We start from the raw sequence: 56698 nt of genomic DNA on the forward strand, positions 1-56698 counted from the left end.
CGTTTCGCGCAAGATCTGCGCCTGCACGGCGGCCGCTTCCGGCAGGTCGGCAAAGGCGCCGTAGTGCACGCAGCTCAAGCCGGTGAGCAAGGCATGTTGCAGGTTCAGGTTGAGCACTGGCCGGGCGCGCAGCATTTGCAGGCGACAGGTTTGCGGGTTGAGCGCGGCGATGGCGTCGGCCAGCAGGGTTTGATAGTCGTGGCCGGAGCAAACAATGATCTGCTCGCCGCGAAAGCGGCCTGCCGTGCTGTGCAACTGGCCCGGTTCAACCTCGCGCACCAGGGTAGAGAAGTGAAACTCCACGTTAAGCGCCTGGCTCAGGTAATGGATCAGCGCCGGGATGGCCTCGCGGGAATACAGTTGCTGGTCGTCCTTGCCATGCAGTGCGGCGCGGTGATGGCGGAACTGGCCGGCGTACAGGTCGTTCATGGCAGCGCCCTGCAGCAGCTCGACGTTGTAGCCGTGCTCCCGCGCGCGCCCGGCGCAGAAGGCTTCGAGCAGATGCTCTTCGGCTTCGGTGCGGGCGAACAGGTACGAGCCATTGCGTTTGAGCGCCAGGCCCGCCGCTTGCGCCCACTGGCCCCATATTTCGCGGCTTTCCCGCGCCAGGTCGAGCATTGGCCCTGGTGGTTGACCGGTGACCAGCGCCTGGCCGAAGTTGCGCACTGAGGCGCCCAATGGCGTGGCGCTTCGCTCGAACACCTTGACCTTGAGGCCGCGCCTGGCGGCGGCATAGGCGTGGGAGAGACCGAGGATGCCGGCGCCGACGACTAACAGATCACTACTCATACTGTCCTCTGGTTCCCGCGCTCCGCGTGGGAATTCATCCGGTGACGCTCCGCGTCACGACCTTTAAAAGCGGACGCGGAGCGTCCAGAGCGGCGTTACCACGCGGAGCGTGGGAACGATCGGTTACTGTTTTTCCGACTTGCCGTCATAACGCTTACGCCATTCGGCCAAGATGCTGTCACGGTTCTTGGAAGCCCAGATAAAGTCGTTCTTGATCAACCGTTGCTCATAGTCCGCCGGCAATTCGGTCTGCGGCTTGGCGATACCCGGTTGCGCGAGCACGGCGAAGTTTTCCTTGTACAGGTCCATCGCCGCGGTGCTGGCAGAGAAGTCGGCGAGTTTTTTCGCCGCGTCGGCATGGGCAGTGCCCTTGATCACAGCGGTGGCTTCGATCTCCCAGCCCAGGCCCTCTTTGGGCAGGATGATCTCCAGCGGCGCGCCCTGGCGTTTGAGCTGAACCGCCGGGTATTCGAAGGAAATGCCTATCGGGAACTCACCGGACGCCGCCAGCTTGCACGGCTTGGAGCCGGAGTGAACGTACTGGCCGATGTTCCGGTGCAGGTCGTCCATGTACAGCCAGCCTTGCTTCTCGCCGAAGGTCTGGAGCCAGGCGCTGACATCCAGGAAGCCGGTGCCTGAAGACGCCGGGTTAGGCATCACGATCTTGCCCTTGTATTCAGGCTTGGTCAGGTCCTGCCAGCTTATTGGTTTGGTGAGGCCCTGCTTCTCGGCTTCGACGGTGTTGAAGCAGAGGGTGGCGGCCCACACGTCCATGCCGACCCAGGCCGGAGGGTTGGCGGCGTCGCGGTAGTTTTTGCCGATCTTGTCCAAGTCCTTGGGCGCGTAGTTGTCGAGCATGCCTTGCTGATCGAGGATCGCCAGGCTGGAGGCGGCCAGGCCCCACACCACGTCAGCCTGGGGGCGGTCTTTCTCGGCCAGCAGTTTGGCGGTGATGATGCCGGTGGAGTCGCGCACCCACTTGATCTCGACGTCGGGGTTGGCCTGTTCGAAAGCTTTTTTGTAGGTCTTCAATTGCTCGGCTTCAAGGGCCGTGTACACCGTCAACTCGGTCTTGGCCAAAGCATTCAGGCTGAATGCCGTGAGGACTGCAGCGACCAGCGCCAGGGGCTTGAACATGGAGCACCTCCTTCAGGGATGTTTTATTGGCCAGGTGCGCGCTGGCGCCAGGCTTGGGAGCGGCGCAGCGCGCCACGTGAGGCCCACGCCAGCAGCAGCGAGACGCTGGCCGAAGTGAACAAGATCAGGGTCGACATGGCCGCCGCACCGCCCACATTGCCGGCGTCGTCCATGTTCAGCACGGCGACGGCGGCGAGGATGGTGTCGGGGCTGTAGAGGAAAATCGCGGCGGACACGGTGGTCATCGCCGAGACAAACAGGTAGCGCAGGATGTCCAGCAGCGCCGGCAGACAGATCGGCACCGTGACGCGCAGATAATGGCGGTACAACGGTGCCTTGAGGGACAACGCGGCGGCTTCGAACTCGGCGTCCAACTGGCGCAAGGCGGTGGTTGCAGTCATCTGCGCGGTGGTCAGGTAGTGCGCAATGGTGCACACCACCAGCAACGCCATGCTGCCGTACAACACATGCAGCGGGTTGCCGTTGAGGTTGAAGAAGAACACGTAGCCCAGCCCCAGGACCAGGCCCGGCACGGCCATCGGCACGAAGCTGAGCATGCGCAGCGCCAGGTTGAGGTTCTTCTGGCCCTTGGTCTTTTCCATCAGGTAGGCGCCGGTGAAAATCAGCACGCTGCCGATCAACGCGGTGCACAGCGCCATGGTCAGGCTGTTGCGATAGGCCAGCCAGCCGCCGCCGGCGGTGTCTTCGAACTGGTAGTGGTTGAGCGACAGCGACAGGTTGTACGGCCAGAATTTCACCAGCGAGGAGTACACCGCCATGCCGAACACCAGCAGCAACGCCGCGCAGATCAGCAGCACGATGGCCAGGTAGCAGCCGTCGCGCAGCCGCGATGGCGCTGGCTGGAACACCTGGGCGCGGCCGCTCATCGCGTCGCCATGCCGACGGCGCAACCACGCATCCACGCCAAAGCTGAACAGCGCCGGCAGCAGCAACACCATGCCGATCAACGCGCCGCGACCGAACTGTTGCTGGCCCACCACCGCCTTGTAGGCCTCCAGCGCCAGCACCTGGTAATCGCCGCCCACCACCACCGGTACCCCGAAGTCGGTGATGGTCAGGGTGAACACCAGGCAAAACGCGGCGAACACCGCCTGGCGCGTGGCCGGCCAGGTAATGCTGCGAAACGCCCGGGCCGGGCTGGCGCCCATGCTCGAAGCGGCGTCGAACAAACGCGCATCCGCCAGGGACAACGCCGACAGCAAAATCATCAAGGCATGGGGAAAGGTGTAAATCACCTCACCGAGCACAATGCCCCAGAACCCATAGATATTCTCCGAGAACAAGCCGCGCAGGAGGCCCTGGTTGCCGAACAAATAGACCAGGGCAATGCCCGGCAGCATCGACGGCGCCATCAATGGCAGCAATGACAGGCCACGCCAGATGGACTTGCCGGGGATCAGCGTGCGTTGCAGGGCATAGGCAAACAAGTAGGCCAGCGGCACGACGATGGCCGCCACGCTGAGGGAAACTTTCAGGCTATTGCCCAGCAACCAGTGGAAGTTGGCGCTGCTCAGCAGTTCGCGAGCGGCTACCAGGCCACCGCCCTGCCCGGCTTCGCTGCTGAAGCCGCGCCAGAAGATCGCCAACAGCGGCAACAGCACCGCCACCACTAACAGGCCCAGCCAGAGCCACTTGCCGCCGACCACGAAGAGGCGGTCGCCCCACTCGGCGCGGGACACCTGGCGCGGTACCGGCAATGTCATCACCGCCCCCATCTCAGGCAAACACCTGCAGGCTGCGCGGCGGCAACGCCACCCAGATATCCTGTGCACCCAGGCGCGGCATGGCTTCCGGCGCCAGTTCAGCCAGCAACGGATGGCCTGGCAACTGCTCCAGCTCAAAGCTCATGCGGCAGCGGTTGCCGAGGAAGGTGATCTCGCGAACCTTGGCCGGGAACAGGTTTTCTTCATGCACCGGTGGGTTGACGCAGATCGCTTCCGGGCGGCAGAACAAGCGGCCCGATTGGGCGACACCCGCGTCCTCAGCCAGGCGCATGTTCAACCCACCCACCTGGGCATGGCTGGCGCTGTTACGGCTGAACGGCAACCAGTTGCCCTGGCCGACAAACTCCGCCACGAACGGCGTGGCCGGGCGGTCGTAGATTTCCTGGGGCGTGGCGTACTGCTCGACCTTACCGTTGTTCATCACGGCAATGCGGTCGGCCATCAACATGGCTTCGTCCTGGTTGTGGGTCACCATCAAGGTGGTGATGCCCAGGCGCCGCTGCAGTTGGCGCAGTTCGGTGCACAGGTGCTCGCGCACGCGGGCATCGAGGGCCGACATCGGCTCATCCAACAGCAATAACGACGGCGCCGGCGCCAGTGCGCGGGCCAGGGCGACGCGCTGTTGCTGGCCGCCGGAGAGTTGGCCGGGGTACTTCTTTTCGCTGCCCACCAGGCCCACCAGCTCAAGCATCTGCGCGACCCGCTTGCGCACTTCATCGCGGCCGCTGCCCGTAAGGCCGTAGCCGATGTTCGCTTCAACGCTGAGGTTGGGAAACAACGCATAGGACTGGAACAGGATGCCGTAGTCCCGCGCCTGGGGTGGCAGCAGGGACACGTCCCGCTCGCCCAGGTAAAGCTCACCGCTGTCCTGGCGCTCCAGGCCGGCGATGCAGCGCAGCAGCGTGGTCTTGCCACAGCCGGACGGGCCCAGCAGGCACACCAGCTCGCCGGCGGCGACGTCCAGGGAGACGTTGTCCAGCGCGGTGAAGGCGCCAAAGCGTTTCTGGATTGCGCGCACTTTCATCGGTGCGCCGGGTTGGGTCAGGGCTGTGTGCATGGTGGCACCTCATCGAACGGATGAAGGCCATGCTAGAGAGGGAATGCGTAGCGGGTGTGGCAGGAAGGCAAAACGGGGTGATAGTGGTATTGGTGGATTTGTGTAGGACTCATGATCGTTCCCACGCTCTGCGTGGGAATTTCTCTAGTGACGCTCCGCGTCACGGACGCGGAGCGTCCTGGGCGGCGTTCCCACGCGGAGCATGGGAACTATCAGAGGGGTGACATTTCCTGGGCCAGGCCAAGGAAAGCCGCCGGCAGGCGCGCACCTTTGCGCTCCTTGAGGCAATACAGATACTCCGGAATCTGCGGTGCATCCTCGATGGTCAGCACGCGCAACTGCGGGTCATGGGGCACTTCCTGGCGGGCGATGATGCTAATGCCGATGTTGCGCAGCACCGCCTCGCGAATCGACTCACGGCTGCCAATCTCCAGCAACGGCCCGTACCCCACGCCGGCGTTCTTCAACATTTCTTCCGTCAGCCGGCGGGTGGTGGAGCCCGCTTCACGCATCAGCAAGGTGTGCCCGATAAGCGCGCTCAACGGTACGTGATCGAGCTTGGCCAACGGGTGATTGCGGTGCACCGCCAGCACCAGCGGGTCCGTGCCCAGCACGCGGCGGATCAGACGGGCATCTTCCAGCAATTGCGATGAGGCCGCGACATCGACGCGGTAATCGTCCAACGCCTCAAGCACCTGTTGGGAATTGCCGATTTCCACCGACACGTCCACCTGGGGCAGGCGCTCGCGAAAGGCTTTGACCAGATCGAGGATGTAATACGGCGCCGTTGCTGCAATTCTCAGCGCACCCTGGACCTGGCCGTTGTTGCGCAGGAAAAACTCGATATCCGCTTCCTGCTGCAACAGCGCCTTGACCATCGGCAACAGCCGCGCGCCTTCGTCGCTGACGGTGAGGCGGCGGCCGCCACGGTAGAACAACTCGACGCCGTAGTGGCCTTCGAGGTTGCGAATCTGGGTGGTCACCGTGGGCTGGCTCAAGCCGAGTTTCTTCGCCGCCTGGGTAATGCTGCCCAGGCGGGCGACCATGAAAAACGCCTTTAACTCAGCACTCAGCACACCACCCTCTCATCCGCTATTTGCGCACCAGGCGCAGGCCATTGAACACCACGAGCAGGCTCACGCCCATGTCGGCGAAGACCGCCATCCACATGGTCGCCATGCCCATGAACGTGACGGCCAGGAAGATCGCCTTGATCACCAGCGCCAGGGCGATGTTCTGCTTGAGGATACTCGACGTTTGCCGCGACAACCGAATGAAAGCCGGAATCTTGCGCAAATCATCGTCCATCAGCGCCACGTCGGCGGTCTCGATAGCGGTGTCGGTGCCCGCCGCGGCCATGGCGAAGCCGATCTCGGCACGGGCCAGGGCCGGGGCGTCGTTGATACCGTCACCGACCATGCCCACCCGACGGCCCTGGCCGTATAGGGTTTCGATGGCTTGCAGTTTGTCGGTGGGCAACAGGTCGCCCTGGGCCTTGTCGATACCCACCTGGGCCGCAATGGCCTTGGCAGTGTGGGTGTTGTCGCCGGTGAGCATCAGGGTCTTGATGCCCAGGTCGTGCAACTGCTGAATAGCTTCGCGGCTGCTCTCCTTGACCGTGTCGGCCACGGCAAACAGCGCCAGCGGGCCAGACTTGTCCAACAGCAACACCACGGACTTGCCTTGTTTTTCCAGGGCGAAGAGTTTTTCTTCCAACGCCTCTGAGCACAAGCCCAGGTCTTCCACCAGGCGGTGGTTACCCAGGTGATAGGTCTGGCCGTTGATATCACCCCGCACACCGCGCCCGGCCAGGGCTTCGAAGTTATCCACAGCGTGAGTCGACAGGTTTTTATCCACAGCTGCGTTGGCAATCGCCAGGGACACCGGGTGATCGGAGCGCGATGCCAAGCTGGCCGCCAGGGCCGGCGCGCTGTCTTCGATGTTCGGGAACAGCGGCAGGTAGTCGGTTTGCACCGGTTTGCCGTGGGTGATGGTGCCGGTCTTGTCGAGGGCCAGGTAGTCGAGCTTGTAGCCGCCCTCCAGGTACACGCCGCCCTTGATCAGGATGCCTTTGCGCGCCGCTGCCGCCAGGCCGCTGACAATGGTCACCGGGGTGGAGATCACCAAGGCACAAGGGCAGGCCACCACCAGCAGCACGAGGGCGCGGTAGATCCAGTCAAACCACACGCCCGCCATGAACAGCGGCGGAATCACCGCCACACCGAGGGCAAACAGGAAGACAGCCGGGGTGTAGACCTTGGAGAAACTGTCAACAAAGCGCTGGGTTGGCGCCCGTGCCCCTTGGGCCTGTTCCACGGCGTGAATGATCCGCGCCAGCGTGGAGTTGTTGGCCGCGGCGGTGACCTTGTACTCCAGGGCGCCGGCCTGGTTGATGGTGCCGGCAAACACTTTATCGCCCACGGTTTTTTCTATCGGCAGGCTTTCCCCGGTGATCGGTGCCTGGTCGATGGTGGACTGGCCGGCCGTGACTTCCCCGTCGAGCCCGATGCGCTCGCCAGGCTTTACCCGCACAATCGCCCCAAGATCAATGCTCTTGACCTCTTGTTCCAGCCAGGAACCGTCAGCCTGGCGCACCGTGGCCTGTTCCGGAGTCATCTGCATCAGGCCGCTGATGGCGTTGCGCGCACGGTCCAGGGACTTGGCCTCGATCAACTCGGCCACGGTGAACAGGAACATCACCATCGCCGCTTCGGGCCACTGGCCAATCAGGATCGCGCCCGTCACCGCGATGCTCATCAAGGCATTGATATTGAGGTTGAAGTTCTTCAGGGCAATCCAGCCCTTCTTGTAGGTGGTAAGGCCGCCGCTGAGAATCGACACCAACGCCACCAGCGCGATTACCCAGGTGGGCGCCACACCAGTGAAGTGCAGCACCTCGGCCCCCAGGGCACCCACGCCCGACACCGCCAGCGGCCACCAATGTTTCTTGGCGGGCGGCGCGGCGGCAGGGCTGCCTTCTTCGATAGGGTCGGCCTGCATGCCGATGGACTTGATTGCCTCAATGATCGGCGCGGTGTTCGGCAGGTCATGGGTGACGCCGAGGATGCGGTTGATCAGGTTGAATTCCAGTTGCTGCACGCCAGCGAGCTTGCCCAGCTTGTTCTGGATCAGCGTCTGCTCGGTAGGGCAGTCCATGGCTTCGATGCGGAAGGTGCTCAGGCGCGAGCCGGCGGTGGGCGCCTCGCTCAGGGTCACGATGGCAGGCCCGGCAGCGCCGGAGCAGCAGGAGCCGGAATGGCCGTGGTTATCCACAGGCGTGAGTTTGGCGGGCCCATGGTCATGTTTGTGATCATGACCGTGATCGTGATCGTGATCGTGATCGTGATCGTGATCGTGATCATGCTTGTGGTCGTGCTTGTGCGGGGTATGAATGGAGTGGCTCATCAGGTCGCGTCCGTAAAGGTGCCTGTTGCCAAGTAAAGACCCTGTAGCCACTATAGGGTCAAGCGCCCATTTGGAGATTGCTGCGATGAAGATCGGCGAACTGGCCAAACTCACCGATTGCCCGGTGGAAACCATCCGTTATTACGAGAAGGAAAACCTGCTGCCGCCCCCGGCACGCACCGACGGCAACTACCGCGTGTACACCCAGGCGCACACCGAGCGGCTGACCTTTATTCGCAACTGCCGCAGCCTGGACATGACCCTCGAAGAAATCCGCAGCCTGCTGGGTCTGCGCGACAGTCCCCAGGACCAATGCGAAAGCGTGAATGCCTTGATCGACGAGCATATCCACCATGTGAAAGCGCGGATCGACGGGTTGTTGGCCTTGCAGGAACAACTGCTGGACCTGCGCCAACGTTGCGGCGGTGGGAACCAGTGCGGGATCTTGCAGCAGTTGGAAGTCAGCGGCGGGATTGCGGCCAGCGAGGCCGAGCCTTCGCATGTGGGCAGAAGCCACGGCCATTAACTCAAGCGAACACCAAACCTATGTGGGAGCTGGCTTGCCTGCGATAGCGGCGGGCCCGCGACATTGATGTCGCCTGACACTGCGCTATCGCAGGCAAGCCAGCTCCCACAGTTTTTCACCGAGTAAGGCTTTAGATAGCTACGTCGGCCTTGATGCTTGGGTCGGCGTCGTAGCCCACAATCTCAAAATCTTCGAACTTGTAGTCGTAGATCGACGCAGGCTTACGCTTGATCACCAGTTCCGGCAGTTTTTTCGGCGTACGCGCCAACTGGGTCTGGATCTGTTCCATGTGGTTGCTGTAGGCGTGGGTGTCGCCCGTGGTGACGATGATCTCGTGGGGGATCAGGTCGCACTGCTGGGCCAGCATGTGGGTCAGCAACGCCAGCGCGGCAGTGTTGTACGGCAGCCCCAGGAATACGTCGGAGCTGCGGATATACAGCTGCATCGACAGATGGCCGTCATGCACGAACGCCTGGTACAGCAAATGGCACGGCGGCAGGGCTTGCTTGCCGTTACGCGCGTTTTCCTGCGGGCTCTGGGTTTCGTCCGGCAGGTATTCGACGTTCCAGCCGTGGAACAGGATGCGGCGGCTGTTGGGGTTGGTCTTGAGCGTGTGCACCATGTAGTCGATCTGGTTGATCGTGCCGCCGTCCTTGGTCGGCCAGGCGGTCCACTGCTCGCCGTACACGGGACCCAGGTCGCCGTCTTCGGTGGCCCACTCATCCCAAATCTTCACGCCATTTTCGTTGAGCCACTTGATGTTGGTGTTGCCGCTCAACATCCAGATCAGTTCGTTGGCGATGCTTTTGAAGTGCAGCTTCTTGGTGGTCAGCAGCGGGAAGCCGTCGGCCAGGTTATGCCGATACTGACGCGCAAACACAGCCTTGGTGCCGGTGCCCGTGCGGTCGCCCTTGGTCAGGCCATTGGTCACGACGTCCTGCAGCAGTTCGAGATATTGCTTCATGTTTTTACCCGTATCGTTGAAGCCAAGACCTCCTGGTCTTGGCATTCGAATTTAAAGCGCGGCGTTCTTCAGCGGCTGCGGGCGATTGTACGCCCACCACAGCATGCCTAGGCCCGCCAGGATCATTGGCAAGCTAAGCACCTGACCCATGGTCAGCCAGCCCCATGCCAGGTAGCCCAACTGCGCATCCGGTACCCGTACGAATTCGACGATAAAGCGGAAAATCCCGTAGAACAGCGCGAACATGCCCGACACGGCCATGGTTGGGCGTGGCTTGCGCGAGAAGATATAGAGAATAAGGAACAGCGCCACACCTTCCAATGCGAACTGGTACAGCTGCGACGGGTGGCGCGGCAGTTGCGCCGGGTCGCTGAACGGCGGGAACACCATCGCCCACGGCACGTCGGTCGGCTTGCCCCACAGCTCGGCGTTGATAAAGTTACCAATGCGCCCGGCACCCAGGCCGATCGGCACGAAGGGGGCGACGAAGTCCATCAGCTGGAAGAACGACTTGCCATTGCGCCGGCCAAACCACCAGGCGGCGATCATCACGCCGATAAACCCGCCGTGGAACGCCATGCCGCCCTTCCACACTTCGAAGATCAGGGTCGGGTTGGCGAGATACGCAGACAGGTCGTAGAACAGCACATACCCCAGGCGCCCGCCGACGATCACCCCCATCGACATCCAGAACACCATGTCGGAGAGCTTCTCCTTGGTCCAGGTCGGGTCGAAACGGTTCAGGCGCCGGGAAGCCAACAGCCAGGCGCCGCCGATGCCGATCAGGTACATCAACCCGTACCAATGGATTTTCAGCGGACCGATGGCCAGGGCCACCGGGTCGATCTGCGGGTAAGGCAGCATTGCGACTCCTCGTTAAAACATTTAGTCATGACGCACCGGACCATGCCGATGTGCGATTAAGCCTGCGTTACAGCGGCGAGATCAAATTAAGAAGTTCACATACACGCCAAATAGCCCGGCATGTTAACGGATCAGAGGTGCACGGCCCAACTTCGAGACGATGGAACACCGGCGCGTCTGTGGGTAGAGTGGCAAAAACACAAAAGGGGTCACCCAATGTGCCTGATTGTTTTCGCCTGGCGACCGGGCCATGCCCTGCCGCTGATCGTCGCGGCCAACCGCGATGAGTTCTACGCCCGCCCCAGCCTGCCGCTGGCCCAGTGGGCGGATGCGCCCCAGGTCTATGCCGGTCGCGATCAGGAGGCCGGGGGCACCTGGCTGGGGGTGAACGCGGATGGGCGCTTTGCCGCCTTGACCAACATCCGCGACCCGCACCAGCCACCGGCACGCAAGTCTCGCGGCGAACTGGTTGCGCGGTTTCTCAGCGGTTCGCTGCCGATCGACGATTATTTGGCCGATGTGAACGGCCGCTCGATTGAATATGCCGGGTTCAACCTGCTGGTGGGCACGCGGGATGAGCTGTGGCACTACAACGCCAATGACACCGAGCCGACGTTGCTGAAGGCTGGCGTGTATGGATTAGCCAATGCCGGGCTGGATACGCCCTGGCCGAAGCTAGTGAAGGCCAAAGCAGCGTTCAGCGCCGTGCTGGAGAACCCCGAGCCTGAGGCACTGCTGGGGATTCTCAGCGACCCGCAGACCGCGCCGTTTGCTGAGCTGCCGGACACCGGCGTAGGCCTGGCGACCGAAAGCCTGCTGTCGAGCGTGTTTATCGCCAGCCCCAGTTATGGGACACGGGCGAGCACAGCGCTGATCGTGAATGCCGATGGGACGCGGCGGATGCTGGAGCGCAGCTTTGGCCCGCACGGGGGGCGGCTGGGTGAGGTGGACCTGATGTTTTAGCGCTGCTTGGACCACCGCTATCGCAGGCAAGCCAGCTCCCACAGGGGAATGCATTCCACAGGTGGGAGCTGGCTTGCCTGCGATGAAGGCGCCTGGGTCTTTGATCGTTCCCCCGCTCTGCGTGGGAACGGCTCTTGTGACGCTCTGCGTCACGCTCTAAAAGCCGACGCGGAGCGTCCAGGGCTGCCTTCCCACGCAGAGCGCGGGAACGATCTGCTAGAAGCTCGCTCCTACAGGGTTTTGGCCGAGGCCGGGTTGATCATCCGGGTCAACCCCAGGTTTTTCAGCGCCAATTGCAGCGAGCTGTGGATAACTTGCGGGTTGTCGATGGTCATCAACTCGGCGAGCAAATCCTTGGCCCTGCTCAATTCCACCTGGCGCAGCATCCACTTCACTTTCGGCAAGTTGGTGGCGTTCATCGACAGGCTGTCAAAGCCCATCGCCATCAACAGCACCGCCGCCGCCGGGTCGCCGGCCATTTCGCCGCAGATACTCACCGGCTTGCCTTCGGCATGGGCGTCGCGCACCACGTGTTGCAGCGCTTGCAGCACCGCCGGGTGGAGGTAGTCGTAGAGGTCGGCCACCCGTGGGTTGTTACGGTCCACGGCCAGCAGGTACTGGGTCAGGTCGTTGGAGCCTACCGACAGGAAGTCCACCTGCCGCGCCAGTTCCTTGGCCTGGTACACCGCCGCAGGGATTTCGATCATCACGCCAATCGGCGGCATCGGCACATCGGCGCCTTCGTCGCGCACTTCGCCCCAGGCACGGTGGATCAGGTGCAGGGCTTCTTCCAGTTCATGGGTGCCGGAGATCATCGGCAGCAGGATTCGCAGGTTGTTCAAGCCCTCGCTGGCCTTGAGCATAGCGCGGGTCTGGACGAGGAAGATTTCGGGATGGTCGAGGGTAACGCGAATACCGCGCCAGCCAAGGAAGGGGTTGTCTTCCTTGATAGGGAAATAGGACAGTGACTTATCGCCGCCAATATCCAGGCTGCGCATCGTCACCGGTAACGGGTGGAAGGCTTGCAATTGCTCGCGATAAATCGCCAGCTGCTCCTTCTCGCTCGGGAAACGCTGGTTGATCATGAACGGCACTTCGGTGCGGTACAGACCCACCCCTTCGGCGCCGCGCTGTTGCGCACGGGCTACATCCGCAAGCAGGCCAGTGTTGACCAGCAGCGGTACCCGGTGGCCATCGGGGGTCACACACGGCAGCTCGCGCAGCGAATCCAGGCCCTGGGCCAGTTGCTTCTCTTCTTCCACCACCTCGGCGTATTGCTTGCGCAGCACGTCGCTGGGGTTGGTGAACACCTCGCCGCGATGCCCATCGACGATCATGTCGATGCCATCGACCTTGGAGTACGGCAGGTCCACCAGGCCCATCACCGTCGGGATACCCATGGCCCGGGCCAGGATCGCCACGTGGGAGTTACCCGAACCCAATACCGAAACCAAGCCCACCAGCTTGCCTTCAGGCACTTCGCCAAGCTGGGTGGCGGTCAACTCTTCACTGACCAGGATGGTGTTATCGGGGAAGACCATGTTGGTGCTGCGGTCTTCCTGCAGGTACGCCAACAGACGTCGCCCCAGGTCGCGTACATCCGACGCGCGCTCGCGCAGGTAGGCGTCGTCCATCATTTCGAAACGGTTGACGTGATCGGTGACCACCTGGCGTAACGCGCCCTGGGCCCACTGCCCGGTCTTGATCACAGTCTTGACTTCGTTACCCAGGGACGCGTCGTCGAGCATCATCTGGTACACGTCGAACAGCGCACGCTCTTCGGGGCGCAGCTGGGTGGCCAGCTTGGTCGACAGGTTGCGCATGTCGGCGCGCACGCCTTCGAGGGCGGTCTTGAACAGTTTGATTTCGGCGTCGATGTCACTGACGGTCTTGTCCGGCACCACATCGAGGTCGGCGGGCGGCAGCATGACCACCGCGGTACCCACCGCAGCGCCTGGCGAACCCGGTACGCCGACGAACTTGGCTTCCTGGATACCCTTGCCCTGGCGCCCCAGGCCGCGAATCGAGCCGGTCGCTTCGGCGTGGGCGATAACCCCGGCCAGTTGCGCGCTCATGGTCACCAGGAAGGCTTCTTCGCCTTCGTCGAACTGGCGACGCTCTTTTTGCTGGATAACCAGCACGCCGACAACGCGGCGGTGGTGAATGATCGGCGCACCAAGGAACGAGGCGTAGCGCTCTTCGCCGGTTTCGGCAAAGTAGCGATAACGCGGGTGATCGGCCGCGTTCTCGAGGTTCAGGGGTTCTTCACGCGTCCCCACCAGGCCCACCAGACCTTCATTGGGCGCCATGCTGACCTTGCCGATGGAGCGCTTGTTCAAGCCCTCCGTGGCCATCAGCACAAAACGGTTGGTCTCGGGGTCCAGCAGGTAAACCGAGCAGACCTGGCTGCCCATGGCTTCCTTGACGCGCAACACAATAATCCCCAACGCCGCCTTGAGATCCTTGGCGGAGTTAACTTCCTGGACGATCTTGCGCAGCGTATTGAGCATGGCTCGGGGTCGAACTCCGTCGTCAGTCGCGCGCTAAAAGGCGCGGGGCAAGCTCTTTGAGAGCGCGACGATAAACCTCGCGCTTGAATGTCACCACCTGGCCCAACGGATACCAATAGCTGACCCAGCGCCAGCCATCGAACTCCGGTTTACCGGTCAAATCCATCCGCACCCGCTGCTCGTTGGAGATCAGGCGCAAAAGAAACCATTTCTGCTTCTGGCCGATGCACAGCGGTTGGCTGTGGGTACGCACCAGGCGTTGCGGCAAACGATAGCGCAACCAGCCACGGGTACAGGCCAGAATTTGTACATCTTCGCGCTCAAGGCCGACTTCTTCGTTCAACTCACGGTACAAGGCGTCTTCAGGGGTTTCGTCGGGGTTGATTCCACCTTGAGGAAACTGCCAGGCATCTTGGTTGATTCGGCGAGCCCATAGCACCTGTCCGGCATCATTCGTCAGAATAATGCCGACATTAGGACGGAAACCATCGGGGTCGATCACGGCAACAACCTCGCAAACGCATGTCGCCGCATTGTTCCACAAAGGTTGTTCCAGCGGCAACGAGGCTTCTTACCTTATGTGCACTCTTGTGAAAAGACCGTATTCTGGACGCCTTTTTACAGACTTTTCAGCGAGTAACTGCAATGCGCCTGGCTTTATTCGACTTGGACAATACCCTTCTGGGCGGTGACAGCGATCACGCCTGGGGCGATTACCTGTGTGAACGCGGGATTCTCGACGCGGTAGCCTACAAGGCCCGCAACGACGAGTTCTACCAGGACTACCTGGCCGGGCGGCTGGATAACGCCGCCTACTTGAACTTCTGCCTGGAAATCCTCGGCCGCACCGAGATGGCCCAGCTGGACGCGTGGCACAACGACTACATGCGCGACTGCATCGAGCCCATCATGCTCCCGAAGGCCGTTGAACTGCTGGCCAGGCACCGCGCCGCCGGTGACAAGCTGGTGATCATCACCGCCACCAACCGCTTCGTCACCGCGCCGATTGCCGCCCGCCTGGGCGTCGAGACCCTGATCGCCACCGAATGCGAAATGGTGGATGGCCGCTATACCGGGCGCAGCACCGATGTGCCGTGCTTTCGTGAAGGCAAGGTGACGCGTTTGAACCGCTGGTTGGAAGAAACCGGGCATAGCCTGGAAGACAGCTACTTCTACAGCGATTCGATGAATGATTTGCCGTTGCTGGAGCAGGTGACGCACCCGGTGGCAGTGGATCCGGATCAGAATTTGCGCGCCGAGGCTGAAAAGCGTGGTTGGCCGGTGATTACACTGCGCAGCTGATGACGCTATCGCAGGCAAGCCAGCTCCCACATTTGGAATGCATTCCCCTGTGGGAGCTGGCTTGCCTGCGATGAACGCGACGCGGTCTAACGCTTTAAACCGGCTTGGCGCCCATAAGCCCGGCAATCGCCACAAACCCCACCAGGCTGACCACCGCCAGCACCAGGGTGAAATTCAGGCTCCCGCCCTCGCCCTTGCGCAGCCGATTGAGCCGCGCCACCAGCCAGAACCAGGCCAGCGCCGCCACGGTGTAGAGGATGCTGGAGCCCAAGATCCAGGTTTGCCCCAATGGCCAGCCGAGCAGGTGCACCAGCCACCAGCCGGTGAAGGGCATGCTCACCAGGCAAATCCCCATCAGCAGCCATACAAATGCCCAGGGGCGCTGCACGGTCGCGGCCGGGCCGGCGCTGCGTTTACGCCACGCCAATACCGCCAGGCCCAGGCCGCTGAGCAGCAGCAATACGGTGGCGGTGATGTGGATCACCTTGAGGGTGGTCAGCGTTTCCATGGTCTCTATTCCTTATAGGCCGCTCAGTCAGCGTAGTCGCTCAACCGAGGAACAGCTGGTAAGCCGGGTTTTCGCTTTCATCCCAGTACGGGTAACCGATTTGCGCCAACGCGGCAGGCACCAAGTGGCGCTCGTCCGCCGGTACTTGCAAGCCCGCCACCACTCGGCCGTCAGCCGCGCCGTGGTTGCGGTAGTGGAACATCGAGATGTTCCAGCGCCCGCCGAGCTTGTGGAGAAAGTTGAACAACGCCCCCGGCCGCTCCGGGAATTCGAAGCGAAACACCAACTCGTCGCTGACTTTGGCCGCATGCCCGCCGACCATATGGCGAATGTGCAACTTGGCCAGTTCGTTCTCGGTAAGGTCCAGCACCGGGAAACCCTGGCTGGTCAAACTGGCCACCAACGCGCTGCGCGGGTCGTTCTCCGGGTGGGTCTGCACGCCGACGAAAATGTGCGCTTCGCTGCCGGAGTGGTAGCGGTAATTGAATTCGGTGATCTGGCGTTTGCCCACCGCTTCGCAGAAGGCCTTGAAGCTGCCCGGCCGCTCGGGGATGGTCACCGCGATAATGGCTTCACGGCCTTCACCCAGTTCGGCGCGCTCGGCCACATGGCGCAAACGGTCGAAGTTGACGTTGGCGCCCGAGTCAATGGCGACAAAGGTCTGGCCGCTGACACCGCGGGTCTCGACGTATTTTTTGATCCCGGCCACGCCCAGCGCGCCGGCCGGCTCGGTGATGGAGCGAGTGTCATCGTAGATGTCCTTGATCGCCGCACAGATTTCATCGGTGCTGACGGTGATCACTTCATCCACGTAGTCTTTGCAAATGTCGAAGGTGTGCTGGCCGATCTGCGCCACCGCCACGCCGTCGGCGAAGATGCCCACGGTCGGCAATACCACGCGCTCGCCCGCCGCCATGGCGGCTTGCAGGCAGTTGGAATCGTCCGGCTCCACGCCGATGATCTTGATCTCCGGGCGCAGGTATTTCACGTACGCCGCAATCCCGGCGATCAGACCGCCGCCGCCCACCGGTACGAAAATCGCGTCCAGAGGCCCTGGGTGCTGGCGCAGGATTTCCATCGCCACGGTGCCCTGCCCGGCAATGGTGTGCGGATCATCGTAGGGGTGGATGTACACGTAGCCTTTTTCGTCGACCAGCTTGAGCGAGTAGGCCAGGGCTTCCGGAAAGGAATCACCGTGCAGCACCACTTTGCCGCCCCGGGAGCGCACGCCTTCGACCTTGATCTCCGGGGTGGTCTTGGGCATCACGATGGTGGCTTTCACCCCCAGCACCTTGGCCGCCAGGGCCAGGCCCTGGGCATGGTTGCCGGCCGACGCGGTGACGACGCCGCGTGCACGTTCTTCGGCACTGAGCTGGGTCAGCTTGTTGTAGGCGCCGCGAATCTTGAACGAGAACACCGGCTGCAAGTCTTCGCGCTTGAGCCAAATCTTGTTACCCAGCCGCTCGGAGAGCTGGCGGGCAGTCTGCAAGGGGGTTTCCACGGCGATGTCGTAAACACGCGAGGTGAGGATTTTTTTGACGTAGTGTTCAAGCATCGGCAGGCATCTACTTCACGGGTTGGGCAGGGCCAAGGAGTCTAACCCAGCGTTTGGCCGGGCGACCACACGAATCCCGAGGTTTTGTTGGGTTATACTCGCCGCCCTCGTTAATTCCCCGCCCGTTCCGGAGCCCGCATGACCCAGGATCAACTCAAACAGGCAGTGGCCCAGGCCGCTGTCGATTTAATCCTTCCTAAACTCGACGACAAGAGCATCGTCGGTGTCGGCACCGGTTCCACCGCCAACTGCTTCATCGACGCACTGGCCCAGCACAAGGGCGCGTTCGACGGCGCCGTGGCCAGTTCCGAAGCCACCGCCGCCCGTCTCAAGGGCCATGGCATTCCGGTGTACGAGCTCAACACCGTGAGCGACCTGGAGTTCTACGTCGACGGCGCCGATGAAAGCGACGAGCACCTGAACCTGATCAAAGGCGGCGGCGCGGCCCTGACCCGCGAGAAGATTGTCGCGGCCGTGGCCAAGACCTTCATTTGCATCGCCGACGCGAGCAAGCTGGTACCCGTGCTGGGCACGTTCCCACTGCCGGTGGAAGTCATCCCCATGGCCCGCAGCCATGTGGCCCGCGAGCTGGTGAAACTGGGCGGCGACCCGGTGTACCGCGAAGGTGTGTTGACCGACAACGGCAACATCATCCTCGACGTGTTCAATATGCAGATCACCAACCCGGTGGAGCTTGAGACGCAGATCAACGCCATTGTGGGCGTGGTCACCAACGGCCTGTTCGCGGCGCGCCCGGCGGATGTATTGCTGCTGGGTACCCCGGAAGGCGTGAAAACCCTCAAGGCCTGACCCTGTGGGAGCCGGGCTTGCCCGCGATGCAGACGACTCGGTGTATCAATGAATACCGAGGCGATGCCATCGCAGGCAAGCCAGCTCCCACATGTGTTTGCGCTCGACTCTAGAGCGATGTAACAAAAACGCTACTTTTCGCAGCACTCCTCGCCAAAACCGTGCGCTCTGTCACGGCACCCCCTGCCCCGCCTGGTATCCAATCCGTTACAAATTACAGCCACGCGACCCACGCGTTTAACAATGCGCCAATTCGCAGCCGCCCATGGAATGAGGCGCGCATTGTGCAAAGGGTCTGGGCTTGCACATTCCCATCACCTCAAGGAAGACCTTGTGATAAAGCCTCTAGCCTTCGCCATCAGCGTTGCCGGTGCCCTGCTGTCCACGCCTACCCAGGCCTACGATTACGGCCAGCACGCCAACACCACCCTGGAAAAACTGATCAACGACTACCCTGGCCGATATCGCGGCACGGCAAATTTTGCCGGGGCAGCCGACTGGATGCAGAGCCAGATGGGCACGGCCTATAGCATCAGCCGTCAGGACTTCACCTGGAACAACGGCAGCCGGGCTTCGCAAAACGTGGTGGCCTCTGCCGCTGGTACCAAGGCCCAGTACGTGGTGATTGGCGCGCATTTCGACACTTACTTCGGCCGCCCGACCCTGCAAGGCCTGGATGACAACGGTTCCGGCGCCAGCGTGCTGACCGAGGTGGCGAAGAACCTCAGCGGCTTGTCACTGGAAAATGGCCTGCAGGTAGTGGGCTTCGGCGCCGAAGAAGAAGGCCTGCGCGGCTCCCGTGCCTTTGTCGACTCACTCAACACCAGCCAGCGCGCCAACATGCTCGCGATGATCAACCTCGACAGCCTGATCACCGGCGACATGATGTACGCCCACGCCGGCCAGAACAGCACCGCCAACCCGGCCTTGGCCTCCTTGCGCGAGCACACCTTCCAGATCGCCAGGGAATTGAACATCCCCTTATTCAGCAACCCCGGCCTGGACCCGCAGTACCCGAAGGGCACCGGCTGCTGCAGCGATGGTGAAGCGTTTGAACCGCTGAATATCCCGATCCTTTATATAGAGGCCACCAACTGGGAACTGGGCGACCTGGACGGCTACACCCAGACCGACAACCCGAAAATCCCCGGCGGCTCGACCTGGCACGACCCGAACGAAGACAACAAAGCCGTGCTGACCGATGCATTCGGCCAGGCGCGCATCGACCAGCGCCTGCGCGACTATTCACGCCTGCTCAGCCGCCTGGTGCTGGAACTGACCAACGCCGACCTGATGGCCTCGACCGCTTCTGGCGGTGCCGTTGCGCGCAATATGCAAGACAACCTGCAGCGCCAGCATCAGGCCCTGGTGCGCCTGCATGATCGCCGTTGGCTGACCCTGCAAGCGGCCAGCCGCGGGGTCGGCAGCTTCGATGGCGAGATCGGCGTGGATGGCGAATACAACCCGGACAGCGGCTTCGACACGGCCCCCAACCCCGAAGCCCGGCGCGTGGGCCTGCATGCCCTCGGCGACTACCAACTGACTTCAAGCCTGAATATCGGCGCCAGCCTCAGCTACCTCAATGGGCGCGACAAACTGGAGCATCGCGGCAAGCTCGACAGCGACACCTGGCAGGCAGCCGTCTATGCACTGCTCAACGATGGCGGGCCACGCTGGCTGGCCGGTGACCTGAGCGTGGGCCACACGCGCTTCGACTCCAAGCGCAACCTGGTCATCCAGGCCAATGGCGGGCCGATCCTGCTCAACCAGCAACTGACGGGCGATACCGATGCCCTGGCGTTGGGCGCACGGGTGCTGGGTGGCTATGACTTTGACTTTGGCGCGATCAAGAGCGGGCCGTTCGCCGGCCTGGACTACAGCCATTACCGCATCGACAAGTTCCACGAAAAGCAGAACCTGCGCACGGCCCTGGAGTACGAAGAGCAGTCTTTCGACTCCCTGGAAGCCAGCCTCGGCTGGCGCGTGCGCGGCGCTGTTGCCCTGCCCTATGGCCTGAACCTGATGCCCTACGGCGACATCGCCTGGGTCAAGGAATTGGCCGACGGCCGCCTGGACGACCTGCAACTCACCGCACGCGCCGATGGCCAGGCCCGCACCGCCAGGCTGGGCTCAGTGGATAAGAGCTTCGCTCGCGCACAACTGGGCAGCCAACTGGCGATCACCCCACAGTTGGGCGTGTTTGCCGAGGTCAATGGCCGCCTCGGGCATGCTGAGGGCAGCCAGACCGGTTATTCGCTGGGTGTGCAATGGATGTTCTGATCAGGGTTTCTTGAACACGTAAAACAGGTTGGGCTCGCTGACCATGTACAGCGTGCCGTCGTCATCCATGGCGATCCCTTCGGCCTGGGGCACGCGCTTGCTCAGGCCATGGCGCCCTTTAAGCAACGACAGACTGCTTAGAGGGCGACCATCAATATCCAGCTCCAAGACCAGGAACGACTCATCCGACAGCGCCAACAGATGGCCACTGCGCTCGTCGTATTGCAGGCTCGACAGGTCGCGCACAAACAGGCCGGCATCGCGCTTGGGGTTGTTGATCACATGTACCGAATAGGTTTTTTCCGGCTTGAAATGGGGAAACCCGTGCACCTCGTAGATCAGCATGGGGTCGCGTTCCTTGGCCACGAACAAGCGCTTGCCCACCGAGTCGTAGGCCAACCCTTCAAAGCCCTTGTTGCCGCCGACGTGCACGCCCAGGGTCATTTGCTCCGCATCGGCGGCGTCGAGGAACTTGGTGTCATCGTCCACATGCACTTTGATCAAGCGCTGCTGGCGCTCATCGCTGATGACGTAGATGTTGTCGCTGATAAATTCCACCGCTTCGGCATCGCCAAAGCCCACCAGCGGAATGCGCCGCAGGATCTTGCCCTCCAGCGACAACTCGACCAGTTCGGCGTTTTTATTGGTGACAGTAAACAGGCTTTTGCGCACGGGGTCGTAGGTCAGGGCCGAGACATCGTCGTCGAGCCCTTCGATCACCTGGCCTTCGAGGGTGACACGGTAGTCCGCCAGGCCAATGGCGCGCTCATCCGCAGGCTGGTACCACACCTGCCAGTTGAACCAGGCGCGTTCGAACAGACGGAACTGCTGTGCCACCAGCCCGGCAGTGACCAGGGCGAGCAACAGCAGGATAAAAACAGCAGGTTTAGGGCGGGCAAGTCGACGCATCGGGGCGGGCTCAGAGAAAAAACTGGCGAATAGATATCAAGGTCACCTGAATTTAAACTTAAACGCACCGGACTGCCTGGCGAATGCCGTTTATAAAGAAAACTCTGACGTAATTCGTCAGTTATTTCTGCTTTTCAAAGCGATAGAACAGGTTTGGCTCACTGACCATGTACAGGTTGCCGCTCTCGTCCATGGTCACGCCTTCGGCACGGGGGATCGTGTCTTTCAGGCCATTGAAGCCGCCAAGCAAGGTCATGAAGCTGACTTGCTCGCCCGTTTCATCCAGTTCCAGCAGCAGGTGGGAATCGGCCGACAGCACCAGCAAATGTCCGGTACGTGGGTCGATGGACAGGGCCGACAGGTTGCGCACATCCAGTTCGGTGCTGGCCAGTTTTTGCTTGTCGCCGGTCAGCGTATTGCCATCGCTTTTCCAGGTGAACAGGGCCGGGGGACGTTCTTCGCCCAGCACCAACTGCTGGTTGCGCTTGTCCCAGGTAACGGCCTCAAAGGCTTTGTTCTGATCTTTGGACGGGCCCAGGTCATAACTGGGGAAATCGGCCTTGTTCAGCGCCGTAGTGCCGGCGTCGACCTTGACCACGGTCAGGCTGTGATCGCGTTCATCGACCACCGCCATCAAGCCGTTTTCCATCACTGCCACGCCTTCCGGATTGTTCCAACCGTTGAGCGGCATTTTGCGCAACACATCGCCTTGCAGGCTCAGTTCGACCAGGAAGGGATTCTTGCCCATCACTGAAAACAGGGTTTTGGTCTGCGGGTTATAGGACAGGTCTGATGCCTCGTCCTTCTCCATACCGGGCAGCAACTTGGCGTCGATCACCGCGTGATAGTCCGGCAGCCACACACTTTCCCGGCGTTCGGCCGAACTCTCGAAACGCTCCAGCACCCACAGCAGGCCGCGATCATCCCAGTGCATGGCCCAGGCGATGCCATACAAAATGGCACCAGCCAAAAATACCCAGGAATACCAGCGCATGGACAAGCGAGAGCGAAGCGAGGTTTTCGAAGTGGGCAGAGGCACGACCATTGAGCGCTTTTCCGGAAAGTCAGCTGTAGGGGATAGCACAGGATTCAAGGACCCGCGCGCAAGAGCAGGAAATTATCCGGATAGTGTGTGAAAAAAATGCAAAACGCTGGATCCTGCAGATGTACACAAACAACTGTGGGAGCGGGCTTGCCCGCGATTAAGGGCGTTCAGTCAACTATTCAGTGACTGTCACACCGCCATCGCGGGCAAGCCCGCTCCCACAGTTTGATCGCAGTTTGGCAGTGATTTAGCGCACAACGCTTTCGAAGCGATTGACACCCGCCAGCTCCAACACCACTTCATCCCCCACATTCAACGGGCCAACGCCCGCCGGGGTGCCGGTCAGGATCACGTCGCCCGCTTGGAGGGAGAAGCAACCCGCCATGTACTGAATCATCGGCACAATCGGGTTAAGCATCTGCGCGCTGTTGCCGTCCTGGCGCAATTCGCCGTTGATGCTCAGGCGAATGCCGATATCGGTCACGTCCGCAAAGGTACTGCTGACCACGAAGGGGGCAATCACCGCCGCGCCATCGAAAGACTTGGCGATTTCCCACGGCAAGCCCTTGGCTTTGAGCTCGGCCTGTTTGTCGCGCAGGGTCAGGTCCAGGGCCGGAGCGAAGCCGGAGATGGCGTCCAGCACTTCTTCCCGGCTCGGCTTGGCGGACAAAGGCTTGCCGATCAATACGGCGATTTCCGCTTCGTAGTGCACCGAACCACGCTCGGTCGGAATGGCAAAGCCACCTTCCAACGGTACCACGCAGCTGCCCGGCTTGATGAACAGCAGCGGCTCGGTGGGTACCGGGTTGTCCAGTTCCTTGGCGTGTTCGGCGTAGTTACGCCCGATGCACACCACTTTACCCACCGGGAAGTGGATGTTGGTGCCGTCGACATACTTGTGCTGGTAGCTCATGGAACGACTCCTTCAGGTGCGGTTAAACAGCGAAGATCTTGCCGGGGTTCATGATCCCGTTAGGGTCGAACACGGCTTTGACGGCCTTCATGTATTCGATTTCAACCGGTGAACGGCTGTAGGTCAGGTAATCGCGCTTGGTCATGCCCACGCCGTGTTCGGCGGAGATCGAGCCGTTGTACTTGGCGACGGTCTCGAATACCCACTTGTTAACGGTGGCGCACTTGGCGAAAAACTCATCCTTGCTCAGGTTTTCCGGCTTGAGGATGTTCAGGTGCAGGTTGCCGTCACCGATATGGCCGAACCAGACGATTTCGAAGTCCGGGTAGTGTTCACCGACGATCGCGTCAATTTCGCTCAGGAACGCTGGCACTTTCGACACGGTCACCGAGATGTCGTTCTTGTACGGCGTCCAGTGGGAAATGGTTTCGGAGATGTACTCGCGCAGTTTCCACAGGTTGTGCAGCTGGGTTTCGCTCTGGCTCATCACGCCATCCAGCACCCAGCCCTGCTCCACGCAATGTTCGAACGTTTCCAGGGCGTGGTTGGCGACTTCTTCGGTGGTGGCTTCGAATTCCAGCAGGGCGTAGAACGGGCACTCGGTTTCGAACGGCGCCGGCACGTCGCCACGACCAAGGACTTTGGCCAGGGCTTTGTCCGAGAAGAATTCGAAGGCGGTCAGGTCCAGTTTGCTCTGGAAGGCGTGCAGCACCGGCATGATCGAGTCGAAATCAGTCGTGCCGAGCACCATTGCCGTGAGGTTCTTTGGCGCACGGTCCAGGCGCATGGTGGCTTCGACCACAAAGCCCAGGGTGCCTTCGGCGCCGATAAACAGCTGGCGCATGTCGTAGCCGGTGGCGTTTTTGATCAGGTCGCGGTTCAGCTCCAGCACATCGCCTTTGCCGGTGACGACCTTCATGCCGGCCACCCAGTTGCGGGTCATACCGTAGCGAATTACTTTGATCCCGCCGGCATTGGTGCCGATATTGCCGCCAATCTGGCTGGAACCGGACGAGGCGAAGTCCACCGGATAATACAGGCCGTTTTCTTCAGCGACGTTCTGCAGTTGCTTGGTCACCACACCCGGCTGGCACACGGCGGTGCGGTCGGTGAGGTTCACGTCGAGGATCTGGTTCATATAGTCGAACGACACCACCACTTCGCCATTGGCGGCAACGGCAGCAGCCGACAGACCGGTGCGCCCGCCCGAGGGCACCAGCGCCACCTTGTGCTCATTGGCCCACCGCACGATGGCCTGTACCTGCTCGGTGGTCTTGGGGAACACGATGGCGCTAGGTGCGGGAGCGAAGTGCTTGGTCCAATCCTTGCCGTAAGCCTCCAGGGAGTCGGCGTCGGTCAGCACTTTGCCGGGCTCAACCAGGGTCTTTAGCTCATCAATCAGGGCAGGATGGGTCATCGACAGAACTCTCGAACAATTCATGGTCATCCTGAGAACGCTTCACGTCGCAGGAATAGGTGTTTAGCGGGGTGCGTATGCTAGCATACCGCCCCCGCAGGACAGACCCAAAGGGCGTTTCTGCGGTGACGGCTTTCCTGCCGTCCGGGTCAGCTTGCGCTGCTCGACTCCCTGCCAATTTTCTCCGGGATACAGGTTTACGCAGATGAGCAAGACTTCTCTCGATAAGAGCAAGATCAAGTTCCTTCTTCTGGAAGGCGTCCACCCATCGGCTGTCGACGTTCTGAAAGCCGCCGGGTACACCAGCATTGAGTACATCACCAGTTCTCTGCCGGAAGCCCAGCTCAAGGAAAAGATCGCCGACGCGCACTTTATCGGCATTCGCTCCCGCACTCAGCTGACCGAAGAGATCTTCGACCACGCCAAGAAACTCGTGGCTGTCGGCTGTTTCTGCATCGGCACCAACCAGGTCGATCTCAATGCAGCGCGCGAGCGCGGCATCGCGGTGTTCAATGCACCGTACTCCAACACCCGTTCCGTGGCGGAGCTGGTGCTGGCCGAGGCCATCCTGCTGCTGCGCGGTATCCCTGAGAAGAACGCTTCCTGCCACCGTGGCGGCTGGATCAAGAGCGCGGCCAACTCCTTCGAAATCCGCGGCAAGAAGCTGGGCATCGTCGGCTACGGCTCGATCGGCACGCAACTGTCGGTGTTGGCTGAAGGCCTGGGCATGCAGGTGTTCTTCTACGACACCCTGACCAAGCTGCCATTGGGCAACGCCACCCAAGTGGCCAGCCTGACCGAGCTGCTGGGCATGTCCGACATCGTCACCCTGCACGTTCCGGAAACGGCCGAGACCCAGTGGATGATCGGTGAGAAGGAAATCCGCGCGATCAAGAAAGGCGGGATCCTGATCAACGCCGCTCGCGGCACCGTGGTCGAGCTGGATGCCCTGGCCGACGCGATCAAGGACAAGCACCTGATCGGCGCTGCCATCGACGTGTTCCCGGTGGAGCCGCGCTCCAACGATGACATCTTCGAAAGCCCGCTGCGTGGCCTGGACAACGTGATCCTGACCCCGCACATCGGCGGCTCCACCGCTGAAGCCCAAGCCAACATCGGCCTGGAAGTCTCGGAAAAACTGGTCAAGTACAGCGACAACGGTACCTCGGTATCGTCGGTCAACTTCCCGGAAGTGGCCCTGCCGGCTCACCCGGGCAAGCACCGTCTGCTGCACATCCACCAGAACATCCCTGGCGTGATGATGGAGATCAACAAGGTCTTCGCCGAAAACGGCATCAACATCTCCGGTCAGTTCCTGCAGACCAACGAGAAGGTCGGCTACGTGGTGATCGACGTCGACGCCGAGTACTCGGACCTGGCGCAAGAGAAGCTGCAGCACATCAACGGCACTATTCGTAGCCGCGTGTTGTTCTAAGGCTTCAAGCGCTGGATAAAAAATGGGAGACCCGCAGGGGTCTCCCATTTTTTTGCCCGAATAACGCTTATTTGACGTTAACGGTGATCACTTTCGAGGCGACTGTGGGTTCGAACTGGCGATGCACGTTGTCGCCGGCCACCAGTTGCAGGGTGTGCTTGCCTGGCGTCAGGGTCAGCTCGGTTTCGGTCTGCGCCTTGCCGAAGTGAATCGAGGTAGGCGTGGCCGGGATCGCCTCATTGGCGTTGAGCGACTCCACCTTCTGGTCTACCAACAGATGGTGGTGCCCGGCGTTAGGCACTTGCTTGTCGATCGGTTCCAGGTCCAGCTTCTTGACGCCGAATTTGACGGTGAAGGTTTTATCAACGGTGGCGCCATCTTTCGGCGAGACGATGAACACTTCGGCACCTTCAGGCGCAGGTGTACGAGGAAGGTCTGCGGCACTGGCCAACATCGAGGTACCCAGCAAAAGGCTGGCAATCGTTGCACGGGACAAAAGGGCTTTCATTCGCTTCTCCAGTTTTTCGGTGAAATCTGTAGGGTTATGACAACTTCGCGATAAATTGCGGTCCAAGGCACCCGACACCATAACAAAACGTTGCTGAACGGCGTCTCGCCTGTACGAATTCTTTAGGAGTGACCATGCGCTTTTCGCCTGGCCTGTTGCTGTTGCTTCCTCTTCTGAGCCCCTTGGCTCATGCCGAACTGATTGACGACGTCAATGATCGCGGTGAACTGCGCATCGCCCTGGAAGCCAACACCCCGCCGTACAATTTCAAAGAGGGCGACAAACTCGCAGGCTTTGAAGTGGAGCTGGGTGAACTGCTGGCCAAGGAGATGGAGGTGCGCTCCTCGTTTATTACCACCGATAACGCGGACCTGCTGTCCGGTGTGGAAACCGGCAAGTACGACGTGGCCATTAACCATATGGCTATGACTGCCGAGCTTGAGGATCGTTTCGATTTCAGTGAGCCTTACCACCAGAAGCCGGCATTGGCGATCCCGTTCCAGAAGGGCAACCCGGCGTTCAAGACCAGTTTGAACGGGGCGTTGAAGCGGGTTAAGGACGATGGCCGGTTGAAGGCGCTGGCGCAGAAATGGCTCAAGGTGCAATAAAATGTGGGAGCTGGCTTGCCTGCGATAGCGGTCTGTCAGTTACACATAAGGTGCTGATACACCGCTATCGCAGGCAAGCCAGCTCCCACACTTGATCTGTTTAAACTTCTTAAAGCTGCGTGAGGGCAATTGCCGCCTGTGGCAACTCCAACTCACTGAACACCTGCACACCATGGCGCTTGAGCAGCGCCGCCGTGACGCCTTCGCCACTGACCTTCACCCCGCTGAAGGTGCCGTCATAGGTCAACAGATTGCCGCAGGATGGGCTGTTGGCCTTGAGAATGGCGATGCGGATGTGATGGCGTTGCACCAGCGCCAAGGCTTGGCGGGCACCGTCGAGAAAGGCGCTGGTGAAGTCTTCGCCCTCGGCCGTCAGCACCTGGGCGCGGCCTTCCCACACGTCGATGCCCTGCCCGCCTGGGATTTCGGCCGATGGCCGCGGTGTGGGCAAGCCCCCCGCCACTTCCGGGCAGATGGCAACCACGCGGCCTTCAGCTTGCCACGCTGCCAGTGGGTCGAATGGGCCGCTGGCCCCGCCGTCGTAGCGCACCTTGTGCCCGAGCAGGCAGCGGCTGACCAGAATCTTTTCCATGTTTAAAACGGCTCGTTGCCCCGCCGGCGAAACCAGCCCGTCAAGGACAGGCGTTCGCGCGTAGCGGGCAGGACTTCGTGAGGCACCTCGCCCGACAGGAATACCACCAGGCAACCCCCGGTGGGCACCACGTCGTATTCGACACCGCCCTTGAGGTACATGCGCAGTTGGCCGCCATGCTCGGGCAGCCAGGCGTCGTTCAAGTAGATCACCGCCGAGACCATGCGCCGGTCATCGTCGCGAAAACGGTCTACATGCTTGAGGTAAAACGCGCCCGGCGGGTACATCGCGAAGTGGCTTTCGAAATCTTCCAGGCCCAGGAACAGGCTGCGATTCATCGCCAGGCGCAGGCCGTCCATCACGCCCATGTAGGTGTCGCAGATAGGCGCGTCCCCCTCCTCCAACCACTGGATATGGTCACCGCGAATGCCTTCGCGAATCTCCTGGGCCGGCCCACGCCCTACCGCTGCGGGCGCCAGCTCACCCTGCGCCGCACGTTTACGGCACTCAGCCGCCAGCTCCAGGGTCAGAGCCTGGGGCAGGAAGCCATTTTGCTGCGACCAGCCTTTTTCGGCCAAGTCGTCGACGATGCGTTGCAGCAGCGGGTGATCGAGGGGTATTTGCATGGCGCGCATAGTATCCATACGCCTGAAAATCCGACAGCGCCGTTGAGCGTCTGAATGCACTTTAGTCAGGTGACCGATAGGACTTCTCGACAAATCCTACGCCCGACACGGACAATAGTGGCCGACTGACAGGAGTCCTTATGCGTCGTTTGTTTTTTTCTGTGTTGATGTTCTGCGTTTTGCCCGCCTGGGCAGACGGCCATGACCAGTTGTACAAGGTCGCCGGCTGGGCCGAACAACGTGCGCACTTCAATGACGCCCTCAGTGCCGCCCAGCAGCGCTACCGCAATAGCCTGCCGCCGGTGGTGTACCAGGCGCTGGTGGACAACAGCAATAAACGCTTTGCCGCCCAGGCCATGGACCAGCGTGCCGAGGCGCAACTGCGCAAGCACTTGCCAGACCCGAAACCTGCCCTGGCGTTTTTCCAGTCGCCCCTGGGCCGCAAGATCGTCGCCGCTGAGTTGCTGGCCACGCGCCGCGATCAACTGGCGAAAAACGCACAGGGTCTGCCCAAACTCGAAGCCGATGCCACCCGCAGCCTGATCATCGGCCACCTGGCCCAGGCCCTGCCCGCCCGCGAGGCCGGTGCCGAGGTCAGCCTGGCGATTGCAGGCGTGGCGGCCGACAGCTTGAGCCAGATGATCCCCGGCCTGCTCGGCGGTAGCCAGGCGCAAGGAATGTTGAATGGCCAGCGCGAGCGGTTGATGCAGCAGATCGACAAGGATTTGAACAATACCTTGCTGTATGTCTATCGGGATTTGTCCGACCCTGAGCTGGAAGAGTTCGCCACCTTTGCCGAGTCGCCGGAGGGCAAGGCGTATTACCAGGCTGCCCTGGCGGCCATTCGCGCAGGGCTGGCTGTCGGCCAAAGCACCTCAAGCCTGACGCAGTAAACCCTGTGGGAGCTGGCCTGCGATTGCGATCTGTCAGTGACACCGCTATCGCAGGCAAGCCAGCTCCCACATTTGAACCGCGTTATTTCAGGTGATCCGTGAGGAAGTTAAAATATGCTTCGCGAATCTGCGGAATTTCATTGGCCAAGTGATGCCGACCCCGCTTGAGCATCAACACCTCAGGCCGGTCGAACTTACCTCGCAACACCTGCAAATTGTGCTGCCAGTCCACCGTCATATCTTCCTCACCCTGCACGATCACCGGGCGCCGGGGGCTGCGTGGTGCGGCTTCGATGCGTTTGATCCAGCGCGCCAGCGACCCCACCCAGGCGGTAGGCAGCTGGCGAGGCTGTAGCGGGTCGGCTTCCAGGAACGGCTTGAACGCAGGGTCGTTGGAGTTATCGCTGAAACGCCGGGCGATGCCTTTGACGAACGGGCGCAGCAGGTAATAGCTGACCTGGGACCAACCCCAGGCACGCGGCCGCACCAAAGGCGACAGCAGGAAAGTCTTGCCCTGGGCCGGACTCTGGGCGCCGTGGTGGAGCAGATGGTCCACCACGATGGCGCCGCCGGTGCTTTGCCCGAACAGGTGCCAGGGTTGCGGCAATTGCAGCGCCTTGGCCTCGACGAACAAGGCCTGCACCACGCTCTGGTACACCGCAAAGTCATCGATGCTGGCGCGCACGCCGCTGGACAAGCCATGGCCAGGCAGGTCGCAGGCGATCACCACGAAGCCCTGGTCCAACGCCCAATCCACCACATGGCGATACAGCCCCATGTGATCGTAGAAACCGTGGAACAGGAACATGGTCGCGACCGGCGCTGGCGGCCACCAGACCTGGGCCACCACCTCGAACCCATCCACCTGCAAGCGCCCCAGGCGGCTCACCGCCGGCACCTGACGTGCGGCCAGGTCGAGCCCGTAGAAACGCTGGTAAACCCTCGCCTCGGCTGACAGCGGCTGCGCATCCACCAGGGGGCGCAAGCTTTCGCGCAGATGATCAGGGTCAAAGGTGACGGGCATAAAGGCTTCCAGACTTGCGGTGAAGATGAATATCGAGCTGCGATATTCATCTGTCAGGACAAGCATGGCAAGCTACGCGACCTGTGAGGATACATCCAATGCGACCGCCCTACCGTAACGCCCTGTTCGCCAGCCTGATCCTGGTTATCTGCGCCGGGGTGCTGTGGGCGGCCTATGACTGGTTCCAAGGCCGCTACCTGCGTGCCTTCAGCGAACACACCGCGGTATTTTCCGGCGATGCGCTGCAACTGCCCGCCGCCCTCAGTGGCCCGGGCCCGATTCGCCTGGTGCACTTCTGGGACCCGGCCTGCCCGTGCAATGTCGGTAACCAGCAGCACCTGGGCGAGTTGATCGAGCAGTACGCGCCCCAAGGGGTGGAGTTCTATGCCCTGCAAAAACCCGGCAGCCACGGCCAGTTGCCCGAGAACCTGCGCCACATGAAAGTCCTCGATGCCCTCCCCGGCGCGGACCAGATCCCCGCCAGCCCGGCCGTGGGCATTTGGGATCGCACCGGCAAGCTGGCGTATTTCGGCCCCTACAGCGAAGGCCTGACGTGCAACGCCAGCAACAGTTTTATCGAGCCGATCCTCAAGGCGCTTGGAACCGGACGCGAAGTGAATGCCACTCACACCCTCGCGGTAGGCTGCTATTGTTCGTGGCCTAAGGATCTGTAGCCCGTCCACTTTGGTAAGGAATGTTCATGAAGCGCGTCCTGCAGGTTTTTGCGGTGCTGATTGTGCTGGTCGCCCTGGGCGCCGGTTGGTACGTCTACAGCAAACAACCCACGCGCCAGGGCACGGTGACGCTGGCGCACCTGCAAGGATCGGTCACGGTGCGCTACGACGACCGTGGCGTACCGCATATCCGCGCCGAGAATGAGGCCGATCTGTACCGCGCCCTGGGCTATGTGCATGCCCAGGACCGGTTGTTCCAGATGGAGATCATGCGGCGCCTGGCCCGTGGCGAACTGGCCGAGGTACTGGGGCCCAAGCTGCTGGAGACCGACAAACTGTTTCGCAGCCTGCGCATTCGCGAGCGTGCCTTGAGCTATGTGGAGCACATGGACCCTGACTCGGCCTCGTCCAAGGCCCTGCAAGCCTACCTGGACGGGATCAACCAGTATCAGGACAGCCACGCCAGCCCCATGGAGTTCGATGTGCTGGGCATCGCCAAGCGCCCGTTTACCGCCGAAGACAGCATCAGCGTCGCCGGGTACATGGCCTACAGCTTTGCCGCAGCCTTTCGCACCGAGCCGGTACTGACCTATGTGCGCGACCGACTGGGCAGCGCCTACTTGAACGTCTTCGATCTCGACTGGCAACCCAAGGGCGCTCTCAACCTGGCCGCCAGCGATTGGCAGACCCTTGGCGCCATCGCCGCCCTGAGCGAACAGGCCCTGGCCGACAACGGCCTGCCGCAGTTCGAAGGCAGCAATGCCTGGGCCGTCAGCGGCAGCCATACCCAAAGCGGCAAACCGTTGCTGGCGGGTGACCCTCATATCCGTTTCTCGGTGCCTTCGGTCTGGTACGAGGCGCAGCTGTCGGCGCCAGGCTTCGAGTTGTACGGCTACCACAACGCGCTGGTACCGGTGGCGTTCCTGGGGCACAACCTGGACTTCGGCTGGAGCCTGACCATGTTCCAGAATGACGATCTCGACCTGATCGCCGAAAAGGTCAATCCGGACAACCCCAACCAGGTCTGGTATCACGGCCAATGGGTGGACATGAGCAGCAGCGAGCAGCAGATCCAGGTCAAGGGCCAGGCGCCGGTGACCCTCACCCTGCGCCGCTCGCCCCACGGCCCGATCATCAACGACGTGCTCGGTGAGAACGCCGGCAGCACACCGATTGCCATGTGGTGGGCGTTCCTCGACAGTGAAAACCCGATCCTGGATGGTTTCTACCAGCTCAACCGTGCCGACACCCTGGCCAAGGCACGTGCCGCAGCCGCCAAGGTCTCGGCACCGGGCCTGAACATCGTGTGGGCCAATGCCAAGGGCGATATCGGTTGGTGGGCAGCGGCGCAGTTGCCGATCCGCCCGGCCGGCGTTAACCCTGCGTTCATCCTCGACGGCAGTACTACCCAGGCCGACAAGCTGGGTTTCTACCCCTTCAGTGCCAACCCCCAGGAAGAAAATCCGTCGCGCGGCTATGTGGTGTCCGCCAATGCCCAGCCGGCATCGCCCACCGGCATGCCGATTCCCGGCTATTACAACCTGGCTGACCGCGGCCAGCAGTTGAACGCGCAGTTGAGCGACACAAGCGTGAAGTGGGATGTGACCAACAGCCAGGCCCTGCAACTGGGCACCACCACCGCCTACGGCCCACGCCTGCTGGCGCCGCTGTTGCCGGTGCTGCGCGAGGTGGTCAAGGACCCGGCGCAACTCAAACTGGTGGAACAGCTTGCCAACTGGAAGGGTGACTACCCGCTGGACTCCACCAGTGCCACGCTGTTCAACCAGTTGCTGTTCAACCTTAGCGACGCGACCTTTCACCCCAAACTCGGCGATGCCTTGTTCAAGACCCTGCTCGGCACCCGCGTGATCGACGCCGCCTTGCCACGCCTGGCCGCATCGGCAGACTCACCCTGGTGGAACGGCAATCGGGCCGACACCGTCAAGCTCGCCTGGGACAACAGCCTGGCCCATCTCATGGCTGCGTTCGGCGATGACCCGGCACAGTGGCAGTGGGGCAAGGCGCACACCCTGACCCACGGCCACCCGCTGGGCCTGCAAAAACCGCTGGATAAAATCTTCAACGTCGGCCCCTTCCCGGCACCGGGCAGCCACGAAGTGCCGAACAACCAGACCGCCCCGATTGGCCCGGCGCCGTGGCCTGTGACCTACGGCCCGTCGACACGGCGCCTGATCGACTTCGCCGACCCGGCCCACGCCCTCACCATCAACCCGGTGGGGCAAAGCGGTGTGCCCTTTGATACGCACTATGGCGACCAGGCGCAGAGCTATATCGAGGGCAGGTATGAGCAGGCGCACTTCAGTGAGGAGGAAGTGACAGCCAATACCCGCGGCACCTTGAAACTGCTGCCCGCCCGATGATCGTTCCCACGCTCCGCGTGGGAATGCAGCCATGGACGCTCCGCGTCCGCCCTTAGAAGCAGCCCTTTCAAGGTCTTTTCGTCTTGGCAGCCTTGATTATCCGGTCCGTTGAAACATGCGCATTCACCGCGGTGCCTTTAACCCATGTTTTGGGCTTGGGTACCTTGGGGCCACGGAGGCTTTTCGCAACTTGTTTAGGTTGGATATTTCTGGCAAGCGCCAATAAGTGCTGAGCCAGTTTTTCCAACGGAATGACAGGAAGATGTTCCGAGGGCAGCGCAATCTGCATTCCCTCATATCCACTCCTGACCTGAACCGCTAAATGGTAAATCGAGGCTTCCCATCCTTCAGGCTGGGTATCCCGATGAGCCTGTTCAACACTGCGTTTGAGAACAGCCAGGACGTTGTAAGCCAATACCGCCGTTGCGAACCCCAGTAAGGCAGCCTTTGGGCTGCCAAGGGTTTCGATCTCACTTTCCAGGATCGCTTCCAGTCGCTGGAACATACCTTCAATGCTCCAGCGGCGGCGATACAGTTCGGCGATCTGTTGCGCACTGACGCTCTCAGGCAGGTTGCTCCAGAACATCAAGCTGCTGTCGCCGGAGTCCGTTGGCGAATGAAGCGTCAGTTCGACACGCCGACATTGGTAACCGCCTTTGACCTGGATGATCTGCTCACGCACAGTGCCAGTTTCCACAGGTACTGGCTCTTGCCACTCACCCTCTTGAATCAAGCGTGGATGCTTGGCTTGCTGACGAATGACAAAGCAAGTTTGGACTTGCTCACAAGCCTCCATAACCGGGAGCGTGCAATAAAGCCGGTCAGCCAGCCACACTTGGCCTGGCTCGGCATTGGCCAATAAAGGCAGCACACAAACGCGCTCGCTTGCGTAGGCATCCTCACACGCCTGAAGGTCGACGACCTGATCCAGATCGGGATCGTATGCAACAACCGAAAAACCGGGACGAGCGGCGCCGCGCTCGTTGCGTAAAGCTCCCAGACGTTTTTCAGTGGATGCCAGGTGATTACCGTCCACTACCCGAACCTGCCAACCCGGCAGCATCGCCGTGCAGCCCAGCTCCCGGATGGTTGGAGCCAGGCGCTGTGCACAGCCCGTAATCAGGGCGCGCAACAGAGCAGGCTCGGTACGACTGATCTTGTCGTAGAGAGCCGCCAGGCTGACCGGAAGGTCCTCCAGTTGTCGCGCGGCGGCGTGCAGAGATGGCTTCAAGCCCAATGAAACAAGGGACATTAGCTTGATGATGGTCGAGAACAATAGCTCACGAGAATACTGCCGTTGCCGGTGTTCTTCGAAAACCTGATCAATCCACTCGGGGGCAATAGCCTGCTGCAGCGCCAGTTTGGCCATGACACTGGCAGGTGCTTTTTTTTCGAAACGCGCTAGAACTTCCGCCCACATCGTTTAGGTACCCCCTGAATGAATTTCAGGGGATTTTACAGAAGACCTTGAAAGGGCTGGCCCTTAGAAGCGGGACGCAGAGCGTCCCAAGAGGCGTTACCACGCAGAGCGTGGGAACGATCACGCATCGTTCCCACGCTCAAACCGGCGCCGCAAAGTTAAGCCTGAACTGTTGCGGCGTGACGCCCAGCCGGCGGTTGAACACACTGCGCATGTGCTGGGCGTCGCGAAAGCCGCATTGAAAGGCCACGGTCTTAAGCGGTGCGTGGCTGCTTTCAAGCATCACGCGCGCCGCATCCACGCGCGCCCTCTCGACAAATTCCGCCGGCGTAATCCGCGCTTCACGGGCAAACACCCGGGAGAAATTGCGCGCACTCATATTGGCCGCCTTGGCCAGGTCGGCAATGGTCAAGTCTCCCGTCAGGTTGGCCAGCACGTACAGCTGCACCAGCGCCACCGCCGAGGTGGTTTCGGCATGGGGCGTGAGGAACGGGCTGAACTGCGATTGCCCGCCCGAGCGCTGGGTGAACACCACCAGGCGCTTGGCCACGCTCAGGGCCACTTCCGGGCCGTGATCCTGGGCCAGCAAGTACAACGACAGGTCGATACCTGCCGTGACCCCGGCGGAGGTGTAGAGCTTGCCGTCCTGCACATAGAGGCGGTCGGCTTCGACCTGGGCCGAGGGGCACAGGCGCGCCAGGCTGGCGGCATCGTTCCAATGGGTCGTGACGGTCTTGCCGTCCAGCAAGCCTGCGCGGGCCAGCATGAAGGCGCCATTGCAGATCGAGCCGAAGCGCTGCGCCTTCGCGGCGGCCGCGCGCAGCCAAGCGTCAAACTCGAAGCCGAAATCCTCGAAGGGTAACTGCGGGCCGCCGGCGACCAGCAACAGGTCATAGGGTTGCCGGGCTTCGCTGTAGTGCTTGTGCGCCTGCAGTGACAAACCGTTGGAGGCCGCCATGGCGCCGTGGCCAAAGCCGAGTACTTCCAGCCGATAGTGATCCTCGGGCGCCAGGAAGCGGTTGGCCTCGCAGAACACATCCATCGGCCCGGTCACGTCCAGCGACTGGACACCGGGGAAGATCAGGATGGCGACGGTTTTGCCCATGGTCACAAACACCTTTTTCCAACTGGATAAACGCGACCCCCTTGTGGGAGCTGGCTTGCCTGCGATGCAGACGACTCGGTACCTCAGGTACACCGAGGTGATGCTATCGCAGGCAAGCCAGCTCCCACAGGGGATCGCCTACATGCTTGGCACGATGTGGCGGCACATTGGCCGGGATCGCCTCCCTGTGGCGATAGCCGCTTCAGGGTCATGGGACCAGACTGGAATCTTTCCAGAGGAGATCCACCATGAGCACCACCATAGCCGGTATCCAGATCCCTGACAGCACCTTGGCCAGGGCCACCACCGAATACATCCGCGACGTCGAATCGGACCTGCTCTACCACCATTCGCGCCGAGTCTTCCTGTTCGGCGCCTTGAGCGGTGAGCGCAAGCAATTGGCCTACGACCCGGAGTTGCTCTACGTCGGCGCGATGTTCCATGACCTGGGGCTGGTGGAAGGCCACCGCAGTAACGACGAGCGCTTCGAAGTGGACGGCGCCAACGCCGCCGCCGCATTTCTCAAGCCCTATGGGTTGAGCGATGACGATATCGAACAAGTGTGGTTGTCCATCGCCCTGCACACCACGCCGGGCGTGCCGAAACACTTGCGTCCCACCGTAGCGCTGGTGACCGCCGGGGTGGAGATGGATGTGCTGGGCATGGACTACGCCGCGTTCAGCAGCGCGCAGCGCGAAGCGGTGGTGCACGCGCATCCACGGGGTGAAGGGTTCAAGGAGTGCATCATCTGCGCGTTCGCCGACGGCTTGCGCCATCGCCCGCAGACCACGTTTGGCAATGTTAAGACCGACGTGCTGGTGGACCAGGAGCCGGGGTTCAAGCCGATGAATTTTGTGCAGGTGATCCGCACGTCGCCTTGGGCGATGTAATCAACCTGAAATGCAATCAAATGTGGGAGCTGGCTTGCCTGCGATGACGGTGAGTCAGCACCTTATAAGTGACTGATACACCGCCATCGCAGGCAAGCCAGCTCCCACATTTTCACCCTGCTCCGGCAGTCAGACCGGCGCTGGCGCCCGGCGCTTGTCCGGCTGCTGCCAGCCATCCGCTGCGGCTTCTTCAATCGCTTGCTGAATAGCCTTCTTGCGATGCTCTTCGGCCCGACGGCTGAAGAACCACACCAGGAAGGTCACCAGCGACACCGCCAACAGAATCAGGCTCGCCACGGCGTTGATCTCGGGTTTAACCCCCAGACGCACCGCCGAGAACACTTCCATCGGCAAGGTGGTGGAACCAGGGCCCGACACGAAGCTGGCCAGTACCAGGTCGTCCAGCGATAGCGCGAACGACATCATGCCGCCCGCTGCCAGCGATGGCGCGATCATCGGGATGGTGATCAGGAAGAACACCTTCCACGGCCGTGCGCCCAAGTCCATCGCCGCTTCTTCGATCGACAGGTCCAGCTCACGCAAGCGCGCCGACACCACCACCGCCACATACGCCGCACAGAAGGTGGTGTGGGCGATCCAGATGGTGACGATGCCACGTTCCTGGGGCCAGCCGATCATCTGTGCCATGGCCACGAACAGCAGCAACAACGACAGACCAGTGATCACTTCGGGCATCACCAACGGTGCCGTCACCAGGCCACCGAACAGCGTGCGGCCCTTGAACTGGCTGATGCGCGTCAGCACGAAGGCCGCCAGGGTACCCAATGCCACCGCCGCCACCGCCGTGTAGCAGGCGATTTCCAGGGAGCGGGCCACCGAGCCCATCAACTGGGTGTTGTCCAACAGGCCCACGTACCACTTGATCGACCAACCGCCCCACACTGTCACCAGCTTGGATTCGTTGAACGAGTAGATCACCAGGATCAACATCGGCAGGTAGATGAACAACAAGCCTGCGACCAGCATGAAGCTGGAGAAACGAAAGCGCTTCATATCTTGCCCTCCAGCTCTTTGGCCTGGCTGCGGTTGAACAGGATGATCGGCACGATCAGGATCGCCAGCATCACCACCGCCAGGGCAGACGCCACCGGCCAGTCACGGTTGTTGAAGAACTCTTGCCACAACACCTTACCGATCATCAGGGTTTCCGGGCCGCCGAGCAGTTCAGGAATCACGAACTCGCCCACCACCGGGATAAACACCAGCATGCAACCGGCGATGATGCCGTTCTTGGACAGCGGCACGGTGATTTTCCAGAAGCTGTTGAAGGTGCTCGAACCGAGGTCCGAAGCGGCTTCCAGCAGGCTCTGGTCGTGCTTCACCAGGTTGGCGTACAGGGGCAGGATCATGAACGGCAGGTACGAATAGACCACGCCGATGTACACCGCGATGTTGGTGTTGAGGATCTGCAGCGGCTCGTTGATCAAGCCCATGGACATCAGGAAGCCATTGAGCAGGCCGTTGTTGCTGAGGATGCCCATCCACGCATACACCCGGATCAGGATCGCGGTCCAGGTGGGCATCATGATCAGCAGCACCAGCACGGTCTGCATCTCTTTGCGCGCGGTGGCAATGGCGTAGGCCATCGGGTAGCCGATCAGCAGGCACAGCAGCGTGCTGAAAAACGCCATCTTCAGCGAGCCCAGGTAGGCAGCGATGTACAACTCGTCGCCCGCCAGCAAGCTGTAGTTGGCCAGGTTCAGCACCACCTCCAGCTTTTGCTCAACGTAGGTATAGATCTCGGTATAGGGCGGGATCGCCACATCGGCTTCGGCAAAGCTGATTTTCAGCACGATGAAAAACGGCAGTGCGAAAAACAGGAACAGCCAGAGGAAAGGAATCCCGATGACCACCTGCTTGCCATTGGGCACGATGCGATCCAAGCGCCGCTTGAATTTCTTCATGTTCATGAGCGAAGTACCACGCCGCTGTCGTCTTCCCACCACACGTACACCTGGTCACCCCAGGTTGGGCGCTGGCCACGGCGTTCGGCGTTGGCGACGAAAGACTGCACCAGCTTGCCGCTCGGCAGCTCCACGTAGAACACCGAGTGACCGCCCAGGTAGGCGATGTCGTGCACCTTGCCGCTGGACCAGTTGTGCTCGCAGGTCGGCATTTCAGTGGTCACCAGCAGCTTTTCCGGGCGAATCGCGTAGGTCACCGACTTGTCTTCCACCGAGGTGGCGATGCCGTAGCCCACGTAGATGTCGCGGTCCAGGTCCGGGCACTTGAGCACCGCGTGGCCTTCAGCGTCGTCCACCACCTGGGTGTCGAAAATGTTGACGTTGCCAATGAACTCGCACACCAGGCGGCTGGTGGGCGTTTCGTAGATATCGATGGGGCTGCCGATCTGGGCGATCCAGCCCAGGTGCATGATCGCGATGCGTTCGGCCATGGTCATGGCTTCTTCCTGGTCGTGGGTCACCATCACGCAGGTCACGCCGACGCGCTCGATGATTTCCACCAACTCCAGTTGCATCTGCGAGCGCAGCTTCTTGTCCAGGGCGCCCATCGGCTCATCGAGCAGCAGCAGTTTCGGGCGCTTGGCCAGGGAGCGGGCCAAGGCCACACGCTGGCGCTGGCCGCCGGACAATTGGTGCGGCTTGCGCTTGGCGTACTGGCTCATCTGCACCAGCTTGAGCATCTCGGCCACGCGTGCGTCGACTTCAGCCTTGGGGATCTTGTCCTGTTGCAGGCCGAAGGCGATGTTCTGCGCCACGGTCATGTGCGGGAACAAGGCGTAGGACTGGAACATCATGTTGATCGGCCGCTCGTAGGGCGGCATGTCGGTGATGTCCACACCGTCGAGGTAGATGCGACCTTCGGTTGGGCGCTCGAAACCTGCAAGCATGCGCAGCAAGGTGGATTTGCCCGAACCCGAACCGCCGAGCAAGGCGAAGATCTCGCCTTTCTTGATTTCCAGGGACACATCGTCCACGGCAATCGTCTCGTCGAACTTCTTCGTGACCCGGTCGATTTTGACCAACACCTTTTTCGGTGTCTGGTCGCCCTCGAGGGCTTTCTTATAGGCGCCGGAGGCAACTGCCATTTACGAAACTCCCAAAAAAAACTGTGCAGCCGGCCCAATGCGGGCCAGCCTTGGATAGTTTGAGCCTTACTTGCCCGTCTTGACCTTGGTCCAGCTACGGGTCATTAAACGCTGCACTTTCGGGGGTAGCTCAAAGTTGACGAATGTCCGCTCGAGAACCGCCTGCGGTGGGTAAACCGCTGCGTCGGTGCGTATCGATTGCTCCATCAGTTTGTCCGCCCCTGGGTTAGGGTTGGCGTAACCGACTTGATCGCTGACCTGAGCGATCACCTCAGGCTGCAGCAAATAGTTGATGAAGGCGTGGGCTTCCTTGACGTTGCTGGCATCCTTGGGAATCGCCAGCACGTCGAACCACAGGTTGCCGCCTTCTTTGGGAATCGTGTAGGCGATGTTCACGCCTTTGCCCGCCTCCGCCGCACGGGCCTTGGCCTGGAAAACATCGCCGGAGAAACCGGCCGCCACGCAGATGTTGCCGTTGGCCAGGTCCGAGATGTATTTGGAGGAATGGAAGTAGGTCACGTAGGGCCGCACCTTCAGCAGTTTTTCCTCGGCTTTCTTGTAGTCGGCCGGGTTGGTGCTGTTGGGGTCCAGGCCCATGTAGTTGAGTACTGCGGGCAGCATTTCATCGGCCGAGTCCATGAACGACACACCGCAAGTGGCCAATTTCTTCATGTTTTCCGGTTCGAACAACACGGCCCAGGAGTCGATCTTGTCGACCCCCAGCACTTCCTTGACCTTGTCGACGTTGTAGCCAATGCCATTGGTGCCCCACAGGTACGGCACCGCATACTGATTGCCCGGGTCGTTCTTTTCCAGGCGCTTGAGCAGCACCGGGTCGAGGTTGGCGTAGTTTGTCAGCAGTGACTTGTCGAGCTTCTGGAATGCCCCGGCCTTGATCTGCTTGCCCAGGAAATGGTTGGACGGCACCACCACGTCGTAGCCGGTGCGCCCGGCGAGCAACTTGCCTTCCAGGGTTTCGTTGGAGTCAAACACGTCATACACAGGCTTGATACCACTGGCCTTTTCGAAGTTGGCCAGGGTGTCGGGGCCGATGTAGTCCGACCAGTTATAAATATGCACCGTCGGTGCGGCCTGTACGCTGGCAGCCAGCGTGATACCTGCACCCACCAGCATGGCTTTGCGAAATAAAGAAATTGGCAAGTGGAGGTCCTCTTGAATAGTTGGGGCCTTGAAGTTGTTGCCCGGCAACAAAACCGGCGCGCAACTTACCGTCGATAAACCGATCCGGCAAAACTTTCTGTCATTTAATTTCTGAGAGCTGTTTTGTGTGGGAGCGGGCTTGCTCGCGAAAGTGGCGTATCAGTTGATACATATGCTGGCTGACGCTCCGCATTCGCGAGCAAGCCCGCTCCCACACAAGCTCGCTCCTACAGGTTTCTGGCGTTATTTACCGGACTTGATCTTGGTCCAGCTACGGGTCATTTCACGCTGAGTTGCCGCTGGCATGTCGGCAATGGCGTAGAGCTTGGATTGCACTTCGGCCGACGGATAAATACCCGGGTCGCTGGTGATGTCTTTATCGACCAGGGCAGTGGCTTTCTCGTTACCGTTCGGGAAACGCACACTGTTGGTGATCGCGGCCATGACGTCTGGCTTGAGCAGGTAGTTCATGAATGCGTAGGCAGCCTCGACGTTTTCGGCATCCTTGGGAATGGCGACCATGTCGAAGAAGCTGCCAGCACCTTCCTTGGGAATGTCATAGGCGATCTTGACCTTGCCACCGGCTTCAGCCGCACGGGTTTTGGCCTGTTCGATGTCACCCGAGTAGCCCACAGCCACGCAGATGTTGCCGTTGGCCAGGTCGGAGATGTACTTGGATGAGTGGAAGTAGCCGATCGAAGGACGGATTTTCATGAACAGGTCTTCGGCCTGTTTCAGATCAGCCTTCTTCGTAGTGTCGGTCGGCAGGCCCAGGTAATGAAGCGCTACCGGCAGCATTTCGGTTGGCGAATCGAGGAAGCTCACGCCGCAGCTTTTCAGCTTGGCGATGTTTTCCGGCTTCATCAGTACGTCCCACGAGTCGATCTTGTCCACGCCCAGTGCGGCCTTGACCTTCTCCGGGTTGTAGCCGATGCCCATCGAGCCCCACATGTACGGGAAGGCGTGCTTGTTGTCCGGGTCGCTGACCGATACAGCCTTGAGCAGGGATTTGTTCAGGTTGCCGTAGTTGGACAGCTTGGACTTGTCCAGCTCCTGGTAGACACCGGCCTTGATCTGCTTGGCGAGGAAGCTGTTCGACGGCACGACGATGTCGTAGCCGGACTTGCCTGCCAGCAACTTGGCTTCCAGGGTTTCGTTGCTGTCAAAAACGTCGTACACCACTTTGATGCCCGACTCTTTTTCAAAGTTGGCGATGGTGTCCGGTGCAATGTAGTCGGACCAGTTGTAAACGTGCAGCACTTTATTGTCTGCCTGGGCCGCGCCCGCCATTGCGCCCATCAGGGACAAGGCGAGGAGAGTCTTGCCAGCGTTCTTCAAACCTAATGCCTTCATTTGGTGATGCTCCAATTTTTTCTTTTTTGGGCCACAAGCGTTGTATGTTTTACGGCCCAACCGAAGGGCAACAAAACAGGGCGACAGTCTGGCAAGTTCAGGGGCCGGCTTTCAACCAAAGCCCCTGCATTTTTAACTGCCCAGTGCACCGCGCACTGAGCCTAGCACTTAGCCCTGCAAGGCAGCCAAAGTCAGGTCCAGGCAATGGCGGGCCTTGGTGACCAGCTCGTCGATTTCAGCCTTGCTGATGACCAGTGGCGGCGAAATGATCATGGTGTCGCCCACGGCGCGCATGATCAGGCCATTTTCAAAGCAGAAGGTTCGGCAGATCATGCCGGCGCCTTTGCCTTCGTGACGCTTGCGCGTCGCCTTGTCCTGCACCAGCTCGATCGCACCGAGCATACCGACGCCGCGTACTTCACCCACCAGCGGATGATCGCCCAGTTCCCTCAGACGTTTCTGCAAATACGGTGCCGTTTCGTCGTGCACACGGTTAACGATTTTTTCATCGCGCAGGATGCGGATGTTTTCCAGCGCCACGGCCGCGGCCACCGGGTGGCCGGAGTAGGTAAAGCCGTGGTTGAAATCGCCCCCTTCGTTGAGCACCGCCACCACTTCGTCACGCACGATCAGGCCGCCCATGGGCACGTAGCCCGAGGTCAGGCCCTTGGCGATGGTCATCATGTGCGGCTTGAGGTCGTAGAAATCGCTACCGAACCACTCACCGGTACGGCCGAAGCCGCAGATTACTTCGTCGGCGACAAACAGGATGTCGTACTTGGCGAGGATTTCCTTGATGCGCGGCCAGTACGTGGCAGGCGGCACGATCACGCCACCGGCGCCCTGGATCGGCTCGGCAATAAAGGCGCCGACGTTGTCCACGCCCAGCTCCAGGATTTTCTCTTCCAACTGGTTTGCGGCCCACACACCGAATTCTTCGGGGCTCATGTCGCCGCCTTCGCCAAACCAGTACGGCTGCGCGATGTGGGTAATGCCCGGGATCGGCAAGTCGCCCTGCTCGTGCATATAGGTCATGCCGCCCAGGCTGGCGCCGGCCACGGTAGAGCCGTGGTAGCCATTCTTGCGGGCAATGATGGTTTTCTTGTTGGGCTGGCCCTTGATCGCCCAGTAGTGGCGGACCATGCGCAACATGGTGTCGTTGCCTTCGGAGCCGGAGCCGGTGAAGAACACGTGATTCATGCCTGCCGGCGCGACATCGGAAATGACCTTGGCCAACTCCAATACCGGCGGGTGTGCGGTCTGGAAGAACAGGTTGTAGTACGGCAGTTCTTTCATCTGCTTGGCGGCGGCATCGGCCAGTTCATCGCGACCGTAACCGATCGCCACGCACCACAGGCCGGCCATGCCGTCGAGGATCTTGTTGCCTTCGCTGTCCCACAGGTAAACGCCGTGGGCTTTGGTGATGATCCTTGGGCCTTTCTCTTTCAATTGCTTGAAGTCGCTGAACGGCGCCAGGTGGTGATCATTGCTCAAGGCTTGCCATTCACGGGTTTGCGGGTTGTTGCTGGACATACCAATCTCCTAGACTTTTCAGTGAAGGCGCGCCATTTAAAAGGCGCGCCCGGCGCATCAGACGGCGAAGAGCAGGAATTCCCGCTCCCACGAACTGATCACGCGCTTGAAGTTTTCATGCTCGGCCCGCTTGACCGCGACGTAGCCCGTGATGAATTTTTGCCCCAGGTATTTCTCGATGGTCTTGCTGTTTTCCATGCGTTCCAGAGCGTCTTCGATGGTCAACGGCAGGCGCAGGTTGCGCCGCTCATAACCACGGCCCACCACCGGCGCGCTCGGGTTATGGCCTTCGACCATGCCGATGTAGCCGCACAACAGGCTGGCGGCAATCGCCAGGTACGGGTTGGCGTCGGCGCCCGGCAGGCGGTTTTCCACGCGGCGGTTCTGCGGGCCGGCATCCGGTACGCGCAGGCCGACGGTGCGGTTTTCTTCGCCCCATTCCACGTTCACCGGCGCCGAGGTATCGGGCAGGAAGCGGCGGAACGAGTTCACGTTGGGGGCGAATAAAGGCAGCAATTCAGGGATGAACTTCTGCAGGCCGCCGATGTGGTTGAGGAACAGCTGGCTCATGGTCCCGTCTTCATTGGAGAAGACGTTCTTGCCGGTGGCAATGTCGATGATGCTCTGGTGCAGGTGCATCGCGCTGCCGGGCTCGCCGGTCATGGGCTTGGCCATGAAGGTGGCGGCCACGTCGTGCTTGAGCGCGGCTTCACGCATGGTGCGCTTGAACACCAGGATCTGGTCGGCCAGGGACAGGGCATCGCCGTGACGGAAGTTGATTTCCATCTGCGCGGTGCCGTCCTCGTGGATCAGGGTGTCGAGGTCCAGCTCCTGCAGTTCGCACCAGTCGTAGACGTCTTCAAACAGCGGGTCGAATTCGTTGGCTGCTTCTATAGAAAAGGACTGGCGACCGGTTTCCGGGCGGCCGGAGCGGCCAATCGGCGGTTGCAGCGGGAAGTCCGGGTCTTCGCAGCGCTTGGTCAGGTAGAACTCCATCTCCGGCGCCACGATGGGCTGCCAGCCGCGGTCGGAGTAGAGTTTGAGGACTTTCTTGAGCACGTTGCGCGGCGACAGCTCGATCGGGTTGCCTTGCTTGTCGTAGGTGTCGTGGATCACCTGGGCGGTCGGTTCGATGGCCCAGGGCACCAGGAATACCGCGTTCTGGTCGGGGCGGCAGATCATGTCGATGTCGGCCGGGTCGAGCAATTCGTAATAGATGTCGTCTTCGACATAATCGCCGGTCACGGTCTGCAACAGAACGCTCTCGGGCAGGCGCATGCCTTTTTCGGCAATGAACTTGTTGGTCGGCGAGATCTTGCCCCGGGTAATGCCGGTGAGGTCGCCAATCATGCATTCGACTTCTGTGATCTTGTGGTCTTTCAACCAATCGGTGAGCTGGTCGAGGTTGTTACTCATAAATGCCTCTGGGCTGGGTTTCCTGGCATCCATTAAAGGCCAGGCGTTGGTTGACGCAGCATCCGCGTCGTTTTTTCATTCAGGGTAGGAGCTTACCTGCCATTTGCCCGCAGGTTGCATTCCTCAGGCCAAAGTTGTGCGCAATTATGATCGGCACGGCGGATGAGGGTCGCTCAGTGGCGTCGGAGATGGCAAAAAGGAGATCGGCCGGGCCGTCAAGAATATTGGCCGGTGCCTGAGCATTCACACGGGGCGAACGAGCTGCGGACAAAGCCTGGCTGGAGCAGGCGCAGACGCCGATTGGCGGCAGGTGAAACATGAAGCACCCCGGTATTATTGCTGTTATGGGTTTGAATCGAGCTTAGCCTTGTTCATTTTTTTACACAACACCCCCGTAAAAAATCCTACACGGCCCGCTCAAGCCTGCAGGTCCCAAGCCCCTAAAACCCAAAAAACCGCCCCAAAACCCCGCAAAAAAGGCTCCATGGCGCTTTTTTAGGGCAAAAAATGCCTCGCTTGACTTCGGCAGGCCGTTCGGGTTGACTGAAACCAGAAAAGATCAATGATTGATATTTTTAACAACAAAGGTGTTGCATCATGTCGGTACCCCCGCGTGCCGTTCAGCTTAACGAAGCGAACGCGTTCCTTAAGGATCATCCTGAGGTTCTGTACGTAGACCTTCTAATTGCGGATATGAATGGTGTGGTGCGCGGTAAGCGCATCGAACGCACCAGCCTCCACAAGGTTTACGAGAAGGGCATTAACCTGCCTGCCTCTTTATTTGCCCTGGATATCAACGGCTCTACGGTGGAAAGCACCGGCCTGGGCCTGGACATCGGTGATGCTGACCGAATCTGTTATCCAATCCCCGACACCCTGTGCAATGAACCCTGGCAAAAGCGCCCTACCGCGCAACTGCTGATGACCATGCACGAACTTGAAGGTGAACCTTTCTTCGCCGATCCGCGCGAAGTGCTCCGCCAAGTTGTTACCAAGTTTGACGACCTCGGTCTGACCATCTGCGCCGCCTTCGAGCTTGAGTTCTACCTGATCGACCAGGAGAACGTGAACGGCCGGCCACAACCGCCCCGCTCACCGATCTCCGGCAAACGCCCGCACTCGACACAGGTCTACCTGATCGACGACCTCGACGAATACGTCGACTGCCTCCAGGACATTCTGGAAGGTGCCAAGGAGCAAGGCATCCCGGCGGACGCCATCGTCAAGGAAAGTGCCCCGGCGCAGTTCGAAGTGAACCTGCACCACGTTGCCGACCCGATCAAGGCCTGTGATTACGCGGTACTGCTCAAGCGCCTGATCAAGAACATCGCCTACGACCATGAGATGGACACCACCTTCATGGCCAAGCCTTACCCAGGCCAGGCAGGCAACGGTTTGCACGTGCACATCTCCATTCTGGACAAGGACGGCAAGAACATCTTTGCCAGCGAGGATCCCGAGCAGAACGCCGCATTGCGTCACGCGATCGGCGGTGTGCTGGAGACCCTGCCCGCCCAAATGGCGTTCCTGTGCCCCAACGTCAACTCCTACCGTCGTTTCGGCGCACAGTTCTACGTGCCGAACTCGCCGTGCTGGGGCCTGGATAACCGCACCGTGGCGATTCGCGTACCCACCGGCTCGTCCGATGCCGTGCGTATCGAACACCGTGTGGCTGGCGCCGATGCCAACCCTTACCTGCTGATGGCCTCGGTATTGGCGGGCGTGCACCACGGCCTGACCAACAAGATCGAGCCGAACGCTCCGGTGGAAGGCAACAGCTACGAGCAGAACGAGCAGAGCCTGCCGAACAACCTGCGCGATGCCCTGCGTGAGTTGGACGACAGCGAGGTGATGGCCAAGTACATCGATCCTAAATATATCGATATCTTCGTCGCCTGCAAGGAAAGTGAGCTGGAGGAGTTTGAACACTCCATCTCCGACCTTGAGTACAACTGGTACCTGCATACCGTGTAAGCGGTTGCTGCAATAAAAGAACGCCGCTGATTTTGGTCAGTGGCGTTTTTTTATGGGTTTATTTTGGAAACCGGGTTGGCCTCATCGCAGGCAAGCCAGCTCCCACATTTGATCGCGTTCCAACCTTGAAATGCGTTCCATTGTGGGAGCTGGCTTGTCGGGTCGCCGCATCGCTGCGATAGCGGCCTGGCAGACAACACACCTTCCTGCTCATACAATGCCCGCTGCCTTGTAGGAGACATCCATGACCACCCGCCCCGCCACTGTTCGCAAACCCCGCGCCCGCAGCCAGGCCCGGATCGATGCGATCCTCGACGCCGCCCGCACCTTGCTGGCCGCCGAAGGTGTGGCCAGTTTGTCGATCTACAGCGTGGCCGAACGAGCACAGATACCACCGTCATCGGTGTACCACTTTTTCGCCAGTGTGCCGGCGTTGCTGGAGGCGTTGACCGCTGACGTTCACGCAGCCTTTCGCGCCGCCATCCAGGCACCCATCGAGCATGAATCGCTCAAGCATTGGCGCGACCTGTCCTACATCGTTGAACAACGCATGCTCAGCATCTACAGCAACGATGCCGCGGCGCGCCAGTTGATCCTCGCTCAGCACGGGTTGACCGAAGTGACCCAGGCCGATCGCCAGCATGATCTGGAATTGGGCGACTTGATGCTGGCGGTGTTCAATCGCCACTTTGAAGTGCCAACGCTACCGAGCGATGTGGACGTGTTTGCCCTGGCATTGGAGTTGAGCGACCGCGTGTACGCGCGCTCGGTGCATCAGCATGGGCTGATTACGCCGCGCATGGCGGAGGAAGGGATGCGGGTGTTTGACGCGTATGTGGGGCTTTATTTGCCGGCCTATCTGCCCAAGCGCTGATCGTTCCCACGCTCTGCGTGGGAATACATCCCGTGGCGCTCTGCGTCACATTTGGCACAGCGGGACGCGGAGCGCCCCAGGCGGCATTCCCACGCAGAGCGTGGGAACGATCAGTGGCGTTATCACAACTTGGCAATCGACACCTCAGTGGATTTCACAAAGGCAATCACTTCACTGCCGATCACCAGCTCCAACTCCTTGACCGAACGGGTGGTGATCACCGAGGTGACAATGCCGGACGCGGTCTGCACGTCAATTTCCGACAGCACGTCGCCAACCACGATTTCCTTGATGGTGCCTTTGAACTGGTTACGCACGTTGATGGCTTTAATAGTCATGGTGTTTTTCCTGTGTGAGTTATTGAGCCCAACGCAATTGCGTCGGCAGCGGTGAAACAGGTTCGGGTTCCGGTGGGGAACCGGGTAGCGATAGCACGCGGTTGAGCACTTCGGCTTCCAGCGCGGCCAAGCGATGTGAGCCACGGGCCCGTGGGCGTGGCAGGTCGATGTTCAGGTCGAGGCCGATTTCGCCGTTTTCAATCAGAATCACGCGGTCGGCAATCGCCACGGCTTCGCTGACGTCGTGGGTCACCAGCAACACCGTGAAACCGTGCTTGCGCCACAGGTTTTCGATCAGTTGCTGCATCTCGATGCGGGTCAGGGCATCCAGTGCGCCCAGCGGCTCATCGAGCAGCAACAGGCGCGGCTGGTGGATCAACGCCCGGGCGAGTGCCACGCGCTGTTTCTGGCCACCGGACAACGCCGCCGGCCATTCATTGGCGCGCTCGGCCAGGCCAACCGCTTCCAGCGCATCCAGCGCTTTGGGCCGCCAGTCGCCCTTGAGGCCCAGGCCGACGTTATCGATGATCTTTTTCCAGGGCAGCAAACGCGCTTCCTGGAACATCAACCGTGTATCTTCAATCGCTTCGTGCAGTGGCGCGGAGCCGGCCAGCAGCTCGCCGCCACTGGCTTTGTCCAGCCCCGCCAACAGGCGCAGCAAGGTACTTTTGCCGCAACCGCTGCGGCCGACCACAGCCACGAACTGCCCCGCGGGAATATGCAGGTCGATCTCTTTGAGCACTTCGCGGGTACCAAAGGCCTTGCGCAATTTGCGCACCGCCAGCGGGATGCCCTTCAACAGACGCGGAGGTTGTTGGGCCGTCATGCTGCACCTCCTTTGACTTGATACGCCGGGTGCCAGCGCAGCCACACACGTTCCAGCCCACGGGCTGCCAGGTCGGCCAGCTTGCCGAGGATGGCGTACATGACGATGGCCAGCACCACCACGTCGGTTTGCAGGAATTCACGGGCATTCATCGCCAGGTAACCGATGCCGGAACTTGCCGAAATGGTTTCCGCCACGATCAGCGTCAGCCACATGAAGCCCAGGGCGAAGCGCACCCCCACCAGGATCGACGGCAGCGCGCCCGGCAGAATCACTTGCCAGAACAGGCTGAAACCGGACAAGCCATAGCTGCGCGACATCTCCACCAATGCCGGGTCGACATTGCGAATGCCGTGGTAAGTGTTCAGGTAGATCGGGAACAAGGTCCCCAGGGCCACCAGGAAAATTTTCGCGGTCTCATCAATGCCGAACCACAGGATCACCAGCGGAATCAGCGCCAGGTGCGGCACGTTGCGGATCATCTGCACGGAGCTGTCGAGCAAGCGCTCGCCCCACTTCGACAAGCCGGTGATAAAGCCCAGGGCCAGACCGATGCTGCCTCCGATCACAAAACCCAGGCCGGCGCGCCAGCCGCTGATGGCCAGGTGCGTCCAGATTTCGCCGCTGACCACCAGGTTCACCCCGGCTTCGATCACTGCACTCGGCGCTGGCAGAATGCGCGTCGACAACCAACCCACCGACACCGACAACTGCCACACCGCCAGCAATAAGATCGGCAGCACCCAGGGCGCCACGCGATGGCTGATTTTTTCTAAGTCCATAACGGCGCCTCAGCTCTGTGACGCAGCTTTGGGAAGGATGTCGTTGGCCACCATCTCGCCAAACGGACTGACGTAGCCGGCGCTTTTTGGCAGCTCGGGACGTTCGATATCCAGGTGCGGGAACAACAGCTCGGCGACCCGATACGACTCTTCCAGGTGTGGATAACCGGAGAAGATAAAGGTATCGATACCCAGGTCCGCGTACTCCTTGACCCGCGCCGCAACCGTGGGGCCATCGCCCACCAGCGCCGTCCCTGCGCCGCCACGTACCAGGCCGACGCCGGCCCACAGGTTGGGGCTGACTTCCAGGTTGTCACGGCTACCGCCGTGCAAGGCTGCCATGCGTTGCTGGCCCACCGAATCGAAGCGCGCCAAGGACGCCTGGGCGCGGGCGATGGTCTCGTCGTCCAGGTGGGAGATCAGTTTGTCGGCGGCTTTCCAGGCTTCGTCGTTGGTTTCGCGCACGATCACATGCAAGCGAATGCCAAAGCGCACCGTGCGTCCCAGTTTTGCAGCCTTGGCGCGTACCTGCGCGATCTTTTCCGCAACGGCTGCCGGCGGCTCGCCCCAGGTCAGCACCATCTCCACCTGTTCGGCCGCCAAGTCCTGGGCGGCCTCGGAGGAACCGCCGAAATACAGCGGCGGGCGTGGCTGCTGGATCGGTGGGTAGAGCAATTTGGCGCCTTTGACGCTGATGTGCTCGCCGTCGTAGTCCACGGTCTCGCCTTCCAGCACACGGCGCCAGATGCGGGTGAATTCCACCGACGCCTGGTAGCGCTCTTCATGGCTCAAGAACAATCCGTCGCCAGCCAGTTCTTCCGGATCGCCACCGGTGACCAGGTTGAACAGCGCACGGCCACCAGACAGGCGATCCAGGGTCGCGGCCTGACGCGCGGCCACGGTCGGGGAGATGATCCCAGGGCGCAGGGCAACCAGGAATTTCAAGCGCTGGGTCACGGGGATCAGCGAGGCGGCCACCAACCACGAGTCTTCGCAAGAGCGGCCCGTAGGGATCAACACCCCGCCGAAACCCAGGCGGTCGGCAGCCTGGGCCACTTGTTGCAGGTAACCGTGGTCGACAGCGCGGGCGCCTTCGGCGGTGCCAAGGTAATGACCGTCGCCGTGGGTGGGCAGGAACCAGAAAATATTGAGGCTCATGGAGTTGTCTCCTGAATGAAGTCGGATTACGGCGCTTTGGCAACCGCGGCGGGTGGCGTCCAGATCACGTCCTTGATGCTCAAGGGCTTGGGGATCAATTTGAGTTGGTAGAAGGTGTCTGCGATTTTCTGCTGGGCGGCGACCACTTCCGGGGTCAGGAACAGCGCGCCGTAGCCCTGGCGTTTCACCGATGTGAGGGTGATATCTGCCGGCAGGCCGAGCAGTGGGGCGACCTGCTCAGTCACTTCCTGCGGGTTGGCCTTGGACCATTCGCCTACCGCACGCACCTCTTCCACCAACGCCTTGATCACTTGCGGGTGCTGTTCGGCGTAGGGTTTGGTGGCTAGGTAAAACTGATGGTTGTCGGCAATTGCGGTGCCGTCTCGCAGGGTGCGCGCTTGCAGTTGCTTCTCGGCGGCGGCCTGGTACGGGTCCCAGATTACCCAGGCGTCCACGCTGCCACGCTCGAATGCGGCACGGGCATCGGCGGGGGGCAGGAACACGGTCTTTACGTCGGTGTAGTTGAGGCCGGCATCTTCCAGGGCACGCACCAGCAGGTAGTGCACGTTGGAGCCTTTGTTGAGCACGACCTTTTTACCCTTGAGCTCGGCCACCGATTTGATCGGCGAGTCCTTGGGCACCAGGATCGCTTCGCTGGTAGGCGCGGGTGGTTCGTAGGCGACGTAGAGCAGATCGGCGCCAGCCGCCTGGGCAAACACCGGTGGGGTTTCGCCGGTAACGCCGAAGTCGATGGAGCCGACGTTCAGGCCCTCGAGCAATTGCGGGCCACCGGGGAACTCGGTCCACTGCACCTGCACGCCTTGGTCGGCCAGGCGTTTTTCCAGGGTGCCCTTGGCCTTGAGCAGCACCAGGGTGCCGTACTTCTGATAACCGATCCGCAAGGTCTCGGCGGCTTGGGCTTGAACGATGGCGCCGAAGGACACAGCCGCAGCAAAGAGTGCGACCAGACCACGACGCAAGATGACAGTGCGCATGGCGCTCTCTCCAACTGTGCGATTAGGGTTTTGGCTGCACCTGCTTGGCCGTTGTCGGCTGAGTAAGGTGAGGGTTTCCAGCTTTTCGGGGTGAGGCTCAGATGCTCCAGCGAGCACTCAACAAACGTTCATTCAATACGTCAGGGTCCAAAGGTTTTGGCCGTCGCGCCATGGCGCTGTAGAGCTGCTCCAGGGCTTCGTGCAGACGCTGTTCAAGTACCGGCGCCAGTTGCGCCTGAACACTGCCTTCGCCATAGGCGATCTGGCTGTCTTCGGCAAAAATACCGTGGAGCAATTCCTGGGCCTTGAGGGCCGACAGCACCGGCTTCAGGGCGTAGTCCACCGCCAGCATGTGGGCGATGCTGCCGCCGGTCGCCATCGGCAGCACCACTTTATGGGCCAGCGCACGCTCGGGCAGCAGGTCCAGTACGGTTTTCAACGCCCCGGAAAACGACGCCTTGTACACCGGCGTGGCGATCACCAGCCCGTCAGCATTGGCGACTTGTTGCAGCAGGTCGATGACCTTGGGGCTGTCGAAGCGTGCGTGCAGCAAGTCTTCAGCCGGGAAGTCCCGTACCTGGTAACTCACCACTTCCACGCCCTGCTGTTGCAGCCACTGACGGGTTTTATCCAGCAAGACCCCAGAGCGGGAACGCTGGCTGGGACTGCCTCCAAGTGTTACGACCAGCATGCAGGAGATTCCTTGAGCAAGTGTCGGCGGTTCGCTGTGCGGCGATGGCGCCAAGATGGGATAGACCTTATCAGCAGATTTATATATCTATAAATCTTATTTATTCATTTGTTTATTCCATAAATACATAAGCGTTTAACCAATCGCCAGGCGAAAAAAAAGGCCGTCGAAACGGCCTGAAAACCCCTGCTGTGTGAGACGGTTTGCAACTTGAAGCCTGTGCTGTTCATGAGGCCGCCATCGCGGGCAAGCCCGGCTCCCACAGGGGAATGCGGTCAACTGTGGGAGCCGGGTTTGCCCGCGATGGCGATATCAGCCTTAACGATTGGGTTGTGGGGTAAGACGCAGGTACGGCTTCACCGCGCGATAGCCCTTGGGAAAGCGTTTCTTGATCTCTTCCTCGTCCTTGAGTGACGGCACGATCACCACTTCATCCCCATCCTGCCAGTTGGCCGGCGTCGCCACCTTGTGGTTGTCGGTCAGTTGCAGCGAGTCGATCACCCGCAGGATTTCATGGAAGTTACGCCCGGTACTGGCCGGGTAGGTGATGGTCAGGCGGATCTTCTTGTTCGGGTCGATCACGAACAAGGAGCGCACGGTGAGGGTATCGCTGGCATTCGGGTGGATCAGGTCGTAGAGGTCCGAGACCTTGCGGTCGGCGTCGGCCAGGATCGGGAAGTTGACCACGGTGTTCTGGGTCTCGTTGATGTCTTCGATCCACTTGTGGTGCGAGTCCACTGGGTCTACCGACAGGGCGATGGCCTTGACCCCACGCTTGGCGAATTCGTCCTTGAGCTTGGCGGTGAAACCCAGTTCGGTAGTGCACACCGGCGTGAAGTCCGCCGGGTGGGAAAACAACACTCCCCAGCTGTCGCCCAGCCATTCGTGGAAGCGAATCTTGCCGGCGCTGGAATCCTGTTCGAAGTCGGGGGCGATGTCGCCCAGTCTTAGGCTCATGGTGTGGCTCCTGATGAGTGCTTATGGAGCCCACTGTGCATGGATTTTTTGTGATTTAAAAAGAATAAATATCGATTTATCTAGACGATAAAAGAATATTAAAAATCAGTTCATTGGACTTGGGAACGGCCTGAGGCCAACATCGCCTTCAAGGTTCGAGAAGGCCTTGAGACGCTGCAAAAAAGAGGGATTCAGGAAGGGCTTGCGGGGGTTGAGCCCGACTTGAACAGCAAGACACCTTGCCCGGCATTGCGCCGGGCAAGGTTTTACAGTCTTACAACAGCGGGATCGAGTAGCTGACGATCAAGCGGTTTTCGTCCTGGTTACGCGCGTTGGCGATGTCGCTGCGCCACATAGCGTTTTTCCACGCCACGCCGACGTTTTTCAGCGGACCTTCCGGTACGACGTAGGCAACAGTGATGTCACGTTCCCACTCGGACTGGCCGGTGAACTCGGTACGGTTGCTGGCGACGGTGTCGATATGATCACCTTTCAGGTAAACCACACCAGCGGTCAGGCCAGGTACGCCCACCTTGGCGAAGTCGTAGGAGTAGCGAGCTTGCCAGGTGCGCTCGCCGGCACGGGCGAACTTCTGGATCTGCATGTCGGTGGTGATGTAAGCCGACGAGCCGTCACCCTGGTTCAGCCAAGGGAAGTCGCTGCTGCCGTTGCTGACCTGGTAACCGCCACCGAAGGTGTGGCCGGCAACCGAGTACAGGAACAGGCCGCTGTACAGGTTGTTGTCGACTTTGCCACGGCCGGAGTTCACGCCGCTGTAGTTGCCCGTCGAGAAGTAAGCGGACTGGTTGCCGTTGTTACCATCGTCGGAGCTGTTGAAGTAGCGCAGGTCAGACTTCAGCACGCCAGGACCAATGGCCCAGTTGTGGGTCAGGCCCAGGAAGTGTTGCTTGTAGAAATCTTCCAGGTTGCCGTAGTAGTACTGGGCGGTCAGATCCTTGGTGATCTTGTAGTCGCCACCGGCGTAGTAGAACTTGTTGCTCGAACGCCAGTTCACACCACGGCTGTTGGCGCCGGAGATGGACAGGCTTTCGTTGTTGCTGGAGTTACGGCCCTTGGCTTTTTCGATCTGGCCGGCGACCAGGGTCAGGTCCTTGATGTCGCTGGAGGTGATCTGACCACCCTGGAAGGTCTGCGGCAGCATACGACCATCGTTGGTGACGATGACCGGCAGCTTGGGCTGCAAGGTACCCAGCTTCAGTTCGGTCTGGGAGATCTTGGCCTTGGCGGTCAGGCCCAGGCTCGAGTAGTTATCAACGGCTTCGCCATTGGACTTGCTCGGGAAGATAGTGCCGCCGTAAGAGCTGGCAGTCGCACCGTTGGTGCCGCCGCCGGAATCCAGGCGAACACCCAACAGGCCGATAGCGTCGAGACCGAAGCCAACAGTGCCTTGGGTGTAACCGGAGATGAAACGCAGATCGAAGCCTTGGCCCCATTCTTCGTTCTTGCTCGGGTTGGCCGTGCCTTCGCGGTTATCGGTGTTGATGTAGAAGTTACGCAGGCCCAGTGTGGCCTTGCTGTCTTCGATGAAACCGGCAGCGCCTGCTTGCTGGGCGATTGCGCCCAACGTTACAGCCACAGCCAAGGTGGACTTCTTCATGTACCGCTCCTCTCATTTCTAATTTTTGTATTTCTTTGGTCTCGGGTCTGACGCCCTCGATCCACAGATGCGCGATTAGCGCCAGATAGTGACCACCAAGTCAATCGTAACCTTGTGTGTCTACTACCTTCGTCTAATCGCAGTTGATTTGGTCCCTGCAGGGTAATGAGTTTTTCATACACCCAAAAAGAATTATTTCATTCTTTTTCATACGATCCAGGAATAAGACTTTCCGTGAAGCTGGTCGGTCAGGATAGACGCGCCGCTCCATAAGCTAATTCCTAAAGGGTATTTACTGGTGCTTTTTTAGATCGATTAGTGTTGCCGTACGGTTGCATACGTCACTCACGATCAAAAAGGCGACGCCATCATGGCCAAACGCACATCCTCCCGTCAATTTGTTACAGTTTTTGTATCGCTATTACTTTCTTTGGGTGTCAACGCCGCCGACCTGACGGTGGGCTATCAGACCGGCATCGATCCCAGCAAGGTTCCCCAGGCCGACGGCCTGTACGAAAAAGCCATCGGCGAAAAAATCGCCTGGCGCCGCTTCAACAGCGGGCCAGAGGTGGTCACGGCCATCGCTTCGGGTGATGTACAAATCGGCAACCTCGGCTCCAGCCCGCTCGCGGCGGCGGCGTCGCGCAACTTGCCAATTGTGGCGTTTATCGTATCGGCACAGATCAACGCTTCTGAAGCCCTGGTGGTGCGCAACGGCAGTGGCATCGATAAACCCCAGGACCTGATCGGCAAAACCATCGCCACGCCCTTCGTCTCCACCTCCCATTACAGCCTGCTCGGCGCGCTGAAACACTGGGGGCTGGACACCAAACAAGTCAAAGTGGTGAACCTGCAACCGGCCGAAATCGCCGCCGCCTGGAAGCGTGGCGATATTGATGGGGCTTTTGTGTGGTCACCGGCCCTGGGCGAAATCCGCAAGACCGGAAAAACCCTGACAGACGCGGCGCAGGTGGGCCAATGGGGCGCGCCGACGTTTGAGGTGTGGGTGGCGCGCAAGGATTTTGCGCAAAAACATCCTGACGTAGTGGCCAAGTTCGCCAAAGTTACCCTGGATGCCTTTGCCAACTATGCCGCCC

51 protein-coding genes (2 of these 51 only partly in view) are annotated in these 56698 nt (G+C 60.7%); 14 read left to right on the plus strand and 37 right to left on the minus strand.

The genetic code is table 11. From position 1 onward, the window contains the following. From AB4P90_RS27925 to AB4P90_RS27950, 6 genes are all read right to left on the minus strand, one after another. Window positions 1-789 carry the 5' portion of a TIGR03364 family FAD-dependent oxidoreductase gene (locus AB4P90_RS27925; protein ID WP_019817771.1) on the minus strand. It extends 342 nt beyond the left edge of the window, so 789 of the gene's 1131 nt are visible here — the first part of the coding sequence; the start codon lies at window positions 787-789; its stop codon lies off the left edge, out of view. A gap of 123 nt (window positions 790-912) precedes the next feature. Then, window positions 913-1926 (minus strand): putative 2-aminoethylphosphonate ABC transporter substrate-binding protein, encoded by a 1014-nt coding sequence (locus tag AB4P90_RS27930; protein ID WP_058410821.1) that lies wholly within the window; start codon window positions 1924-1926, stop codon window positions 913-915. Between the two features lie 23 nt (window positions 1927-1949). Then, window positions 1950-3662 (minus strand): putative 2-aminoethylphosphonate ABC transporter permease subunit, encoded by a 1713-nt coding sequence (locus AB4P90_RS27935; RefSeq protein WP_014720359.1) that lies wholly within the window; start codon window positions 3660-3662, stop codon window positions 1950-1952. Window position 3663: 1 nt separating this feature from the next. Then, a complete protein-coding gene (locus AB4P90_RS27940; protein WP_003195180.1) occupies window positions 3664-4728 on the minus strand; it encodes a putative 2-aminoethylphosphonate ABC transporter ATP-binding protein in 1065 nt (354 codons plus the stop codon). A gap of 212 nt (window positions 4729-4940) precedes the next feature. Continuing rightward, the gene (locus tag AB4P90_RS27945; protein ID WP_019817773.1) at window positions 4941-5804 is read right to left on the minus strand and encodes a LysR family transcriptional regulator; all 864 of its coding nucleotides are present in this window, start codon (window positions 5802-5804) and stop codon (window positions 4941-4943) included. A gap of 16 nt (window positions 5805-5820) precedes the next feature. Then, entirely contained in the window at window positions 5821-8133 is a 2313-nt protein-coding gene (locus AB4P90_RS27950) for a heavy metal translocating P-type ATPase (RefSeq protein WP_074059144.1), read from the minus strand. Window positions 8134-8218: 85 nt separating this feature from the next. Here AB4P90_RS27950 and cadR point away from each other — a divergent pair, with 85 nt between their 5' ends. Beyond that, entirely contained in the window at window positions 8219-8659 is a 441-nt protein-coding gene (gene cadR, locus AB4P90_RS27955) for a Cd(II)/Pb(II)-responsive transcriptional regulator (RefSeq protein ID WP_003195185.1), read from the plus strand. A gap of 130 nt (window positions 8660-8789) precedes the next feature. Here cadR and AB4P90_RS27960 read toward each other — a convergent pair whose 3' ends face one another. After that, window positions 8790-9623, minus strand: coding sequence for a thymidylate synthase (locus tag AB4P90_RS27960; RefSeq protein WP_014720362.1), 834 nt, complete (start codon window positions 9621-9623; stop codon window positions 8790-8792). A gap of 51 nt (window positions 9624-9674) precedes the next feature. Beyond that, on the minus strand, window positions 9675-10487 hold the full coding sequence (gene lgt / locus AB4P90_RS27965) for a prolipoprotein diacylglyceryl transferase (protein WP_003195189.1): 813 nt from the start codon (window positions 10485-10487) through the stop codon (window positions 9675-9677). Window positions 10488-10703: 216 nt separating this feature from the next. Here lgt and AB4P90_RS27970 point away from each other — a divergent pair, with 216 nt between their 5' ends. Next, on the plus strand, window positions 10704-11450 hold the full coding sequence (locus AB4P90_RS27970) for an NRDE family protein (RefSeq protein WP_014720363.1): 747 nt from the start codon (window positions 10704-10706) through the stop codon (window positions 11448-11450). Between the two features lie 230 nt (window positions 11451-11680). On the opposite strand, the gene ptsP is transcribed toward AB4P90_RS27970, so the two are convergent. Both ptsP and AB4P90_RS27980 read right to left on the minus strand, forming a co-directional pair. Next, complete coding sequence (gene ptsP, locus AB4P90_RS27975) at window positions 11681-13960, minus strand: phosphoenolpyruvate--protein phosphotransferase (RefSeq protein WP_014720364.1); 2280 nt, start codon at window positions 13958-13960, stop codon at window positions 11681-11683. Window positions 13961-13982: 22 nt separating this feature from the next. Further along, window positions 13983-14462 carry an RNA pyrophosphohydrolase gene (locus AB4P90_RS27980; protein WP_003176750.1) on the minus strand — a complete coding sequence of 160 codons (480 nt, stop codon included), beginning with the start codon at window positions 14460-14462 and terminating at the stop codon, window positions 13983-13985. A 143-nt stretch (window positions 14463-14605) separates the two neighbouring features. Here AB4P90_RS27980 and AB4P90_RS27985 point away from each other — a divergent pair, with 143 nt between their 5' ends. Continuing rightward, a complete protein-coding gene (locus tag AB4P90_RS27985) occupies window positions 14606-15262 on the plus strand; it encodes an HAD family phosphatase (protein WP_073451826.1) in 657 nt (218 codons plus the stop codon). A 94-nt stretch (window positions 15263-15356) separates the two neighbouring features. On the opposite strand, the gene AB4P90_RS27990 is transcribed toward AB4P90_RS27985, so the two are convergent. Then, window positions 15357-15770 (minus strand): DUF2269 family protein, encoded by a 414-nt coding sequence (locus AB4P90_RS27990; RefSeq protein WP_014720366.1) that lies wholly within the window; start codon window positions 15768-15770, stop codon window positions 15357-15359. A 40-nt stretch (window positions 15771-15810) separates the two neighbouring features. Beyond that, window positions 15811-17325 carry a threonine ammonia-lyase, biosynthetic gene (gene ilvA, locus AB4P90_RS27995; protein WP_014720367.1) on the minus strand — a complete coding sequence of 505 codons (1515 nt, stop codon included), beginning with the start codon at window positions 17323-17325 and terminating at the stop codon, window positions 15811-15813. Between the two features lie 138 nt (window positions 17326-17463). On the opposite strand from ilvA, the gene rpiA reads away from it, so the two are divergent. Continuing rightward, a complete protein-coding gene (gene rpiA / locus AB4P90_RS28000) occupies window positions 17464-18135 on the plus strand; it encodes a ribose-5-phosphate isomerase RpiA (protein ID WP_003195201.1) in 672 nt (223 codons plus the stop codon). A gap of 333 nt (window positions 18136-18468) precedes the next feature. Then, the gene (locus AB4P90_RS28005) at window positions 18469-20415 is read left to right on the plus strand and encodes an autotransporter domain-containing protein (RefSeq protein ID WP_102665879.1); all 1947 of its coding nucleotides are present in this window, start codon (window positions 18469-18471) and stop codon (window positions 20413-20415) included. On the opposite strand, the gene AB4P90_RS28010 is transcribed toward AB4P90_RS28005, so the two are convergent. The 4 genes from AB4P90_RS28010 to AB4P90_RS28025 all read right to left on the minus strand — a co-directional run bounded on the left by AB4P90_RS28010 (window position 20416) and on the right by AB4P90_RS28025 (window position 24699). Beyond that, window positions 20416-21324, minus strand: coding sequence for an SdiA-regulated domain-containing protein (locus AB4P90_RS28010; protein WP_014720369.1), 909 nt, complete (start codon window positions 21322-21324; stop codon window positions 20416-20418). 121 nt (window positions 21325-21445) lie between these two features. After that, complete coding sequence (locus tag AB4P90_RS28015; RefSeq protein WP_014720370.1) at window positions 21446-22369, minus strand: SdiA-regulated domain-containing protein; 924 nt, start codon at window positions 22367-22369, stop codon at window positions 21446-21448. A gap of 247 nt (window positions 22370-22616) precedes the next feature. Then, on the minus strand, window positions 22617-23282 hold the full coding sequence (locus tag AB4P90_RS28020) for a fumarylacetoacetate hydrolase family protein (RefSeq protein ID WP_014720371.1): 666 nt from the start codon (window positions 23280-23282) through the stop codon (window positions 22617-22619). Window positions 23283-23304: 22 nt separating this feature from the next. Next, window positions 23305-24699, minus strand: coding sequence for an FAD-binding oxidoreductase (locus tag AB4P90_RS28025; protein ID WP_005792341.1), 1395 nt, complete (start codon window positions 24697-24699; stop codon window positions 23305-23307). A gap of 205 nt (window positions 24700-24904) precedes the next feature. On the opposite strand from AB4P90_RS28025, the gene serA reads away from it, so the two are divergent. After that, entirely contained in the window at window positions 24905-26134 is a 1230-nt protein-coding gene (gene serA / locus AB4P90_RS28030) for a phosphoglycerate dehydrogenase (RefSeq protein ID WP_003195214.1), read from the plus strand. Window positions 26135-26201: 67 nt separating this feature from the next. Here serA and AB4P90_RS28035 read toward each other — a convergent pair whose 3' ends face one another. After that, window positions 26202-26642 (minus strand): DUF4399 domain-containing protein, encoded by a 441-nt coding sequence (locus AB4P90_RS28035; RefSeq protein ID WP_034128985.1) that lies wholly within the window; start codon window positions 26640-26642, stop codon window positions 26202-26204. A 134-nt stretch (window positions 26643-26776) separates the two neighbouring features. On the opposite strand from AB4P90_RS28035, the gene AB4P90_RS28040 reads away from it, so the two are divergent. Next, window positions 26777-27250: a transporter substrate-binding domain-containing protein gene (locus AB4P90_RS28040; protein ID WP_032902259.1), complete on the plus strand. Its 474-nt coding sequence runs from the start codon at window positions 26777-26779 to the stop codon at window positions 27248-27250. Window positions 27251-27359: 109 nt separating this feature from the next. On the opposite strand, the gene AB4P90_RS28045 is transcribed toward AB4P90_RS28040, so the two are convergent. Continuing rightward, on the minus strand, window positions 27360-27842 hold the full coding sequence (locus AB4P90_RS28045; protein WP_073451835.1) for a DUF523 domain-containing protein: 483 nt from the start codon (window positions 27840-27842) through the stop codon (window positions 27360-27362). Between the two features lie 2 nt (window positions 27843-27844). Further along, window positions 27845-28477: a 2OG-Fe(II) oxygenase gene (locus AB4P90_RS28050; protein WP_003195222.1), complete on the minus strand. Its 633-nt coding sequence runs from the start codon at window positions 28475-28477 to the stop codon at window positions 27845-27847. Between the two features lie 131 nt (window positions 28478-28608). On the opposite strand from AB4P90_RS28050, the gene AB4P90_RS28055 reads away from it, so the two are divergent. Next, window positions 28609-29361, plus strand: coding sequence for a DUF2059 domain-containing protein (locus tag AB4P90_RS28055; protein WP_014720377.1), 753 nt, complete (start codon window positions 28609-28611; stop codon window positions 29359-29361). Window positions 29362-29443: 82 nt separating this feature from the next. Here the strand turns inward: AB4P90_RS28055 and AB4P90_RS28060 are convergent, their stop codons facing one another. Continuing rightward, entirely contained in the window at window positions 29444-30385 is a 942-nt protein-coding gene (locus tag AB4P90_RS28060; protein WP_014720378.1) for an alpha/beta hydrolase, read from the minus strand. A 98-nt stretch (window positions 30386-30483) separates the two neighbouring features. On the opposite strand from AB4P90_RS28060, the gene AB4P90_RS28065 reads away from it, so the two are divergent. Next, on the plus strand, window positions 30484-31059 hold the full coding sequence (locus tag AB4P90_RS28065; protein WP_020301831.1) for a DUF6436 domain-containing protein: 576 nt from the start codon (window positions 30484-30486) through the stop codon (window positions 31057-31059). Window positions 31060-31085: 26 nt separating this feature from the next. After that, entirely contained in the window at window positions 31086-33440 is a 2355-nt protein-coding gene (locus tag AB4P90_RS28070) for a penicillin acylase family protein (protein ID WP_395605528.1), read from the plus strand. 67 nt (window positions 33441-33507) lie between these two features. Here AB4P90_RS28070 and AB4P90_RS28075 read toward each other — a convergent pair whose 3' ends face one another. Together AB4P90_RS28075 and AB4P90_RS28080 are read right to left on the minus strand one after the other, a co-directional pair. Further along, window positions 33508-34809: an IS4 family transposase gene (locus AB4P90_RS28075; protein WP_395606097.1), complete on the minus strand. Its 1302-nt coding sequence runs from the start codon at window positions 34807-34809 to the stop codon at window positions 33508-33510. 190 nt (window positions 34810-34999) lie between these two features. Beyond that, window positions 35000-35965 (minus strand): GlxA family transcriptional regulator, encoded by a 966-nt coding sequence (locus tag AB4P90_RS28080; protein ID WP_073451841.1) that lies wholly within the window; start codon window positions 35963-35965, stop codon window positions 35000-35002. Window positions 35966-36213: 248 nt separating this feature from the next. Here AB4P90_RS28080 and AB4P90_RS28085 point away from each other — a divergent pair, with 248 nt between their 5' ends. Continuing rightward, window positions 36214-36855, plus strand: coding sequence for an HD domain-containing protein (locus AB4P90_RS28085; protein WP_058410112.1), 642 nt, complete (start codon window positions 36214-36216; stop codon window positions 36853-36855). A 129-nt stretch (window positions 36856-36984) separates the two neighbouring features. On the opposite strand, the gene AB4P90_RS28090 is transcribed toward AB4P90_RS28085, so the two are convergent. From AB4P90_RS28090 to AB4P90_RS28120, 7 genes are all read right to left on the minus strand, one after another. Beyond that, window positions 36985-37869 carry an ABC transporter permease subunit gene (locus AB4P90_RS28090; protein WP_003195236.1) on the minus strand — a complete coding sequence of 295 codons (885 nt, stop codon included), beginning with the start codon at window positions 37867-37869 and terminating at the stop codon, window positions 36985-36987. Next, window positions 37866-38786: an ABC transporter permease subunit gene (locus tag AB4P90_RS28095; protein ID WP_003195238.1), complete on the minus strand. Its 921-nt coding sequence runs from the start codon at window positions 38784-38786 to the stop codon at window positions 37866-37868. Before AB4P90_RS28095 ends, AB4P90_RS28090 begins: the two co-directional genes overlap by 4 nt. Beyond that, window positions 38783-39925 (minus strand): ABC transporter ATP-binding protein, encoded by a 1143-nt coding sequence (locus tag AB4P90_RS28100; RefSeq protein ID WP_003195240.1) that lies wholly within the window; start codon window positions 39923-39925, stop codon window positions 38783-38785. Before AB4P90_RS28100 ends, AB4P90_RS28095 begins: the two co-directional genes overlap by 4 nt. A 66-nt stretch (window positions 39926-39991) precedes the next feature. After that, window positions 39992-41086, minus strand: coding sequence for a polyamine ABC transporter substrate-binding protein (locus tag AB4P90_RS28105; RefSeq protein WP_014720384.1), 1095 nt, complete (start codon window positions 41084-41086; stop codon window positions 39992-39994). 243 nt (window positions 41087-41329) lie between these two features. After that, window positions 41330-42424 (minus strand): polyamine ABC transporter substrate-binding protein, encoded by a 1095-nt coding sequence (locus AB4P90_RS28110; protein WP_019817783.1) that lies wholly within the window; start codon window positions 42422-42424, stop codon window positions 41330-41332. A 183-nt stretch (window positions 42425-42607) separates the two neighbouring features. Further along, on the minus strand, window positions 42608-43972 hold the full coding sequence (locus AB4P90_RS28115; RefSeq protein ID WP_014720386.1) for an aspartate aminotransferase family protein: 1365 nt from the start codon (window positions 43970-43972) through the stop codon (window positions 42608-42610). Window positions 43973-44029: 57 nt separating this feature from the next. Then, complete coding sequence (locus AB4P90_RS28120; RefSeq protein ID WP_003195249.1) at window positions 44030-45388, minus strand: glutamine synthetase family protein; 1359 nt, start codon at window positions 45386-45388, stop codon at window positions 44030-44032. Window positions 45389-45985: 597 nt separating this feature from the next. Between AB4P90_RS28120 and AB4P90_RS28125 the strand changes: the two genes are divergently transcribed. Next, entirely contained in the window at window positions 45986-47362 is a 1377-nt protein-coding gene (locus AB4P90_RS28125; RefSeq protein ID WP_003195252.1) for a glutamine synthetase family protein, read from the plus strand. 244 nt (window positions 47363-47606) lie between these two features. Further along, a complete protein-coding gene (locus AB4P90_RS28130; protein WP_019817784.1) occupies window positions 47607-48236 on the plus strand; it encodes a TetR/AcrR family transcriptional regulator in 630 nt (209 codons plus the stop codon). Window positions 48237-48358: 122 nt separating this feature from the next. On the opposite strand, the gene AB4P90_RS28135 is transcribed toward AB4P90_RS28130, so the two are convergent. The 8 genes from AB4P90_RS28135 to AB4P90_RS28170 all read right to left on the minus strand — a co-directional run bounded on the left by AB4P90_RS28135 (window position 48359) and on the right by AB4P90_RS28170 (window position 55601). Next, window positions 48359-48574, minus strand: a complete 216-nt coding sequence (locus AB4P90_RS28135; RefSeq protein ID WP_003176783.1) for a molybdopterin-binding protein — start codon at window positions 48572-48574, stop codon at window positions 48359-48361. A 19-nt stretch (window positions 48575-48593) separates the two neighbouring features. Beyond that, the gene (gene ssuB / locus AB4P90_RS28140) at window positions 48594-49400 is read right to left on the minus strand and encodes an aliphatic sulfonates ABC transporter ATP-binding protein (RefSeq protein WP_032902254.1); all 807 of its coding nucleotides are present in this window, start codon (window positions 49398-49400) and stop codon (window positions 48594-48596) included. After that, a complete protein-coding gene (ssuC, locus tag AB4P90_RS28145; RefSeq protein WP_395605529.1) occupies window positions 49397-50182 on the minus strand; it encodes an aliphatic sulfonate ABC transporter permease SsuC in 786 nt (261 codons plus the stop codon). Before ssuC ends, ssuB begins: the two co-directional genes overlap by 4 nt. 9 nt (window positions 50183-50191) lie before the next feature. Further along, window positions 50192-51340: an FMNH2-dependent alkanesulfonate monooxygenase gene (gene ssuD / locus AB4P90_RS28150; protein ID WP_003195260.1), complete on the minus strand. Its 1149-nt coding sequence runs from the start codon at window positions 51338-51340 to the stop codon at window positions 50192-50194. A gap of 26 nt (window positions 51341-51366) precedes the next feature. Next, window positions 51367-52335, minus strand: coding sequence for a sulfonate ABC transporter substrate-binding protein (locus AB4P90_RS28155; protein WP_014720391.1), 969 nt, complete (start codon window positions 52333-52335; stop codon window positions 51367-51369). A gap of 97 nt (window positions 52336-52432) precedes the next feature. After that, complete coding sequence (gene ssuE / locus AB4P90_RS28160; RefSeq protein ID WP_103451966.1) at window positions 52433-53026, minus strand: NADPH-dependent FMN reductase; 594 nt, start codon at window positions 53024-53026, stop codon at window positions 52433-52435. A 318-nt stretch (window positions 53027-53344) separates the two neighbouring features. Then, window positions 53345-53983 (minus strand): peroxiredoxin, encoded by a 639-nt coding sequence (locus AB4P90_RS28165; RefSeq protein WP_003195267.1) that lies wholly within the window; start codon window positions 53981-53983, stop codon window positions 53345-53347. A 274-nt stretch (window positions 53984-54257) separates the two neighbouring features. Further along, the gene (locus tag AB4P90_RS28170; RefSeq protein ID WP_014720393.1) at window positions 54258-55601 is read right to left on the minus strand and encodes an OprD family porin; all 1344 of its coding nucleotides are present in this window, start codon (window positions 55599-55601) and stop codon (window positions 54258-54260) included. 370 nt (window positions 55602-55971) lie between these two features. Between AB4P90_RS28170 and tauA the strand changes: the two genes are divergently transcribed. After that, window positions 55972-56698 carry the 5' portion of a taurine ABC transporter substrate-binding protein gene (gene tauA, locus AB4P90_RS28175; RefSeq protein ID WP_137271334.1) on the plus strand. The gene runs 260 nt beyond the window's last position, so only the first 727 of its 987 coding nucleotides appear in the window; it begins with the start codon at window positions 55972-55974; its stop codon lies beyond the right edge, outside the window.

It is taken from the genome of Pseudomonas sp. B16120, assembly GCF_044218845.1.
Taxonomy (GTDB): Bacteria; Pseudomonadota; Gammaproteobacteria; order Pseudomonadales; family Pseudomonadaceae; genus Aquipseudomonas; species Aquipseudomonas paracarnis.

Excerpts from the sequence above, each read along its gene's own strand:
- AB4P90_RS28115 (WP_014720386.1), bottom strand. The coding sequence starts at position 43,972 with ATGTCCAGCAACAACCCGCAAACCCGTGAATGGCAAGCCTTGAGCAAT.
- AB4P90_RS28090 (WP_003195236.1), bottom strand. The coding sequence starts at position 37,869 with ATGAAGCGCTTTCGTTTCTCCAGCTTCATGCTGGTCGCAGGCTTGTTG.
- ssuE (WP_103451966.1), bottom strand. The coding sequence starts at position 53,026 with ATGCTGGTCGTAACACTTGGAGGCAGTCCCAGCCAGCGTTCCCGCTCT.
- AB4P90_RS27930 (WP_058410821.1), bottom strand. The coding sequence starts at position 1,926 with ATGTTCAAGCCCCTGGCGCTGGTCGCTGCAGTCCTCACGGCATTCAGC.
- AB4P90_RS28075 (WP_395606097.1), bottom strand. The coding sequence starts at position 34,809 with ATGGCCAAACTGGCGCTGCAGCAGGCTATTGCCCCCGAGTGGATTGAT.
- AB4P90_RS28035 (WP_034128985.1), bottom strand. The coding sequence starts at position 26,642 with ATGAAAGCCCTTTTGTCCCGTGCAACGATTGCCAGCCTTTTGCTGGGT.
- AB4P90_RS28050 (WP_003195222.1), bottom strand. The coding sequence starts at position 28,477 with ATGCGCGCCATGCAAATACCCCTCGATCACCCGCTGCTGCAACGCATC.
- AB4P90_RS28135 (WP_003176783.1), bottom strand. The coding sequence starts at position 48,574 with ATGACTATTAAAGCCATCAACGTGCGTAACCAGTTCAAAGGCACCATC.
- AB4P90_RS28120 (WP_003195249.1), bottom strand. The coding sequence starts at position 45,388 with ATGAGTAACAACCTCGACCAGCTCACCGATTGGTTGAAAGACCACAAG.
- AB4P90_RS28065 (WP_020301831.1), top strand. The coding sequence starts at position 30,484 with ATGCGACCGCCCTACCGTAACGCCCTGTTCGCCAGCCTGATCCTGGTT.
- AB4P90_RS28130 (WP_019817784.1), top strand. The coding sequence starts at position 47,607 with ATGACCACCCGCCCCGCCACTGTTCGCAAACCCCGCGCCCGCAGCCAG.
- AB4P90_RS28010 (WP_014720369.1), bottom strand. The coding sequence starts at position 21,324 with ATGCGTCGACTTGCCCGCCCTAAACCTGCTGTTTTTATCCTGCTGTTG.
- AB4P90_RS28125 (WP_003195252.1), top strand. The coding sequence starts at position 45,986 with ATGTCGGTACCCCCGCGTGCCGTTCAGCTTAACGAAGCGAACGCGTTC.
- AB4P90_RS28095 (WP_003195238.1), bottom strand. The coding sequence starts at position 38,786 with ATGAACATGAAGAAATTCAAGCGGCGCTTGGATCGCATCGTGCCCAAT.
- AB4P90_RS28015 (WP_014720370.1), bottom strand. The coding sequence starts at position 22,369 with ATGGTCGTGCCTCTGCCCACTTCGAAAACCTCGCTTCGCTCTCGCTTG.
- AB4P90_RS28025 (WP_005792341.1), bottom strand. The coding sequence starts at position 24,699 with ATGACCCATCCTGCCCTGATTGATGAGCTAAAGACCCTGGTTGAGCCC.
- AB4P90_RS27990 (WP_014720366.1), bottom strand. The coding sequence starts at position 15,770 with ATGGAAACGCTGACCACCCTCAAGGTGATCCACATCACCGCCACCGTA.
- ptsP (WP_014720364.1), bottom strand. The coding sequence starts at position 13,960 with ATGCTCAATACGCTGCGCAAGATCGTCCAGGAAGTTAACTCCGCCAAG.
- ilvA (WP_014720367.1), bottom strand. The coding sequence starts at position 17,325 with ATGCTTGAACACTACGTCAAAAAAATCCTCACCTCGCGTGTTTACGAC.
- AB4P90_RS28070 (WP_395605528.1), top strand. The coding sequence starts at position 31,086 with ATGAAGCGCGTCCTGCAGGTTTTTGCGGTGCTGATTGTGCTGGTCGCC.
- AB4P90_RS28060 (WP_014720378.1), bottom strand. The coding sequence starts at position 30,385 with ATGCCCGTCACCTTTGACCCTGATCATCTGCGCGAAAGCTTGCGCCCC.
- AB4P90_RS28045 (WP_073451835.1), bottom strand. The coding sequence starts at position 27,842 with ATGGAAAAGATTCTGGTCAGCCGCTGCCTGCTCGGGCACAAGGTGCGC.
- AB4P90_RS28040 (WP_032902259.1), top strand. The coding sequence starts at position 26,777 with ATGCGCTTTTCGCCTGGCCTGTTGCTGTTGCTTCCTCTTCTGAGCCCC.
- cadR (WP_003195185.1), top strand. The coding sequence starts at position 8,219 with ATGAAGATCGGCGAACTGGCCAAACTCACCGATTGCCCGGTGGAAACC.
- AB4P90_RS28170 (WP_014720393.1), bottom strand. The coding sequence starts at position 55,601 with ATGAAGAAGTCCACCTTGGCTGTGGCTGTAACGTTGGGCGCAATCGCC.
- AB4P90_RS28080 (WP_073451841.1), bottom strand. The coding sequence starts at position 35,965 with ATGGGCAAAACCGTCGCCATCCTGATCTTCCCCGGTGTCCAGTCGCTG.
- AB4P90_RS28020 (WP_014720371.1), bottom strand. The coding sequence starts at position 23,282 with ATGAGCTACCAGCACAAGTATGTCGACGGCACCAACATCCACTTCCCG.
- ssuB (WP_032902254.1), bottom strand. The coding sequence starts at position 49,400 with ATGACGGCCCAACAACCTCCGCGTCTGTTGAAGGGCATCCCGCTGGCG.
- AB4P90_RS27935 (WP_014720359.1), bottom strand. The coding sequence starts at position 3,662 with ATGGGGGCGGTGATGACATTGCCGGTACCGCGCCAGGTGTCCCGCGCC.
- serA (WP_003195214.1), top strand. The coding sequence starts at position 24,905 with ATGAGCAAGACTTCTCTCGATAAGAGCAAGATCAAGTTCCTTCTTCTG.
- AB4P90_RS28055 (WP_014720377.1), top strand. The coding sequence starts at position 28,609 with ATGCGTCGTTTGTTTTTTTCTGTGTTGATGTTCTGCGTTTTGCCCGCC.
- ssuD (WP_003195260.1), bottom strand. The coding sequence starts at position 51,340 with ATGAGCCTCAATATTTTCTGGTTCCTGCCCACCCACGGCGACGGTCAT.
- AB4P90_RS28155 (WP_014720391.1), bottom strand. The coding sequence starts at position 52,335 with ATGCGCACTGTCATCTTGCGTCGTGGTCTGGTCGCACTCTTTGCTGCG.
- AB4P90_RS27950 (WP_074059144.1), bottom strand. The coding sequence starts at position 8,133 with ATGAGCCACTCCATTCATACCCCGCACAAGCACGACCACAAGCATGAT.
- AB4P90_RS27960 (WP_014720362.1), bottom strand. The coding sequence starts at position 9,623 with ATGAAGCAATATCTCGAACTGCTGCAGGACGTCGTGACCAATGGCCTG.
- AB4P90_RS28100 (WP_003195240.1), bottom strand. The coding sequence starts at position 39,925 with ATGGCAGTTGCCTCCGGCGCCTATAAGAAAGCCCTCGAGGGCGACCAG.
- AB4P90_RS28085 (WP_058410112.1), top strand. The coding sequence starts at position 36,214 with ATGAGCACCACCATAGCCGGTATCCAGATCCCTGACAGCACCTTGGCC.
- rpiA (WP_003195201.1), top strand. The coding sequence starts at position 17,464 with ATGACCCAGGATCAACTCAAACAGGCAGTGGCCCAGGCCGCTGTCGAT.
- AB4P90_RS27985 (WP_073451826.1), top strand. The coding sequence starts at position 14,606 with ATGCGCCTGGCTTTATTCGACTTGGACAATACCCTTCTGGGCGGTGAC.
- lgt (WP_003195189.1), bottom strand. The coding sequence starts at position 10,487 with ATGCTGCCTTACCCGCAGATCGACCCGGTGGCCCTGGCCATCGGTCCG.
- AB4P90_RS28165 (WP_003195267.1), bottom strand. The coding sequence starts at position 53,983 with ATGAGCCTAAGACTGGGCGACATCGCCCCCGACTTCGAACAGGATTCC.
- AB4P90_RS27940 (WP_003195180.1), bottom strand. The coding sequence starts at position 4,728 with ATGCACACAGCCCTGACCCAACCCGGCGCACCGATGAAAGTGCGCGCA.
- AB4P90_RS27970 (WP_014720363.1), top strand. The coding sequence starts at position 10,704 with ATGTGCCTGATTGTTTTCGCCTGGCGACCGGGCCATGCCCTGCCGCTG.
- ssuC (WP_395605529.1), bottom strand. The coding sequence starts at position 50,182 with ATGGACTTAGAAAAAATCAGCCATCGCGTGGCGCCCTGGGTGCTGCCG.